Raw genomic sequence first — 57,671 nt, 5'->3', positions numbered from 1 at the left:
ATATTGGCTATTGGAAATGCTATAACCACAAAGCTAAATCTTGGATTTCTCATTTCATTTTTTAAAATTTCAAAAAACTCGCCACTATTCCAATCGACAACACCAGTAAAAAATACAATATAAATCATTATAGTGTTACATACAAGCAAAAATGTAAAACCATACATTATCATTATAAAGTTATTTTTAATGATGAGTGGAGCTTTATCATAATCTCTCATTTTAATCCTTTTTATTAAAATTTTTTATATTTAAATATGCTAAGTTTTTTCTTATTTCGTTTTCTTGTTCAGAAGTTAAACTAAGAATTAATATTGTTGGGGAAATTTTAAATCTTCTTTTTCTAAAAATAGCCATTAATTCTGTAACTCCACAATATCCATACGAAAAAAATCTATCAATTTGTTTCGTATGTAATATAATTTTAAAACCAAAAATATCCTTATAAACCATTTTATCTTCATAAATTTCAAAATAATCAAAAAAGATTATCGAATATAAAATCTGTAAAACTATAAACGAAATATAGGCACAAAACATATTTAAAATTAGACTAAATATGCCAATATCAAAAACAAAATTTGGTATAGCAAATATTATCGGTATCCAAGCTATCAACAAATAAACAATTAAATCAAAAGCCACATAAAACGGATTTCTTTTATCAAGTCTATAAAGTAGTTTTGGTCCGTTTTGATTTTCCAAATTCGTATTTTTATCTAAATTTTGATTATTTTCTGAATTTTCTTCTAATTTTTCCAAATTTATCCTTTTTATAAGATTTCATTGCAAATTCAATTTCGGTCAGTATCGCTAATACTGAATTTTATGAATTCACAAATTTAAACTTGCTATTGCTTTTGAATTCAAGCAATAAGTAAATTTAAATTTGCAAATTTGATATTTGGATCTGTTTGATTTGAATTAGCCCTCAGTTAAACCAAAAGAATATAGCAGTCTTTTTTCTGCTTTATCCAACTCGTTTGTTGCCTTATTAATTCTACTTGAATTACTCATTTTTTGTCTCCTTATTAGAAAATTTTTATTTTAAATTATTGTCAATATCTCTGTTAAATATAGTTAAAATATACTGCCTCAACTCGTCGTGGTTTTTTTGATTGAAATAAAACATATTGATAGTCGGAGTAATTTTCCATCTTTCAATCGAAGCCCACTCTATGTTTATTTGAAATTTCCTAGCATATTTCCAGAAATTTTTAAGAGTTTTGTTTGATTTTTTATAAATTCCCATGAAAACTAAAATTTCTAAAAATTCAGCTAAAAATAATGTAAATATTGTAATAAGCACGCACAACAAGGATAGTTCGAAACTATGCCTAGAACTAAGATTTATTATCGTAAATGCACTCAAAAATGCCCAACCAAAACCTGTTGTTGTAATTATTCGTATAAAAGAACAAAAAACCATTTTGCCTTCTTCTTTTTTTTACATGCGAAATATCGTAACCAATTGGATTGTCAAATGGATTATGAAACACAATTCTATCTCCCATAACTTGGAAATGTATTGTTTCATCAATTTTATTGTTATGATTATAAAACACAACTTTTGAATTGTAAAAATGAGTATAGTGTGGCTTTATTGATAAAATATTTTTAAAATCTAATATTAAAATAAGAGTTGTTATAAAACCAAAGGAAATGGCTGTTTGTATAGCTATTCCGATTTCTAAATTTCCATCTTCAAATTCATCAAATTTATTCAAAACGAATGCTGAAACAATTACCCAAAATGCAAAAATTAATAAAAAATGGATAAATAAAGCCCAACTAGTATAATTCCGTAAAATTAATGGTTCTTTATCATAATCTCGTTGGTTTTTGTTTTTATCAAAAATATCGTTTTTAAAATTTAAATTTTCCAATTTTACTTCCTTTTTGCGAGTCTGCATTATACAACAAATCAATCTTAAATTTGATTTGTTTTAACCTTAAATTCACTATTTTTGTAAATTCAGGTCATATCGTTTAAATACGATACAAAATTCTTAAATTTACAAATTTAAACTTACGCAACAAGTAAATTTAAATTTGCAAATTCTTTTAACGCTTCAGAGCCGTTATTAGCTAAGCTTACATCTCTTAGTAAAGTATAATTTCCAAATAGTTCGCTTCCGTTTGTTATGCTATTCGCGATTAAGGTTTTATTTATTAAAATTCCGTCATTTTTATCTATCCAAGAGGTATTTTCTGCGAATTTGTTATTATCTAGGTCGAAGTATGTTTTACTGTTTTTTTCTTGATATTGTTTTTATGCCGTCACCATTTAAGTCAATTTTTGGCATTGCCGTCTCCTTGTAAATTTAGATTTTTATTGAAATTGTTATTTTTTAAAGTTTGGTATTGCTCTAAAATCGCATTATAATAGTAATCACCATTATATGAAAAATCATTAAAAACGATATTTTGGAGTATAGGTCTATTAGTAGGAATATATTTAAAATAATATTCTCTCCCATATGTTTTTTCAAAAAATCTTTTTTTGTTAGTTGTCAGTAGATTATGGGCAACGCAAAATTCTGATATTTCTTTATTGACAATAGCATTTGCTAAAAGCCAAGAAAACATAATATTTGATACAATGACTATGTCGTTTTTTGTATCGTGATATTTTAAGATTTTTTTGTTTATAAATACAAAATCTGAAAAAAGTATATGCTTATTTTCGCCAATATAAACGAAATTTTCCAAAAATTTACTATTTTCATCAATAATGTATTTTTCATTGAATGGATAAAAAGGTTCTATTTTTAAAATTTCATCATTATCAATTATCTCTTGTGCGTTTTGCATAGGCGTGTCGGCATTACAAATTTTAGAACCTAAATTTAGTAAATATTCTAAATTTAATCTTTTATCAAGCTTGAAAAATTCGCATTTGTCATCAGGGTATTTGTCTCCATTGCAAAGATAAAATCTTGTTTCAGCAAAGTCATTTATATCCCTATGGATATTCTTCATCTTTTTTATATCTTTTGCTGGATAATTGTCTAAATAGTGAATTTTTTGTAGAAAATCTTTTATATAAAAATTAATTTTTTCATGCTGGGTTGCTGTTTTAAAATCTATCTTGTTTTCCAAATATTTTACTTTATCGTATTTGTCAAACATAGCTTCTAATTCGGCAGTATGCCTTTTGTCGTCTTTATAAAGTTGATAGGCAAATGAAATAATAAGACACAAAATAAATAAAATAAATATTATAAATAAAATTTTAAATACTTTTTTCATATTTTTCCTTTCAAATTTAAAGTTTAACTTGCGAATTTAAACTCGGTCAGTATTGCCGATACTGGATTTTATGAATTTACAAATTTAAACTTACTTTGCAAATTCACACAATTAGTAAATTTAAATTTGCAAATTTGATATTTGGATCTGAATTAGCCCTCAGTTAAACTCAAAATCCATGGCAGTCTTTTTTATACCACGGCTTGTTAATTGTTCAATCCCCTATACCTCGCCCAAGCTAGCTCTGCATATGTTTTTAGCGCCTCAAACTTTCTCATTTTCTATCCTTTCTAAAAAATTCCTCTATCATCTTTTGATTACACTTTTCTATCGAATTAGTTTCATTTTTGTTACACATCCAAAACTCACCGCTAGATTGCGGACCCAAAGCACTCACTAGAGCTTGCAATATCCAAGTGTGATAAGACTCATAGATGTATATATTGTCGGCTAGTATCTTGCCCGTATTTATATCTTTTATGACTCCACCGTAGTTAAATCCCATTCCCAGCATCTTATCGAATATAGTTTTTATATTAGGCTTTGGTTCTAGGAGATGATATGGATCTTCCACTATAAGCTCGGCAGGCGCTATTTCATCTTTGGAGATTTCTTTGCGAGCTACGCATTTGTCTTTATAAATTTGCTTGTAGTATTCCATTTTTTTATCTACGTCTTGTAGCCCATCTATAACCCGCTTTATTTGATAGTCGTCCCATGTAAATACCTTGCCGTTCATATTAATAGGGTTCAGGCTTCTATATCGTTCTTGCACTATTTTTATCATTTTGTCCACTACTATTCTTTGTTGCTGCGGGTAACTTTTTTTTCTCTCTTCGTTATCAAACCAAGCATCATAATATATCTCTTTATACTCGCCAGGTTTTGAGCGGTACTCGTCGTAAAGCTGTTTAAATTCAGAGTAGGGTATTTTTTTATCGGACAAGTAGTCCTTTAGTTCTTCATCTACCGACATAAAGCATTTATTTGAAGTATTGTTATCTACGTAAATTCTAAAAAATTTACCATTATTGGCACTATCTTTCGCTTGAACTCTATAATCTATATAGTCCAAATCGCCATTTATCAACATCGTAAAAGCAATGTCTTTAGTATAATCTTGCGATGAGAATTGATTTGCTTTGAGAAATCCTAGATCAAATTTCTTTTCTCCGGCATAATATGCTCTGATAGCGGGCTTTTCATAGACGTTTATTTTGCCGTATAGATATCCGTAGCAGTGAAATATGGCAGAAACTATAAATCCGTCACCAAAAAATACGACAAACCAAACAAAAAGCCAAAAACGTTTGCGTTTGCCCTTTAGGGCGATTAAGGTGACAAAAAAGCTTATGGTAAAAAAAGCGGGTATTATGAAAAGAAATACTATACTGCGCATATCTAACCTTTATAAAAATACATATGCAAATTTGTAAAGTCAAAAGAGCTTCTTTAGTAGCAATATTTTATTGCTCTATATCTTAGCTCGTCATTAAATTTCATATAAATTCAAGTAGATGAATTTATATGAAATTTTAAAAACTAGCTTGAGTATCTTAAAATTATTTTCGGTTTTTAAGTCTTTTTAGCTCTTTAAGCTTCTGTTTTAATTGGGCTCTTTATAAACGGAATTTCGATGCATTCTATACGAAAGGGGATTAAAATTTTATAAAACAGCGGATGAAATTTTAGTTTTGCCGTCACGATAAACAGGCGGGTTGATCTGCGATTTTAAAACGCAAAAAAAGCGCTTCAAAAGCCCGCGAGCCGAAGCGGAATTTAGACGCAACGGCGGCGTTTTGCTTTGCAATTTGAGTTAAAATTTGATATGATTGTGCGAAATTTATATTGAACGGCTTTTCAAAATGAATAAATTTATAACCCAAAAAATAGGCGCACTCGCGGGTTTTAGCGATGAAATTTTAAAAATTTTAGCATCGTTTGACGCGGACGTTTCGGATGTCAGGCTCGCTTTGCAAATTTCAAAAAACGCCCCTCTTGCGGATAAAATTTTAGATTTGGCCTTTTGCGGTCTGTCTAAATTTAGCGCCGAAGGGTTCGCGAGGCAAAATTTCGCCGCTACATATGAGCGGTGCGATTTACAAGGCGCAAAGTCCATAGAATACGGCTTGCAAGACGCCGTAGACGAGTGGCAGCAAAACGAGTGCGCCTCGAGCGAGCAAAAAGGCGCAGACCTAGTAGGGCAGGGCGATAGTCTTAAATTTAATCATCCAAATGACGCAAACGGCGTGAACTGCAGCGGCGAGAATTTTAAATTTAACCCCTCACAGGCCGCGAGCGATACGCCGCCACAAAATCAACGCGTTGCCGCGAGAGCTGATTGTGCGCTAGGTTCGAGTATCTCTACGCAAGCCGCACAAACGCAACAGCAAGAACGAGAGCAGGAGCAGGGGCAAGCGCAGCAGCAAAAACAGGGGCAAGAATGGGGCAGAGCGCAGGAGCAGGGGCGAGAGCAGGGCGCTGCGACACTAAAGATGCTAAAATTACAGCGAGCGCTTGAGCTTTACGGGCGCGAGCAGATGCGGGCGTTTTTTCTATTCGCGGTATTTGATGAGATGCTCAAGCCGGATTTGCAGGCGTATCGCATCGACCGCGAAAAGCTTACGCAGGTCTCGCTACTGCGAAATCTACTTATGTTTTCGTGGATCAAATCCTACCCGCAGATCGAGCAAAGTATCCTTTCAAGCGTGATTTTAGTGGAGTTCGGGCGGGTTTTTATCGACGAGCAGGTGTGCGCGGCGGGCAAGGCGGAGGAATTTTACCATGCCATCAAGGGCTCGATCTTTCCGCAGGATTTTACCGATGTGGAGATGGAATTTAGCGGCACGAACCGCGAAAGCGTCTCGCACGCGCTATTTGCGCATTTCGGGCTAGAGCATATCGCGCAGGACGCGCTGTATTCAAACGCCCCCGACGACGCGCCTTTTGAGAACAAATCCCGCTACGCGATGCTAAAGATCGCCAAAACCGCGGTCAATATCTACCATCATTTCGACGAGCTTAGTATCGACAACGCTTTAAATTTACTAGTCGAGTTCGGCTTCGAGCAAGAGGCGTTTTTAGAGGCGAAAGGTGAAATTTCGATATGAGAGAGTTCCTGCGCGCCTTTAACTCGGGCGTATTTGAAAAGGATCTTAGCGGAGAGCAAAAGGAGCTCGTGCGCAACCTCCTAAATATCGGCGCTATCAGCGCGCACAAGGGCAAGCTCTATCTGAACGACGGCTATGTTTTCGGCAGGCTCGACATCGCGCGCGACGGCACGGGCTATCTGCAAAGCTTCGACGACCGCTTAAAAGCCGATCTCATCATCGAAAACAGATATTTAAGCGGCGTGCATCTGGGCGATCTGATCCTAGCAAAAATTTTAAGCTCAAGAAAGTCCCGCCTGCACGCAAAAGTGCTGATGTGCATTAAGCCCGCATTTTTAACGAGCGTGGTTTATACCAAAAGCTTCGGACGCGAAATTTTAGGCGTGAACGTTAAAACCGGCCTCGCAAATCCGCTCAAAGCCACGCAAAAATCGCTCAAGCAGCTGCCGTCAGACACCCTTTTAAAGATTGATAATCTAACGAACGAGATTACCGAGGTGATCGGAAACTTATCCGATCCCTTCGTCGATGAGAAAATTTCTTTAGCGATCTACGATAAAAATGACGAATTTAACGAAGCGTGCAAGCAGCAAGCCGCGAGCTTCGGCAGCGAAGTGGACGAGGCGCTGTATCCGCAGCGCGTGGATTTGCAGCATCTGCCCTTTTGTACCATCGATCCCATCGACGCCAAGGACTTCGATGACGCGATCTATTTTGACGTAAAAGAGCGCACGCTTTACGTCGCGATCGCCGACGTGAGCGAATACGTAAGCGAATACTCGCCGATCGATAAGGAGGCGAAATTTCGCGGCTTTTCGATCTATTTCCCGCACAGATCCGTGCCGATGCTGCCGCGCGAGCTTAGCGAAAACATCTGCTCGCTGATGCCAGATCTGCCTAGATTAGCCTTTGTTTTTAAAATCGCTTTGGATGAAAATTTAAACCCGCAAAAGCAGGAGCTTTTCGAAGCGATTATAAGATCAAAACGCCGCTATAATTACGACGAGGTCGATGAAATTTTACGCACCCGCAAAGCGAGCGAGCCTGAAATTTTAAGCTGGCTCTTGCCGCTTAATGAAATTTGCGAGCGCCTGCGCCGCGCGAGGCTAAAGCGCGGATTTGATTTCCGCACCAAGGAGCTTCGCATCACGCTTGATGAGCGCGGCCTAATAAGCTCCACTCGCTTTGAGACCGATACTCCGTCGCACAAACTCATCGAGGATTGTATGCTGCTAGCCAACAAAGCCGCTGCGGCGCGTATCGAGCGGGGCGTTTTTAGAAATCACGGCTCGGCGGAGCTTAAAAAAATTTACGCGCTGCTTGACGATCTGGCGTTGTTCGGCATCGACGCGCCGTATCAGAGCAACCTTGCTAAGATGATCGGCGAAATCCAAGCGCAAGCCGATGCTATGGGGATCCGCGAGGAGGTCGATAAGCTCATCATTAAGGCTCAAAAACGCGCTGAGTACGGATCCGAATCGCGCGGGCATTTCGGGCTCGGATTTGATAACTACACGCACTTCACAAGCCCGATCAGACGCTATTCCGATCTCATTTTACACCGCCTGCTAAAGGCGCAGATGAGGGGAGATGAAAAATTTTATAATTACCTGCTTTTAAACATCGATGCGACGTGCGCGCGGCTAAACGAGCTCGAGCGCGAGGCGGATAAGGTCACGTTTGATTTTATGGATCGAAAATTTGCGCGCTGGGCCGCGGAAAATTTGGGCAAAAAATTCCGTTGCTACATCGACGAAAACGGAAATTCCGTCACCGCAAAGCTCGATGACAAGCTAAAGGGGGCTAAAATTTTAGTTTCAAATTTCGCCGGCGACATTTTAACGCCCGTGCTGGTAGAGCTTACGGATGCAAACATCGCTAGCGGAGTGATTTTAGGCAGGGTAGTAAAGAAGATCTGATGTATAGGAAAGAATTTGACGGGCTTATCGCAAGCGGCAGGGTGCCGAATTTCGTGCTTTTGCGCGGCGGAGACGATTTTTCAAACGAGCTTTACGCGCAGCGCCTGAAGCAAATTTACGTCGCGGAAAATTTTTTGAGTTTGTATTTTTTGGAGTATGATTTTGAGCAGGCGCGAAGCTTCTTGGAGCCCTCGCTTTTCGGCGGCAGCAACACGCTTCACATCAAAACCGCCTCGCTTATCAAAAAGGAGGAGCTGCGAAGGCTCATCGCGCTGTGTAAGTCGGACGCGAATAACCATCTGATCTACGAGCTAAACGATAGCGAAATTTCTGTAAGCGCGGATTTTATCAAGGAATTTGAACGAAATGAGGTTAGATTTTTCAAACCCTCGGGCATGAATGAAGCCATAGCGCTACTTGCGCAAAAATGCGAGATGTGCGGGCTTTTTGCAAACACCGCCGCGCTTAGCAGGATCTACGCCATACACAACGAAAGCCTGAGCCTAAGCGCGAGCGAGATAGAGAAATTTGCAAGTCTGGGGCTCGAGCTTAGCCTGCAAAACGTAAATTTGATGGTTTATGGCCTTAGCGAGGTGAGCTACGACGAGCTTTTTGATAAAATTTTCAGCCTTTGCGATTTTCGCGTAGATTTTTACAAAATGGCTCTGGGCGGCGGATACAACGAGATGGAGCTGATAAATTATTTCTACCGCCTGATTTATAGAATTTTTCGCCTGCATGCTTACGTGAAAATAAACGGCAGATTTGATTTTAAGGCGGTTTTAGGCTATCAGCCGCCACCTTCCGTAGCCGCACAGATGCAGCGCTACGCCACTAGCTTTTCGACGCGGATGTTTTATAAAATTTTCGCTCACTTAAACGATTTGGAATTTGAACTCAAAAGCGAAAAGAACGCGGCAAAGGATGAGCTTTTGCTCGCGTCGTTTTTGAGGTTGCAGCGCATGCTGTTAAGTTCGCTCCGGCAAAAAGCAAATATTAAGTGAAATTTTAGTAATATCTCTTCGCATTTTTTGCAAAATCCTTGCCCGCAGACGCTGTTTGCGAGCTAAAATCCATAAGGAGAATTTATGAGAAACTACGAGGTTTTATTCATCGTTAAGCCCACGCTTACCGACGATGAAGTTAAAACAAAAGTCGATTTCGTCAAAGAAATCATAACCAAAAACGGCGGAGAGATCGCTTCTGTGATCGAAATGGGCGCTAGAAAGCTTGCCTATAAGATCGACAAATATGAGCGCGGAGTTTATTTCGTAATCTATTTTAAGGCCGAGCCGAGCTTGATCTCCGAACTTGTTAGAAATCTGCGTATCACCGAAGATATCATTAGATTTTTGACCGTCAAATATGAAACTAAGCGTGAAATTTCCGCTTGGGACAAGCTAAGCAAAGGCATCAAGCTAAGCCCTGCGAAAAAAGAGCGCGAGCCAAAAGCACCGGTAGAGCCAAAAGCGCCTGAAGAAGCAACCAAAGAGGATGAATAAAGGATAAAATATGTTCAATAAAGTAGTTTTGGTAGGTAATTTGACCCGAGATATCGAGCTTAGATATCTGCAAACGGGTACCGCCGTAGGCAAAACCGGCATCGCCGTCACACGCAGATACAATAGCTCAAACGGCGAGAAACGCGAAGAAACGTGCTTTATAGACATAGATTTTTTCGGTCGTACGGCCGAGATCGCAAATCAATACTTGCGAAAAGGCAGTAAAATTTTGATCGAAGGTCGCTTAAAGCTAGATCAGTGGCAGGATCAAAACGGACAGAACCGAAGCAAGCACTCCATCAGCGTAGATACTATGGAGATGCTAGGAAGCAATCAAGGTGGAAGCGGCGGCTATAATCAAGGCGGCAATTACGAGGGCGGCAATTATGGCGGAAGCTCCGGCGGCTACGGCGGCGGAAATTCTAACTATAGCGGCGGTAATTACGGCGGCGGAAATAGCTATGCTAACAGACAAAACTCAAATTCAAGAGGCGCAAAAAACGATTACAATGCGCCTAAACAAAAAGAGCAGAGTTACGAAAGCACGATTCCGGAAGTCGACGTCGATGCTGATAAGTACGATGACGGCAACGACACGATCCCATTTTAATTAAGGAAAAATCATGGCAGATAAGAGAAAATATACTAGAAAGTATTGTAAATTTACGGAGGCAAAGATCGAATTTATCGATTATAAGGACACGGCGCTGTTAAAGCACTGCCTAAGCGAGCGCTTTAAGATTATGCCGCGCCGCTTAACCGGCACTAGCAAAAAATACCAAGAGATGGTAGAAAAGGCTATCAAGCGCGCGCGCCAAGCAGCCCTTATACCTTACATCGTCGATCGCAAAGATGTAGTCGTAAATCCATTCGAAAATCTTTAAATTTTAGCGGTACAAAGCCGCTAAAATTCCCCCTATTTTAAACTCTAAATTTTAAAATTTAAGCCCGCTCTTATATATATAATTCCACCTATATTTTTTCAAAGGAGAAATTATGGTAGAGAATGAACATCCGGATCATTTAATGTGTCCTTTTTGCGGCAAAGACGACATCAAATACGGTGCGGTCGTATGCGGTGGGTGCCAGGCGGAGATCTCTTATAGCAGACCCTGGCTAAAGACGCTTCTTATTTCTATACTTTGGCTGTTCTTTGGAGGGGCTTTTGCCAAGGATAGTGGTATTCTATTTTATATCGTCTTGGGTATCGGCGTGTTAGGTATCATTGGGTCTATTTTTATGGCGCAAGATCATAGTCCGCAATTTCATAGGATCATGAAGCACGTTAAGTAGCCTATGTTCCGCCGTCTATTGGCGGGGATAAATTTTGTAATTCTCCGATTAAATTTAAATTTGGAGAATTACATTACTTAAATTTTAAAAGATAAATTATGAATTTTTTCCTAGGCTTTCTTGCCGGTAGCGGTTTGGGTGAGGGGCTTGTAGCTATTATTTTAGTCTGTATGCTCGTATATGTGATAGGTGGTGGCTTCAATGCTGTTCTCGCTTTTATTCCAGGTTTTATAGTGTTTTGCATTGCAAAGGCATTTTTGGAAGGCTTGACTTCTAGCGTAAATAATAGATTTGTTGCGTCTGTCGTATCAATTGTGGGAGGCTTAGTTCTAGGATATTTAGCGGGTGCTTCCGTATATGAAAGTGAGCAGGCAAAAGATGCCGAGCACGAAGTGCAGAAGCAACAAAATATGACACAGCAAGATAAAGTCTATTATATCCAACGTAGTTTGATGTTTAGCGGCTACGGCGTGGCAATCGACGGTAAGTGGGGCAAAAAGACTATGCAAGCGGCGCAGAAATATTCGGGCTCGTCCGCAACCTCGATCGATGAGCTTTATGAAGCGGTCAGGGCTAAAAAAGAGGGCGAAAGATAAAATTTAAATCGCAAGCCGAGCCATCCGCACTAAATTCTTAAATTTACTCGCTTTATATACGTCTTATCGGGCGCGCTTCAAAACAGATTATGTCGTTTGTAAAATATCTTAAGTCCGCTGCTTGGGGCGTAAAATTTAAAAATGGGACTTGGGCGTTTTTGAGGTAAGCAGACGAAATAAACTTGCTTGTGCGCGGACTATGTAAATTTAATAAATTTAGCTGCAAGACACGACGGAATTTACGCTGTTTACGGCTTGCAAGCGGGATAAATTTAAGGGCGCGATCTTTACGGGCAAAATTTTATGCGCGACCGATTGGGCGCGCGGTTTTCTATGAAAGTTTCCATTTCTTAAACTCGCGGCTATATTTTTTCTGCGAAATCACGTTAAATTTAAGGCTATCTATACTGGAAAAATTAACGGCGTATTCCTTCAGGCAGGTAGGGATGAAAGAGAGGCGGTAATTGCCATTTTCGTAAAATATCTCACTCGTTATTATTTCGCCGGGCGCCGCGTCGCATCTTTGATCCGAGCTCATAACGCATTTTAGTTCATAATATCCATTTTGCAAATCTTCGATGTAAAATTTCAAATGCAACTTTTCATTGATTTGTTTTTCGGGTAGTAATAGCGCATCGTTGAAGTTTATGCCCGAAAAAATTCTTTCTAGTGTATGCATATTTTTATGCAGCCCTGCCAAATACGCCTCGTACCGCCGCTGCCTTAAGGCATATTCGCTATCGTTTATATTGCCCTTGATCCAATCTAGGTCGAAATATAGCACTTCAATCTCTTCGGTTTTAAATTTATCGCTGTCTGTTCGCTACAGCCCTAAGAAATTCTCATCGTTTTTGATCTTTTCGATGAGATCAAGCGTGGCGTAAAACTCGTCGTAGAAATATGGCATCTCGAGCTTGAAAAATTTAAAGCTTAGCCCTTCCAGCACCTTGAGCGAGTGTTTGTTTTTGAGCAAAAATATGAAAAATACCCCATCTTTTTCCAGCGCGTTGAGGTAGTTTATTTCGCTTATATTTGCGCGCAGGATCTCGGCGTCAAGGATGACGACGTCGGCTACGTAGATGAAGTCGTTTAGATGTCTCTTCGCGCTCTCCCAGTTGGAGTTTGGCATCACGTCGCAACCAAGCCCGCTCAAAAAATCTCTCAGCTCCTCAAAGATCGCGCGGTTTTTATGCGTGATTATGACGTTGTAGTCGTATTTTTTGGCGCTAAAACTTTGCTGCGCGAAGCAGCTAAGCACAGCATCCATTTTAATAAAGGTTCCGCGCCCGTCAGCTCCAATACTCGGATGCGAACCGAGTGCACGCAAATGGGTCTGCGCCGAAGTAAGATACTCATCATCCGTGCTAGCAGCGCTTTCCAGTGCACTTTTAAGCGCATAGGTGCGCGGATCCTTTAGCTCGCGATCGATGCCTACGCGAACGTCGAGCTTGATAGAGCTCATATTCGCTCTAAGTTCCTTGCTACTAAATTCCACGCTTACGCGGATTGGTTCAGCGATATTTTGCAGGAAAAACTCGCACGCGTCAAAGACCGCGCTAGTGAGATTTAGCACCTCGCCGCCGTAGATACGCGGCAGCTGCGGCGGGAAGCTAAGATAGAGCGTGCTGTCGTATTTCGTGCACTCCTCAAATAAAATTTCGCTTTGGAATTTTAAAATTTTTAAAATATCGATCTGCGCGATATCCTCGCGTCTAGGCACGACAGAATCACTTTCTTTGGCTTTAGGCGCAGCGGAGAAAATTTTGCCGCTTACGGCGGGCTTTTTAGCAAAAAGTTTTCTTGCCGCAAAGCCTGCCGTCGCAGCCAATATTGCTAGTGCGCCTAAAACCACGGCTTTCATAGCACAAGCATCCCATCGCCATAGGAGTAGAAGCGGTATCTTTGCTCTACTGCGATGCGGTAGAGTTTAAGCGTGCGCTCAAGACCGATGAAGCTCGCTACGAGCATTATCAGCGTGGATTTGGGCAAGTGAAAATTTGTAAGCAAAAAATTCTGTCTTATCGGCGGGTTGCCCGGGTGTAAAAATAGCTCGCAGATTCCGCTGCTTTGCCCGTTACGTGCAAAATTTTCGATCGTTCGCGTAACGGTCGTACCCACGCCTAAAATTTTTCGCTCGCTTTTTAGAATTTGCGCGGTCTGCGGCGGGATAGAGTAGAGCTCGCCGTGCATCTTGTGATCGCGCAGATCCGCTACTTCCACGGGCTTGAAGGTGCCCGCGCCCACGTGCAGCGTGATAAAATAAATTTCGTGGTTTTTGCGCAGGTCGTTTAGCATCGCATCGTTAAAATGAAGGCTCGCGGTGGGTGCGGCGACGGCGCCTTGCTCGCGCGCGAAGATGCTTTGATACCAGCTCTCGTCCTGCTTGGTATCGGCGCGCTTAATATATGGTGGCAGCGGTACATGGCCGATACGTTCGCAAATTTCAAAAACATCATGGGTGTTTAAAGCTTTACCGCCCTGCTCAAACTGCACAATGCGAAGCCCGTCGTCCATTACCTCGCAAACGCACGCTTCAAGACCGCTTTGAAATTTTAATTCGCTGCCCGCTTTGACGCTGCCGCGAATATAGGCGCTAAATTTATTACCCTCAAGCGGCGAGTTTAGCAGAAGCTCGATCTTGCCGCCGCTGTTTTTATGACCGAAAAGGCGCGCCTTAATTACTCGCGTGTCGTTAAAAATAATATCGCAGGGCGGCAGGACGTCCGCCAGATCGCCGAAGTGCGCGTGGGTGATCTGCTCTTTAGCGCGGTCATAGATCAGCAGTCGCGCGCTTTGTTTGGGCATCACGGGCGCGCTTGCGATGAGCTCGCTAGGAAGCTCGTAATCGTAGCTGCCAACTAAATTTAGATCCGCCATCTCACGCCTGCGCTACGTCCGTGGAATTTTCGCCTTCGTCATCCTCGGGCTTATATGGATTTATCATTTTGGCGATGAAGATTGAAAGCAGATAAAGCGCAATTAACGGAGTTGCGAGCATAAACTGACTAAGCACGTCCGGCGGCGTCATGATCGCTGCAAAGATGAAAATAATGACGATTGCGTAGCGAAAAAAATCGCTCAGGCTTTTATTAGTTACAAGCCCGATTTTAGCGAGGAAAAAGGTTACTACAGGAAGCTCGAAGCTGATACCAAATGCGACGACGAGCTTAGCGAAAAAGCCTACATATTCGCCGATTGTAGGCATCGCAGTAAATTGCTTGGCGCCAAAATTTACCAAGAAATTAAACGCGACGGGGATTACGAAAAAATAGCAAAACGCCGCGCCTAAAAAGAACATAATGCTCGCGCCGCTAACGAAGGGGATGACGTATTTTTTCTCGTTGTCGTAAAGCCCGGGTGCTATGAAAAGCCACGCCTGCCAGAAAATTATCGGCATTGCTAGAAGTAGCGAGGTAAAAAACGACACCTTCATCGCGGTAAAAAACGTTTCGCCAAGCTGGGTAAAGATGATCTCGCTGCCTTTGGGAAGCACGCGCACCAGCGGACGGGTCATAAAACCTAAAATATTTTCCCAAAAGCCGAAGCACGCGATAAAAAGGACGATGACGGAAAGCACGGAGATAACCAGGCGCTTGCGAAGCTCGGCTAGATGGGGTTTTAGCTCTTCAAACATTAAATTTCTCTCTCATTATGATTTTTGCGTATCGCTATTTTGTGCGGAATTTTGCATAGAATTTTGCGCATCGCCGTTTAAATTTGCGTTAAAATTTTGCGCGGCGCTTTTAGCTTCACTGCTTGCATTGGTATTTTGTGCGGAATTTCCCGCGCCGCCGTCCGTGCTCGGCATAAAATTTTTGCCTTTGTTTCCAGTGCCAGAATTCGCGCTTTTGCTTTCAGCGCCGGAATTCATTGCGCCGTCGGCGGAGTCTTGCGTAGAGTTTGCGGCGCGGGCAGAGCTTTGCGCGGAATTTTCGCCGCTCGAATTTGCTTTTAAATTTGCCGTCTCATTCTGTTTTTGTGCCGAGACCTCCGCAGAATTTAGCGTATCTTTGGCGGCGTCCGAGTTAAGCGTTTCTTTAAGCGAACTTTCCGCGCCTTTTAGCCCCGCATTTAGCGTCTCTTTGACTGAGTCGATACCGCCTTTGATCTCGTCGAGTTCCTCAAATGTGAGCTTTTTGCGCACGCCCTCGCTTGCTTGCGTGATACTCTCTTTATATTTTTTGGCGTCCTCTTTGAGCTCGGCGATGCGAAGCTCCTGATCGAAGCTCGATTTTGCGTCGTTGATGGTTTTTTTGATGACTTTGAAGTATTTCGCGAGCTCGACCAGCACTTTTGGAAGCTTTTCGGGCCCCAGCACGATTATCGCGATGATTAAAATGACCGTAATTTCAGGCATACTGATACCAAACATAAAATTTCCTAACGTAAAAAGTGGCGTATTTTAACTAAAATTTCATTAATCTTAAATTTAGCGCCCGTGGCGGCTTTCTTGAGTGATAAAAAGCGCAATCTCGTCGGCGAGCAAAAAGTTGAGATTATAAAATTTACCCTCGGCAAATTTCAGCTTTTTTTCGCGTACGAGCAGCTGCGCGTTGCTTAGCTCTGCAGCGTCTAAAATTTGCGCCTCAAACCCCAAAACGCAGCGCAGCCCGAGAAATATGCGCTCAAGCTTTTTATCCTGCGCGCTTAGAACTTCGCGCTGTTTTTGCAGCGGATCTGCGATGTAATCTCGCAAATTTTTAGGCGAGCTAAGGCGCACCTGTCCGCTAGTTCCGACCGCAAATGCCCCAAATCCAGCGTAATCCTCGCCGCGCCAGTAGGCGAGATTGTGCTTACAGCGCAGTCCGCGCGCGGCAAAATTTGAAATTTCATATTGGCTAAAGCCGCTATCCGCCGCAAGGGCGAAGAGAAATTTAGCTAGAGCCGCGCTTTCCTTTTTAAAGCTTTTGCGCCCGAAAAAGGGCGTGTTTTCCTCGAGACTTAGCGCATAAGCGCTTAGATGCGGCACTTCACAGCGCGCAAGCTCGTCCATTTCAAATTTTAAATTCCTCTTATCGTCAAATTTGCTCGCGTAGATTAGATCTAAATTTATATTATCAAAGCCCGCTGCTTTGGCATTTTGCACCGCGAGAAAAATCTGCGCCGCGCTGTGCGCGCGACCGAGGAACTTTAGCTTGGCATCGTTGAAGCTCTGCGCGCCGAAGCTGATGCGATTTACGCCGAGCTCGCGCATCGCACTAAACCAAGCGGGACTAGCGGAGTTTGGGTTGGCTTCCGAGCTGATTTCGGCTTTAGCGGCGAAATGCGGCGCAAGCAGCGCAAAAATTTCGTCGTAAAGCCCCGCATCTACGGCGCTTGGCGTGCCTCCGCCGATAAAAAGCGTCGAAATTTGCGCGTGCGGATTTTTTGCCAAAAAGTCGCGCACTTCAAGCTCTAGCGCGCGAAAGTAGCTTTTTGCAAGGCTAAACTTATCGCTGAAGGAGCCAAAGGCACAATACGGGCATTTGGAGGTGCAAAACGGCACATGGATATAGATGTGCAAGGGGCGATCCTATGGGCTAAATTTATGTCGCAAAATTTAGCGAATTAATTTGAAAATTTATATAAATTTTAAGCCTCTTAACGCAAATTTTAATATTTTTAGGTAGAATTTTAAGAAATTTTTTGTGAGAAAACGAGATGGAAAAAGAGAAGAATTACAGACCAAATGTCGCTGCAATCGTACTTTCGCCCTCGTATCCGTTTAATTGCGAAATTTTGATTGCGCAACGAAGCGACATCAAAGGCGCTTGGCAGTTTCCTCAAGGCGGTATCGACGATGGTGAGACGCCTAAGATGGCGATCCGCAGAGAGCTCGGTGAAGAGATCGGAACAAGCAAAGTCGATATCATCGCTGAGTGCCCGAAGTGGCTTAGCTACGACTTTCCCGATGGGGTAGCTCAAAAGATGCGCCCATACGACGGGCAAATTCAAAGGTATTTTTTGGTGAGATTGCGAAGCTTAGCCGATATAAACATCAATACTAAACTTCCGGAGTTCGACGCATTTAAATTCGTAGGCGCGAATGAGGTTTTAAAGCACGTAAATCACTTCAAAAAGCCCATTTACGCGACGGTTTTAAAATATTTTAAGGAGGAGGGTTACATTTAATGCTGATCGTTCAAAAATACGGCGGTACGAGCGTCGGTACGCTAGAGCGGATCGAGGCGGTCGCGCAGCGCGTGATAAAGACTAAAAACGAAGGGCACGATGTCGCGGTAATCGTCTCTGCGATGAGTGGCGTTACCAATCAGCTCATCGAGCAGGCGGAATTTTTTACTAAAACTCCCGTAGGCAGAGAGATGGATGTGCTGTTAAGCTCGGGCGAGCGCGTTACGAGTGCACTTTTAGCTATCGCGCTAAATGCCAAGGGCTATGCTGCGATCGCGTTTAGCGGGCGAGGCGCGGGTATAGTGACGGATAATTTTCATACCAAAGCTCGCATCGTCTCGATCGATCCAAAAAGCATGCAAGAGGCGTTAAAGCAGGGCAAAATCGTCGTCGTCGCGGGCTTTCAAGGTATTAGCACCGCAGGCGAAGTAACGACGCTAGGGCGAGGCGGAAGCGATCTTAGCGCAGTCGCCGTCGCAGGAGCGCTGAATGCTGATCTGTGCGAAATTTATACCGACGTAGACGGCGTATATACGACCGATCCGCGCATCGAGCCAAAAGCCAAGAAGCTTGATCGTATCAGCTACGACGAGATGCTTGAGCTTGCGAGTTTGGGAGCGAAGGTTTTGCAAAATCGAAGCGTCGAGCTTGCGAAGAAATTAAACGTAAATTTGGTGACGCGAAGCAGTTTTAACGATCACGAAGGAACACTCATAACAGGAGAAGAAAAGATGGAAGATGCGGTAATTAGCGGCATTGCACTGGATAAAAATCAAGCAAGAATCACGATTAGAAACGTAGAGGATCGCCCTGGCGTCGCGGCTGAAATTTTCTCCGCGCTCGCGAGCAAGGAGATCAACGTCGATATGATCGTGCAAAATATCGGACGAAACGGCGAGACGAATTTAGGCTTTACCGTGCCGCAAAACGAGCTGGAGACGGCCTATAAAGTAATGAAAGAGGTAAATCCAAATCCGAATTCCATCATCGAATCGGACGCCGATATCGTAAAGGTTTCTTTGGTAGGCGTGGGTATGAAAAGCCACAGCGGTATAGCCAGCAAGGCGTTTAAGACGCTTGCGGACGAAGGGATAAATATCCAGATGATCTCCACGAGCGAGATTAAAATTTCGATGATCGTAGAAGCCAAATACGGCGAGCTTGCCGTGCGCGCGCTGCATAAAGCCTACGATTTGGATAAATAATGCAGGATCTGCACACTTGGAGCGTCACGGCGATGCGCTCCGAGCCAGGACTTGAGTGGCTCGAGGATCGCAAGGAGGACTGGACGCCGCTTTTGGCTTCAAAGCTAAAATTCCTCCACGACGGCTTTGCTTTCATCGTCATCTGCGACGATGAGCGAAGCTGGTTTAGCGAATACATCATCAAAAAGATCAACTCCTCTACCAACTCTCGCCCGCTGCTACCGTTTTTTTCTCTGCGCTCGCTCTACCGCGGCGGCGTAAATAGCCTAGAGGACGCGCTGCTGCTAAACGATATGCTAAGCCTCGCGTTTGCCAACGGCTTTATATATTTTTACATCGGCAACGGCAACCATCCGCTAGCCAAAATCGCCAAAAGCCACGAGGACAGCTATCTGTGGCTCATCGACGAGAGGCTGCAAAACAGCTTTTATATGAGCGAGAGCGATCCGAGCCTGGATCTAAAACTGATCCAACTTTTTAAAATTTTAGACAAAAGCATCGACGCCGTGCTTTTTGACGAAGTGGTGCTTTGAAAATCATAAATCAGATCGTTTTAACAAACGATTATGAGGGCTTTAAAGATAAAATTTTAGCCGAAATTCCGCGCAAAAATTTAAGGTTTTTTGAAAGCGTCGAGCTTAAGATCGACGAGGCGCGAAAGATCATTGACGAAGCCTACGTCGCCGAGCGCGAGGATAAAATCATCGTCATCGCCGCTACGAAATTCGGCGAGGAGGCGCAAAACGCTCTGCTTAAAATTTTAGAGGAGCCGCCTAAAAATACGGTGTTTTTCCTGATCACCCCTTTCATCAATGCCCTGTTGCCCACCATCCGCTCGCGCCTGATCGTGCAAAACCTCTGCGTGCGAAAGCCCAGATACCGCACCGGGTTAAATTTAGTCAGACTCAGCTTAAAGGAAGCGGTGGAGTTTATCGACGCACAGATCGCGCTGGAGCGCAAGGGCGAGCTGGACAAAACGGCGCTAAAAGCGCTCATCGGCGAGATCGCGCTAGAGTGCTTCGAAGCGGACGTCAGTCTAAGCAGCGATGAGCTGCAGCGGATTGACCGCTTAAGCTACCTCGCCGAGCACAACGCCAAAGCCCATGCTGTGCTTACTCCGCTACTTTTGATGATAGAGGAGAAAAGATGAAAATTTATAAAATTTCAAACGAGGCCGATTTTGCGCTGATTTGCGAGCGCATCGGCGTGCGAAATGCGGGGCGGGCGATAATGCAGAAAAAATCGCGCCTAAACTTTTTCTATCTAAAAGATCTGCGAGCGCCCGCGGCAAATATTTTAAAGCAGGATGCCCTTAGTATCGGCGCCGAGCTTGCGTGCAACGAAGGGGTGATCCTAGGGCGCGAAGGTACGGATGCGGTTTTGATTGCAAACGATCGCCAGATCGAAGCTTTGGCGCAAAAAGAAGCGCTGCAGGATTTCGGGCTAAAAGAGCTCGCGAAATTTCTAAGCGAGAAATTTGCTAAGCCGCAAAGCTGCGAAATAATGGGCGTAGTAAACATCAACTCCGATAGTTTTAACCCCGCAAGTCGCGCGGCAAGCTTAAAAGAGGCAATTTGCAAGATCGAAAAGATGATCGAGCAGGGTGCCGCTATCATCGACATCGGCGGCGTGAGCTCGCGCCCGGGCAGCCAGTACTGCGGCAGGGATGAGGAGTTTGCGCGCATAAAGGACATCGTGAACGAAATTTATCGCCTGCGTCTGCACGAAAAGGCAAAATTTAGCCTCGATAGCTTCGATGAGTATTGCTTGGAATTTGCGCTAGATCGGGGCTTTAGCATCATCAACGACATTAGCGCGAACCTCGCTCTCGCACCGCTTGCGCTTCGCTACGACGCCGCTTACGTGCTGATGCACATGCAAGGAAAGCCGCAAAATATGCAGCTTGCGCCCAAATATGACGATCTGATGGGCGAGATCGATGAGTTTTTTGCGCAAAATTTGCAACAGCTTCAAAGTGCGGGGCTTAAAAAGATCATCCTTGACGTGGGCATCGGCTTTGGCAAGACCGCCGAGCAAAATTTGGTGCTGATTAAAAATTTGCAGCATTTCTTACACTTCGGCTGCCCGCTGCTCGTGGGCGCGAGCAGAAAGAGCGTTATCGATTTTTACAGCCCCTCTGCGGTCGAGGATAGGCTCGCAGGCTCGCTGTATCTGCACCAGGTTGCCGCTTTAAACGGTGCTGCGATCATCCGCACGCACGACGTTTTTCCGCACGTTCAAATGCTGCGGCTAATGCGCGCGATGGACGCCGCTGCGGTAAAATTTTAAAATTTTGCGGAATTTTCACGAAATTCCATATTTTTCACGAGATTTTTGTAAATTTGCCTTATGCGGAATTCTAAAATTCCTCAAGGAGATATTTTAATTCTTTTAAAATTTTGCAAAAGAGCTTTTGCGGAATTTTATCCACATTTCATTTTGTGCCTAAGCTTTCGTGCGCTTGCTCGTCGAAACTTATAAAAATTTATAAAATTTCGCTCGATTTATGAGGCGCGTCAAAACAGCGAAGCAGGACGGTATAAATTCTAGCGACGATTTGCACGGATTATTTGCTGCGCGAGCCGAATTATTTCATTTTTGGGCGAAACGAGCGCTTTACGTCAAAGCCCTTGCTAGCGATTTTTATATTATTTGGTATCGTGCCCGTCGGAGCAGAGGCGTCCTTTTTGGCGGATAAAAACTCGACTAAGCTTTGCCAGACAAAGTCGGTATCCAGATAAAACCCCATCGCGTTAAGCTGTGGATTTATCGCCGCGGTGTGAATGTTCTGTGTGAGCTTAAAAAATACGATTGGGGCGCTCAAAATTTCATCTTTGCTTATATCGTCGCGAACAATATTTTTTAGTGTCGTTTTGCGGTCGTCTTCTAGCGCCACGAGCTGCAAAATTTCCTCGCGCGTAGCCTGCTCGCCGACTTTGCTGAGCCGCGAGACGATATGGGCGCGAAATCCATCGCTAAAGCTCAAAGTTCTGTCCTTCTGATACTGCCTTCTTAGCTCCGTCTCGTCAAACTCTAGGCTTGTGTAAATTTTACCTTGCGCGGCGAAAATATGGATCAAATTCTTACCCACGAAAATCACGGAGTGAAGCAGGCGCGGCAGTTTATTTACGTCAGTTTTGCTCCAGTTTATAAATTTACCGCCGATAAAGCGGTATCCGCTAAGCTTCCTTTCAAACTCCTTTTTATCGCCCTCGTCAAGCCTCCATAGCTTGTCAGCACCGACTAGAGTAGAGTTTCTGCGGTCATAGACCAAAGTCTCGTCAAGCCCGTATTTTGACACCATAAAATCGTAATTATCTTTAAATTTCGAGATAATTTTCATGTTCGTCCCTTAAAATTTTATCTTCCCTAAGCTTCTTAATCGGCGCGCTTTGCGCCGAAGCCAACGCAAAATTTTATCGCTGCAAATTTGCGCTGCGAACCTCGCAAATTTTACTAAAATTTACTGCTAAATCGCCAAAATTTATATCGTAAGCCCACGGCTCGCTCAATTTTACCGCGTGTCGGTGAAATGGTAAAACTGAACGAAAAGCGTGCGGCGCGGCAAATTTTAAATTTATTTTACGCGGCGTAGAATTTTAAAATTTATTTTCTGCGATGGCGCAAAATTTCAAATTTATCTGCCGTAAAAACAGAGGCCGCTACCGCTTAAAGTCATGGATTTCGATATTCGCGCCGTATTTTTTGCAAAGCTCGCTCACCTTTTCTTTCAGCTTCTCCTCGTCGTAGCAGATGAGATCGATGTATGCGCGCTTCTGCCCGGTTGCGCCGCCGATTATATCTAGAAACGAGCTGCAGCTTTCTAGTTCCTCGTCCTCAATCTTGTTTCGCAGATCAAAGCCCGCCTGCACGTCGCCGTCGTTATCAATGCTAAGAAAGCAAAATTTGATGCCGAGCTCGAAGGCTTCGTTGTAGATGTCGCGCTCGCCGTTTAGGTACTGATTTACGATGGCCGTTAGGCAGGTGGTGCCCACGATCACGTCCTCGCGCACCTCGCTTCCGCGCGGCTGCATCTCATAGCTGAAAAAATTCTTTAGCGGTTCACGCGCGGCTTTTTCGCCGAATTTCTCATCGACCAGATCGGCAAATTCGCTTAGCGGCACGCCGTTTTCTTTGGGCTGGGCCAGCACCTCAAGCTCGCCTAGCGTATTTATGACCGCCGTTTCGCCGATCATATTGTCAAGCAGGATAAAGCTAAGGTTATAGGCCTTGCCTTCGTCCTGCGCGAGTAGAGCCGCTAGGTTTTCGTTGTAAATTTTAATATCCACGTCGCTTTCGTTAAACTGCGCGTAGATCATCGACTCCTCGGCGTTTACGTGCGTATCGTACATCTCGATCCCGCCGATACCTCGCGGCGCGCGCGGCTTTCCGAGCGTGCAGAGCATTTTGGATTCAAGCTGCCTAGGCATAGCGTTTTTGATGAAGCTTAGCCAAAATAATCGGTGCCTCATACCCTCGGGAGTTAGCACCAAATCAAGCTTATCGCCCGCAAGCCCCGTCATAAAATAGGGCTCCGCAAGGCAGATGCGAAGCTTTTCGTCGGTCTTTTGCATCGCCTTTTCAAACTCCTTCGCCGCCAGATCAGCCTTGATCTCGTCTATCACGCCGCTAAATTCCGCCCAAAATTTATCCACTCTGCCGGCAAAAGTGCTTGGAATTTGCGCCTTTTCAGCTTTTTTACCAAAACCAAATAACCCCATTTTTTCTCCTTAAATCAAATTTTGCTTGCATTATAGCTAATTAATTTGCCTCACGTGCACTGAAAGCAACCGCCCAAAATCTCGCATTTTTCGCAAATTTGCACGTATATGACCCCCTCGCCCTGCACCAGCTCGCCGAATGGGATCTGCGCTAGATGCTTCATCGTCCCGCCACAGCTAGGGCAGGCTAGATACTCGGCGTCCTGCACCCACTGCGGATAGCCTCCCACGGTCGTATCAAGCTCGCCAAAGCAGCCGTAAAATGGCGAAACCTCGCCGCTTAACTTAAATTTCATACCACTCAGCCGCGCCATATCCTGCTGCGAAAAGTAGCTTTTCTCCATCCCTTCGCCCTCGCATTGCATCTGTAGCTTGCCGTCCGCGCCGCATTTGCAAAAATACATTACCGAGCCGACGGAGGTCGGGCAACAGCGAAAGATCGCGTCGTGCTTTAAATTTAAAAACGCAAGCTGCGGCTCGGATGCTTTTAGGCGCAGCATATCAAGTATCTCGCAGCCGCAAAACTCGCACTTTTGTCCCGTAGGCTCGCCGATCTGTACAGACTCATCCGTGTTTAAATTTACGCCGCTATTTGCGAGCTCGCGGTTTTCATCCGCGCCATTTTTTACGCGCACTGCTGTGAGGCATTTATCGAAAACTAACGATTTGCGCTCGCCCGTCTCGTCAAAGCTCCAGCCGCCAATTTTCGCGTAAAAATCTGTTCCTACGTAGAGCTTTTTGCGCCACGGCCTCGGGTTTTTATACAGCTCGTAAAATAGCTCCGCCGTTTTCTCATCGCCCTGCCATGCAAGCGAGCACAGAAGGTGATTTAGCGCGTTTTTGGAGTTATCTTGTAGCGAGTCTAGTTTTGCTATGAGCGCGTCTCTTACGTCATTAGGCGCGCCGAAGTAGAGTTCGGGCGGATAGTAGATTTCCCTCGCCGCCGCAGCTCGCGCGATCCTTGGATCGTGGATGTCGTGCAGGCTAAAAAACGCCCAAAAATCGTTACAAATCTCATCCCATTTTTCGATCTCATCGATTCTGTCCACGATTTTTAGGATCATCGCCTCCGCTTCGTCCGCGCTTAGGTTTAAAATCTTCTCTCGCCTCTGCCTTTGGCTGCATGAGTGGCAGATGCCGTCGAAATAGATCGTGTTTTCGCCGCACTGCGGGCATAGATGGGCTTTGCTTTGCATCTTATCTCCTTAAATTTGGATTTAAATTCCATCAAATTTTAGCTAAATTTTACCGCTTTTCAGTGAGTAAACGCGGTTTAGAATTTAATGTCGCATTGAACGAGAGGCTTTATAATACACCTAAATGCGTTATTTTTAAATGGAATTTAAGCTAAAAAGAGATGTGAATTTTAAATTGCGATAGAAATAAGGCGGGTTTACGAGATAAAGCGGAATTCATCTTTGAAAAGACAAATTCCACTTTTGTGCGCTTAGGCGCAAATCACTTTTCAATGTGATGTTTGACTAGATACTCGATGATATTTACCGCATTATCGATGCCGCAATACGATGTGTCGATGCAGATATTGTAGTTTGCGGACGCGCCCCAGACTTGGTTGGTGTAGTATTGATGAAAGCTCATCCTGCCTGCGTCGCTGTTTTCCATATACTCGCGCGCGTCAGTATGACCCTCTTTTTCTAATCTGGCAAGCTTAAACTCATCGCTAGCGCGCAAAAATACCGTCAGCAGATCTGGATGTCCGCGCAAGAAAAACCCCGCGCAGCGCCCAAGCACTATAACGTTGCCGCCCGAGACGATCTTTTCGTAGATTGCTACGATGCGATCGCGTTTTTGCTCATTGGCTAGCTCGTTGTGCGATATTGCCTGAAGTAGCGTATTTACGGGCATTTCGTTGTAGAACTCATACATCTGCTCGAAGCAGCCAAGCTCGTCTGCTTTGCGGAGCAGATCCGCCTTGGCTAGATAGGTGTAGCCTAAGCGCTCGGCTAGTTTGCGCGCGGTTTCGCGTCCGCCTGCGCCAGTTTGTCTAGCGATCGAGATTATCATATTTTCTCCTTAGATGAAATGTGCAAAAATACCGGCACCGATGACGGTAAGAAGCCCCGTAACCGCCATTGCTAAAGACGCCATTGCGCCCTCTACGTCACCGATTTCAAGAGCGCGCGCCGTTCCCATCGCGTGGCTCGCGCAGCCTAGGGCGATACCTTTTGCCATCGCCTTTTTGATGCCAAAAATTTTAAGTAGTGCCTCGCCAAATACGCTACCGATGATACCCGTAGCGATGATGCAGGCCACCGTTAGTGTCACGATGCCGCCTAAGCTTTCGCTGATACCCATACCGATTGGCGCCGTGACGGATTTCGGCAGTAGCGTGACATACATTGTGTGATTTAGCCCAAATATCACGGACATCGCGTAAATACTGCCTAGTCCTGCGATCATACCCGAAATCAGTCCTGCAAAAATAGCTAAAAAATTACTTCGCAAAAGCGCCAGCTGCTCGTATAGCGGCACAGCTAGACAAACGGTAATCGGCGTTAAGAAAAAGCTAATGTGCGAGGCGCTGGCGTTAAATTTTTCGTATGGAATTTTAAAGAGTAAAAGCACGCAGACGGTAAGCACGATACCGATTAGAAGCGGGTTGAAAATCGTTAGCTTAAAGCGCTTTTTTAGATAAAGTCCCAGCTCAAATGAGCCCAGGCACAAAAACACGCCGAAAAAAGCGGAGTTCATTAAAATTTCTCTCATTTTTTGTCGTCTCCGGATAAAATTTCGCGCTCCAGCTTCGCATCCACACCCTTTGTATTCACGCCGTCTTGTTCATGTGCGGCTGCGTAGAGTCTGCGCTTAACGCGGGCGAGGGCGATTTTATAAAAAATTTGCGTTACCGCGCCGCTTGCACCGATGACTACTACCGTAGAAACTACCGTAATCGCGATGATTGCGAAAAGATGCTGGCGTAGTGCGTCGCCTGCGATGATGATCGCGGCACCCGCCGGGATGAAGATCACAGGCATAATCTGCATAAAAAATGACACGGTTTCTCTGATCTGCGATACTTTGATGAGTTTGAAGATCAGGGCTAAAAGCATAATGACTAGTCCGTAGATGCTAGCGGGGATCGGCACAGGCACGAGCGCCGCCAAAATCTCCGCAACAAAAGATATTCCTAAAATCACACTAAATTGGATTAAGTAGTTCAAAGCTTACCTCGGATTAAAATTTAGCGCTAAATTTAGCACTTTGCAGTTAAAATAGATATTAATCTTGCGGGTTTTGGGCGAAATTTTGCGGCAAAATTTAAAATTTTGATCGCAAGCAGGAGCGCGGGATTTCACTTCTAAAATTTCAAATTTTAATCGCTAATTTGTCGCCGCTTGAGTGAATTTTGATTGGAATTTAAAATTTTAAGCCATTAGAATAAATTTTGATCGGAGTTCAGAATTTGGAGCCGCCGGTTAAGCTATCTGAGAGCCAGCTGCGTGAATGAAATTTTATACACAAAATTCTGCGCCGAACTCTGCTCCAGACTTCACGGCGCAAAAGCACATCGCGTGGAGTAGCCAGGCGCACATTGGATAGTACGAGTTGTTTGGAAGCTGCGCGAGCTGATGCTATCGTGCGGTAATTTTTAAAATTCCTGCGAGCGAGCGTTTAAATTTGAGTTAAATTTCGGCGAATAAACAAGCGCGCTTAATTTAAAGAACGGGCAAGCGGGTGCTTAAATTACGAAGTTCGAGCCGCTCGAGTTTAAATTTCACGATCCGCGTCTCGCGGATATGGGTGCTGTCGCTACTAAATTTTACGGCGCCGTTAAAATTTAATACCGCGTAAGACACGCCGCTAGCAAATTTTGCGGCGGGCGCGGTCGTATGAGCGACGGCTCGTTTTAGCCGACTCGAAATTCACGTGTCGCAAATGACAAGCACGGCGCGAATGCCATGCGCTGCGTATTCTAAGGCCAAGAGCGGTGTCGCGGCTCGCGATACGATCAGCGTCGCAGTGCAAAGCCAAATTAAATAAAATTTCAAAAACCGATTTAGCGCCGCCGCTCGAGCAAAAAGCGCAGGCAAATCCCGCGCAAAGCTTAGCCTAGCTCGATTTTGATACCGAGCACCCTGCAGACTAGATCAAAAATTTCAATATCGACGTTGGGCGCGTATTCGTCCAAAACCGCGTAAACTTCGGCGCGCATATCCTCGTCGTGGCCCGGGTGCGAGCGCGAATACAGCTCGTCCGTGCGGCGCACGAGCGTGAGATTGTCGATATCTCGCTCGCGCATCGCCTGCTTGAGCCGCTTTGAAATTTGCCATTTGAAACTTTGCATTTTTTCTCCTTTAAATTTTATTTCGGCTTAAACGAAAGCCCAAATTCCGTGCTCGTGATGGTAAAACTTGTCTGCGAGCTTCGGCGGCGGCATTTTTTTCTCAAGCTTTGATAGCAATTAAATCTTATCTTTGAGTTTCGACGACGCTAAATCTTGCTCGTAAGCTTTAGCGAATTTATCGCGCCCCGGTTTTAGTGCGCTAGATTTTGGCTGATTGGGCTTTCGCGCGCCGAGCTCAGTCCGCGTAATTTTATTAAATTTTACGTGAAATTTCATTAAATTTAGTGCAAAATCAACATAGAAATTGCAAAAAATTTCGTTAAATTCTACGCAAAGCCTTACACAAAAATTTGGCGCAAAACTTGCGCGAGTTTGGCATTTGAAATCTCTCACTTAAAATCTTACTTGCTAAATTTCATACAAAAATCGCGCTTGAGATTTAAGCCGAGCCGTTCTCGCGCCTTGTCATGAAATTTAAAATTTCATACACTCGCCCGCCGTGAAATTTCACGCCCGCATGCGTAGTTTACGCAGGCGCAAGTTAAATTTACAGCATCACGATTAATTGCGCGTCGCTGGATTAAATTTTACGAGCCGTCGCGATGCGCGCCGCGAAAGAATTTTGCAAGACTACGCATCGTCGTGTGCTCTTAAAATTTTAATTGCGCTTAGTGTATGCGCTCTGCGCCGATTGATCGCCGCAAGATTAAAATTTTACGCGTAACATTGCATCGTAAATTTTACGCTGCCATATACAGCGCCATATTACTGCCGCGAGTTTTAGATCGTGCCACACTGCGCTGTTGTTGATTTTAAATTTCGCGCCGCGCGCTCTTTAAAAATCTAGACCATCAACCGCGCAGCAGAGCATTTGAAATTTTATGCGAAAGGCGAAGGTTCGCGGTGCATTATGTCGTGCATCAATGTAGGTTAAATAAATTTCATTGCCAGCGAGATTGGTGAACTGCGTACGTTGCATGCCGCATCCCGTATAATTTGTCAAGCCGCTGCGAAAGGTTCGCACCGTATTTACCGCGCTCGCCCATGCATGATGCCGCATGTGTATTGGCGCGCTACACTAGATAAATTGAAACCGAGTTTGCACTAAATTTAAACTCAAGTTATCGCTATGTCGTAAATCTGCTGAGATTAAATTTAAATAAAGGATCTGATCTTAATTTAAAACTAGGCGCAAAAGGGTAAAATTTAATAAGACCCCGCAAATTTATCTTAAAATTTAGCGGGATCAAATTTAGATTTACGCCGCAGGCACACTATTTTCGGCGTGAGTATCGCTAGAGTCTTTGGGTCTTAAAAACCACTGCTTAGCAAAAATTAGCACGTAGATCGCAGCGCCGATGCCGTAGCTTGCGTATTCACTTGGGATAAACTCTATGAATTTCGCGCAGATATTAGGTACCAGCATTAGCGGTGTTACTAGCAGCAATAGCAGGCGCTCTACCATATTGCACTTGGTTACGAACCAACCCTGCAGCGAGGAGCTGAAGGCAAACATACCCACGATCGCCGTGGCAAAAATCAGCACGATTTGCAGTGGATCACTGATCCAAACGATACTTTTTGAATCCATCGGATCGCCGATGCTTTGGATCAAAAGCAGCTTGTTGTTGAAAAAGAACGCAAACGGAAGTACCGCGGTGCGCAGGTCATACACGAAGCCCTGAAGTCCCACAGTTACGGGATTTGCCTTTGCAATGCCCGCGGCGGCGTATGCGGCAATACCCACAGGCGGGGTATCATCGGCTAAAATTCCGAAATAAAATACGAAAAGATGCACTGTGATCGCAGGGATCAAAAAGCCGTTTTTGCCCGCTAGTATCAAAATCACTGGCGCAATCAGGCTTGAAACGACGATATAATTCGCCGTCGTAGGAAGTCCCATGCCCAAAATCAGGCTCATTATCGCAGTCATCAGAAGTATCAATACTATGCTGTTTCCTGCGACTGCTTCTACGAGCTCTGAAAGAACCTGTCCCAGCCCGGTAAGCGAGATCGAGCCGATGATGATGCCCGCTAGCGCGGTGGCAACGGCTACGGTGACCATGTTTTTAGCAGCGCCCACCATAGCCCAAAAGATATCGACAAAGCCGGCGATAAAATCGGACTTGCCAACTTTTTCGCCAAATATCGTTTTTTTAGCAGGCTCTTGTACGATCATTATCAAAAATAGCACGCAGATTGAGTTAAACGCCGCAGAGATCGCGCTTTCTTTCAGAATCAATAGAGTAAAAAGAAGCACCAAAATCGGTATTATGTAATGAATGCCGCTAAATATAATTTTTAGCTTTGAAACCTTGGCGTAATCGCGGCTGCCGCGAAGCCCTAGCTTGCAGCTTTCCAGATGCACGATAAAAAATAACCCCGCATAGCAGACGAAGGCAGGGATCACCGCTGCGATCATTACGTTGGTGTAGCTCATACCTAAAAATTCTGCGATGATAAACGCCGCAGCACCCATGATAGGCGGCATGAGCTGTCCGTTTACGCCCGCAGCGACCTCGATAGCGCCCGCCTTAGTGGCGGTAAGCCCTGCCTTTTTCATTAGCGGGATCGTAAAAGTGCCCACTGTCACGACGTTTGCGGTCGAGCTGCCGCTTACCATGCCGGTTAGCCCGCTGGCGATTACGCTAGCCTTGGCGGGTCCTCCGCGGAAGCGACCTAAAATTGCAAACGCTACGTTTATAAAATACTGCCCCGCTCCGGCTCGCTCCAAAAGCGCGCCGAATAGCACGAACAGATAGATGAAGCTGGTGCTGACCCCTACCGGTACGCCGAATACGCCCTCTGTCGTTAAAAACATATGCCCTGCAAGCAGTTCAAAGCTTGCGCCGCGGTGCGCGATGATATCTGGCATATAGGGGCCGAAGTAACAATACAGAAGAAAGGTAAAAGCGATAATGCCAAGCGCTGGTCCCATCATACGACGACCTGCTTCAAAAAGGATAAAAATACCTATAAAGGCTGCTACGATATCTCTGGTTAGATAATTTCCCGGGCGCTGCGCTAGCCCGTTAAATTCTATCGCAGGATACAAGATCGCGGCGACTCCGACGATTAATAAAATATAATCGTAAAACGGGATATAAAAATGCGCCTTAGAACGCGGGCGAAATGGAAAAAGCGAAAAAATTATAAAAATGGCGAACGCCAAGTGGATTGAGCGCGCGATATTTGTATTTAGCGTAAAATACGCGATGTAAAGCTGAAAGACCGACCACGCGAAGCAGACCAGCGTCACGAGCCAGAAGAGCTTTTTAGAGGTAAATTCTCTACTTTTTACCTCTAAAACCTGCTCGTCGTTTTGTGTAGATTTCTCCATCAACTAGCCTATTTCAGCAGTCCGGCTTCTTTATACACCGCCTCTGCCGCAGGATGAAGCGGCGCACTAAGCCCCTCTAAAAGAGATTCTTTGCTTACCAAATTTAACGCAGGGTGTAGCTTTTTATATTCGTCAAAATTATCAAGTATAGCCTTAACTACCGCTCTAACCGCCTCGTCGCTTTGGCTAGCGTCGGTTACTAGCACGGCCTTTACGCCGATAGTCTGCGTATCGTGATCTACGCCGTCATACATTTTTGCAGGGATTACGCCTTTGGCAAAATACGGATATTTTTCTAGAATCTTTTTAATATGCTCATCGTCGATGCTAACTAAGTCGATAGGAAGCGAAGTAGCCGCATCGGTGATATTTGCGGTCGGATGTCCTACGACGTAGAAGTATCCGTCGATTTTCTTATCTTTTAGCGCCATAGGGCATTCTTGCGCGGTTAGGACGCCGTGCTGGGCGAGCTTTTTAAGATCGAAGTCGTAGTTTTCAAAAACTATCGTGCTGGTTAGCTCGTTGCCGCTGCCCGGGTTTCCAATATTGATCTTTTTGCCAGCAGCGTCGCCGTAGGCTTTGATGCCGCTCTCTTTAGAGACGACGAAAGCCAAAAGCTCCGGATAGATCGAAATTACGGAGCGTAAATTTTTATCCGCCGCGCCTTGGAATTTGCCCGTACCGTTGTATTTATCATAGACGACGTCGCTTTGAACGAAGCCGAAATTTAGCTCTTTTTTAAGCACGTTATTGACGTTATACGTCGAGCCGCCCGTCGATTGCACGGAGCATTTCATATTTTTATCCATATTTACCAAGCGGCAAATCGCGCCGCCTACTGGATAATAGGTGCCGGTCATACCGCCGGTGCCGATATTGATGAACTCCTTAGCGCCTGAAACGCTAGCTAGTAAGGCCAAACCGGCCAAAGCAACAGAAAATTTTTTCATCTTTGCTCCTTTTTGAGTTAAAAGTTTGAAAGTATTGCTAAATTTCTATAAAATTCTAATAAAAACAGATCGAATTTCGCGCAAATTTACGATTTTACACATCGCGACGCAGGTGATTTAATATCAAAGTAGCTCGGTGATCTGCTCTGATATGCGGAATTTTACCGCGATAAAATTCTAAGCTTGAAATCCAAACGCCCGTGGATAAAATTAACGCTATAAACGCTATAAATTTAAAGCCTTAATAACTCACGCTGCTAAGATACAGCCCGTTTGGCGGAAAGGGGATTCTGCTAAGCGCTCGCGAGAAGCTAATCTTGCGCCCGCTCTGCACGGATTTTAGGGCGTTTGCGACCATCAGCCGCACCTGTGCTCGCAAAAATCCGTTGGCTTTAAAATTTATCAAGGTCAAATTTCTAAAAGAGTAGGCGCGCGCGACGTAGAGCTCGCGTACGGGGCTTTTTATGTCGCTGCCGCTTTTCATAAACTCGCTAAAATCGTGCTCGCCGATAAAATTTGCAAGCGCAGCATTGAGCGCGGCAAGATCTACGCGCGGATAAAACACGCAAAAATCGCTAAGAAAGGGGCTAGGGCGTCCGTGGTTTAAAACGTAGCGATAGGAGCGCGCCACGGCGTCGTAACGCGGATGAAAATCGCGCGGCACCAGGCTGATGTGTTGCACAAAAATATAGGGCGCGCAGTGGCGGTTGATAAGCTCTTTTAGGCGCGGTAGCTCCCAATGCACGGTGCATTCGACGCAGCTTACCTGGCGCAGCGCGTGCACTCCTTTATCGGTACGCGAGCTGCTGATGAGCGGCGCAAAGATCCCTACTCGCCCCAAAGCCGCGCGCAGCACGTCCTCGACGCCGCGCCCGTGAGGCTGAGACTGCGAGCCGCTAAATTTCGAGCCGTCGTAGGAATAGACGAGTTTGAGCTTTACGCGCTCGGAGTTCGCGCTCGCGGCAAATGCGCACGCATCTGAGGGGGTATTTGGCGCGGCGCTTATTTTGCCGATGTGCGCAAGCTCGCTCGCTGCGAAGTCGCTTGCGGGCGCGCTTTTGATAATATTTTTGAGTTCGGACGCGCTTGCGAGGGTTTTTGCGGAAATGCCCGCTTTGTAGGCGGCGTCTGCTTTGAGAGAGTTTGCGGCACGGGCGTCTGCGGGACTTGCGCAAATCTCTTCTATGCCTGCCGCGCAAATATCGGAAGCGGCGGTATCGGCGGAATTTTTGCGGGCGGAATTTAAATTTGCCGCGCACGTAGTCTTTTTAGCGGAAACGGCGTCCAAATTCCGCCTGACACTTTCTTGCTTTAAACCGCAATCGGGCACAGTATAGGTAGCCGTATCGCTCGCCGAGCTTGCGAGAGCGGAATTTTTAAAATTTGAAAACCCGTCGTTTAAGATCAAAACCTGCTCGCCGTTTTGCGTTTCGCGTTTTAAATTTACGCTACGCAAAATTTTAGACGCGCTAGGCTTACTTGTCGAAATTTTATCCGCTAAATTTCGAGCGGACGAGCTTTTGTTTAAAATTTCGCCGCCGCAAAGCTCGGAGCCTTTTTCAGTACCTCGGGGCAATTTTGATCCTGTAGTAAAGCAGCGAGCCGATAAGCGTAACGCCGAATGTCACGGGAAGCGCGATGCTTGGGTATTTAGAGAGCAGCATGATCATCGCGAAGTAGCTAAAAAGCACGCCGAAGATCCCCGCGTAAACGAAGCCCTTTTCGTAGCGATAGGTCACGATGCCGAGGCTTAGCGCAAACAGGAAGCTCGCCAGCGGAAAGAGCGAGACGAGGGTGTAGATGCTAAATTCTTTCCTGCGCTTCTCGCTGCCGCTCATATCGCTCCAGTATCCGATCACGCCGCCTCCGCCGCGGATATTGCGGTCGCTTTGCGTGCGCAGGGTTAAGCTTTCAAACTCGCTTACGTGCCACTGCTCGCCGCCCATCGTGTAAATTTTGCCATCGTGCAACATCGCGGAAAAGCTCGCGTTTTCGTTTTTAAACTCGCCGCTGCGCGCTACGATCATCCGCTCATGATCCTGCGAGTTGCCTGGATTATACAGCACGAGATCCTTATACAGCGTGCTTGTGCCGTTGTTTTCCTGCGAGTCGATAAAAACGAGCCAGTCGGAAAATTTCTGCCCGAATTCGTTGGATTTGATATTTAGCGTCGCGCTAATTTTTTTATAATCGATGAAATTGTCCTTTAAATTTTCGGCTATCGGCATCATAAAAAGCGATACGAAAAGTAGCGCCAAGGAACACAGCGCGGCGCTTATGCCGAAAAATAGCGCGATCTTGCGCGTGGCGTAGCCAATGGTAAATATGACGATGGTTTCGTTCTCTTTAGATAGCCTAAAAAGCGAGATGCTAAGCGCTACGAAAAACGCGATCGGCACCGTAAATATGAGGATGCGCGGCAGCATGAAAAGATAGAGCTTTACTAGCTCTGAAAAATTTATCTCGATAAACGACGTAATGCGCGCGATCTGAAGGAAAAAGACGATCGACATTATGATAAAAAGCGTGCTGAAAAGCGACGCGAAGGAGCCGACGAAGTTGCTAAATAAATAGCGCTGCACCCTATCCATAAATGACGTCCAAGAGCCTTAAAATTTGATCTCTAAAAATAAAAGTAAGAAGCAGCCCCATCGATAAAAACGGCACGAACGGCAGCTCATAGCCCTTTTTGTGCGCGATGAGATACGCAGGCAGCGTCAAAATCGCGCCAATGTAGATCGAGATGCCGCCCAGCTTCCAGCCCAAAATCGCCCCCATAACGCCCGCGATAAAAATATCCGCGCTGCCCATAGCTTCGCGCTTTAGCACGAAGGTGACGATGAGACGCAACACGAAAAATATCGCCGCGTATCCCGCCGCCGCACCCACGCCGCTAAGATCAAAATCATACATCAGCGTGTAAGTAAGCGAAAGCGCCGTAACTACGTAAAGAAGGCTCTCCGGTACGGCTTTATACTCAAAATCGATCGCCGAAAGCGCCATAAGCAAGATGAAGCAAAGCCCTAGTACCGTGGCTTTTGCAAGATCGGGCTCGCTGAAATACGCTGCAAGCGCAAGCGCGCCGCCTAAAAGCTCGACGATCGGGTAGCGGATCGAAATTTTAGTTTTACAAAAGGCGCATTTGCCGCCCAAGAAGAGCCACGAAAGCAGCGGAATGTTGTGGTAAAATTTTAAAGCGTGAGAGCATTTTGGGCAGTGCGATGCGGGGAAATTTACGCTCTGTCCGCGCGGCAAGCGGTAGATCAGGACGTTGCAAAACGAGCCTACGCAGGTGCCGAATATCGCAAAAATCACGCCGTAAACGATATTTAAATCCATCTTTTTCCTTTGGAGCTTTAACTTTTTAAAATTTAATCAAACGCTTTATGGTAGCGAGAAATTTCTTAGTTTTCATTGATTTTTTGCCTCTCGTAAGGGAAAAATTTTACGAAAATCGCCGCCGCGCCCACGCAAAATAAAATGGCATGAGCCCTGCGATTAGCGGCTCGCCCCATGCCTCATATAATCCGCCGAAAATCAAAAATCCCGCCACCAGTATCACGGCGTCCAAAAGATCGAAGTTCAAAGTATCTACGATCCATAAAAACATAATATATGCGCCTATCCCGCTGCCTGTGGATGCCAAAATCCCCATTTTATCGGGGATGAGGGCAAACGCTAGCATAAAAAACAGCAGCAGGCAAATGTAGACCGCCAGTATAAATTTCTTAGGTTTTTTATACACGCTGCCGCATCTTGGGCATCTTAGAGTTTTCATCGGCTTTTTCGTAAGCTTTTTGCCGCAACCACATTGTATGTAGTAGCTCATAGCCCTTCCTTTCGGTCTTTGCATAAACGCGTGGCGTGATTTTTAAAATCCTGCCGCGTTAAATTTACCGCGCCTCGTAACACGGCTCGCGCTAGAGTTTTAAATTTAAAAGGCGTGAAATTTTAAAATTTCTATAGCACCGCGCGCCCGCGAATTAAAATTTTAAAATTTCAAGATGTCGTGAGTGCCCGCGGATTAAATTTTAAAATTTACTGCGTTGCATGTGGTTCTTGCGAATTAAAATTTTAAAATTTAAAGCGACCGTTAGAGCGACTGCGCCGTAGCTCAAAGACCGCCGAAGCGGCGCTGTTTGCGGCGGAAATCATCCACTATGCGCGCAAGCTCCTCGCGCGTGAAATCCGGCCACAGCGTCGGCGTAAACGCAAGCTCGGCGTAGCTCGCCTGCCAGAGCAAGAAATTCGACAGCCGCTGCTCGCCGCCCGTGCGCACCAGCAGATCCACGTCGCCGCTGTGCGCGGTATCCAGATGCGCGCCGATGCCCGCTTCGCTTAGTCGTTCGCCGCTTGTAAGCAGCCGCTCGCACGCTCGCACGATCTCGTCTCGCGAGCCGTAGTTGATTGCTAGGTTAAAATTTAGCGCTCGCCCGTTTTGAGTTAAATTTGAAAGATATTCGATCTCGCTTCGCAGATCGCCCTCAAAAGCCGATATGTCGCCGATCGGATAGAATTTTATTCCGTTTTGGATAAATTTTTCGCGACGCGAGATTAGAAATTTTTGAAGCAACTTCATCAAAAATTCCACTTCGCTTTTCGGGCGCTTCCAATTTTCGGTGCTAAAGGCGTATAGCGTGAGGTTTGCGATACCTTCGTCGATGCAAAACTCGCAGATCTGCTCCACGACCTCCGCGCCCGCTTCGTGCCCGCCAGTGCGCAGCAGACCGCGCTTTTTCGCCCAGCGCCCGTTGCCGTCCATCACAAGAGCGAGATGATTTAGGCTATTCACGGATCAGATTTTTTTCAGCTCAGCCGCGATTTTTAGGGCGACTTCGTCCTTCGGCGCGGTGTCGATTACGACCTGATCGTTTTTTGTGATGAAAGTGACCTTAAGGACGTCGCCGCCGAGCCTAACGATGTCGTCCAGCACGTTTAGGCAGACGGCGTCGAGATGCTTTTCATTTAGCATGCGTTTGGCCTCGCCGACGGCGTTTTCGCGGTCGGTCTCGAGCTTGAAGCCCACCTTTTTGATATTTCCGCGCACGGAGCTTAAGATATCCTCGTTTTCGCCTAGGCGTAAATTCCAAATTTCGCCGATCTCCGCCTTTTTCACCTTGTCTTTATAGCGCACTTTCGGCGAATAATCGCTTACCGCGGCGGCCATTATCAAATATGAGCCGTCCGGGAATTTTGTGCTGTCAAGCGCCGATTTTAGCCCGATGGTGCTTTCAAATTTAACGAGCTTGTACGGTAAATTTTCATACTCGTTGCTAGAGATCAGCGTTACGTCCGCGCCCAGATAAAACAGCGCGTCAGCGAGCGCTTTAGAGGTTTTGCCGCTGGAGAAATTCGTAATGCCGCGCACGCTGTCGATCTTTTCGATCGTCGCGCCTCCAGTGATGATGACGGTTTTATCCTCCCAAAATTTATCGTTATAAAGCGCGCGCTTTAGCGTCTGCATTATCGCCTCGGTGCTCGCTAATCCGCCTTTGCCGGTATCGCCGCAAGCTAGAGTTTTTTCTATCGGATCCACAAAATACGCATTGACGCTCGCTTTTAGCATATCGATGCAGTTTTTTGTGATATTGTTTTCAAGTAGCGCTGGATTTGCGGCCGGCGCGATGACCACCTTGGCGTGGGCGAAAGCCGCGTTTAGCACCTCTAAAAATACGTTGTCGCAGACGCCCCAAGCGAGCTTGTTTATCGTATTTGCCGTCGCGGGTGCTATCAAAACTAAATCCACCTTGGAATAAGCGATGTGGTTGATGCCCGCCTGCCAGTTTTCGTTGGCTTTGCAAAGCACGGGGTGATCGCACAGTGCCTCGAACGCCTTGTAGCTGACAAACTCCTGCACGCCGTCGCTGAGCGCGACATAGACGTCGCAATTCGACTTTTTCAGAGCGGATAAAATTTCAAACGCTTTGTAAAAACTGATACTCCCGCAAACCGCGAGTAAAACCTTTTTCTTATTCATCTTCGCTCCTAAAAAATTTATGGAAAAACCCATCTTTGTTGATTTGTTTGCTTCGGCTGATCGCTAGAGCTCCGCTCGGAACGTCGCTCGTAACAGTCGTGCCCGCGGCGATTATGACGTCGTCGGCCACCCGCACGGGCGCTACTAGCTGCGTGTCCGAGCCGATAAAGACGTTTTTACCGATTATCGTTTTGTATTTTTTCTTGCCGTCGTAGTTGCACGTAATCGTGCCGCAGCCGATATTGCTGCCCTCATCGATCTCGCAATCTCCGAGATAACTTAAATGCCCCGCCTTGATCTTGTTTACTTTCGCGTTTTTAAGCTCGACGAAATTTCCGATATGGGTGCCAATAACTTCGCATTTTGGGCGCAGATGTGCCATCGGACCGATGTCGGAGTTTTTTACGACGCTATCTTCGATGACGCAGCCGCTTTTGATAAGCGAGCTTTCGATCACGCAAGGACCGATAATGCTTACGTTTTCTTGCAGCTCGCACTCGCCGATAAATTTCGCCCTGCTATCGATGTAGATGCTTTGCGGTAGGCGCATTAAAACGCCTTGCCTCATCAAATTTTCTTTGATCTCGTTTTGCATTAAATTTTCGGCGATGCTGAGGGCGAACTTATCGTTTATGCCCATGAAGCTTTGCTCATCCACCCACACGGCGGCGCATTTTAAGCCCATATCTTTGGCGATTTTGATCGCGTCTGTGAGGTAGTACTCTTTTTGCGCGTTATCTGGTTTGATCTGCGGCAGAATTTGTTTCAATGCCTCGCTTTTGAAGCAGTAGCAGCCGGCGTTTGCGTCTTTTACCGCCTTTTCTTCCTCGCTCGCGTCCTTCTGCTCGACGATCTTTAAAATTTCGCCGCCGCGGGTGATTACGCGGCCGTATCCGAACGGATCGCGCGCGCTAAAAACGCTTAGATTTACTTCCGCGTTCCCCTCGCAGAGTTTGCGAAGCTCGGCGCTTTTTACCAAAGGCATATCGCCGCAGATTATGAGCGTTTTGGCTCCGCGGATTTCGACCTCTTTTAGTCCGCCCGCAGTACCGGGGAAATGCTCGTGGTCTTGTTTGTAAATTTTAGCGTTTGGAAAGTGCGCTAGAACCGCGCTTTTAACTTCGTCAAATTGGTAGTGTAAAATCACGCTCACGTCGTTTGAAATTTCGTAAGCTTTCTTTAGGATGTGGATTATCATCGGCTCGCCGCAAAGCTCGAAAAGAACCTTGGCTTTTTGCGACTTCATCCGAGTGCCCAGCCCTGCGGCAAGAACTATAACCGAAACGTCGTTCATTTTTACCCTTAAATTTTCAAAAATTGGATAATTTTAACACATTTAAAATAAATAAAAACCTAAATTTATGCCGCGCGGACGAAATTTAAATCCCAAATTCAACTAAAATTTTATAAAATTCCGCCTAAATTTTAAAGCTTAGGCGGACGTTTTGAAAAAACTGATTTTGGTTACTTGTATTTGGGCTTTTAGTTTCTCGCTGATAGGCGAGTTTTTGCGCGGCATAGACAGCGCGTATTTGGCATTTTCGCGTGTATCATTAGCGCTAATTTGCTTCCTGCCGTTTATGAAATTTCGCGGCGTAAATCCCGCTCTGGCGCTTAAAATTTGCGCCGTGGGCGCAGTACAGATCGGCGTGATGTATATCTTCTACTACCGCAGTTTTGCGTATTTGAAGGTCTATGAGGTGGCGCTTTTTACGATATTTACTCCGTTTTACGTGACGTTGCTTTACGACGCGCTTAAACTTAGATTTCGCGCGTTATACCTTTTCAGCGTCACAGTCGCGGTGCTTGGGGCTTTGGTGATAAAATTCGGCGCGATAAATTCCAAGTTTTTGACGGGCTTCTTGCTCGTACAAGGCGCAAATCTATGCTTCGGGCTCGGACAGAGCGCGTATAAATTTATGCTGGAGCGCCACGGCTTTAGCGAGCAGAAGGAGCTTTTCGGCTACTTTTTTGTGGGGGCCACCGCGGTTACGGCGATTGCCGCGATCGTGCTTGGGGATTTTTCTAAATTTAATCCTAGCTTCTCGCAGGGCGCGGTGATCGTGTATCTGGGCACGGTAGCCAGCGCTTTAGGGTATTTTTTGTGGAACAAAGGCGCGTGCGAAGTCGATAGCGGCGTGCTTGCGATTATGAATAACGCGCTCATCCCCGCAGCGATCGTCGTAAATTTGGTATTTTGGCAAAAGGATGCCGATCTGGCGCGCCTACTTGCGGGCTCGGCGCTGATTTATGTTTCGCTAATTTTACATAAAAAGATTATGAAATTTTACGCCGTGCGCGAGCAAAGAATTTAGTATTTAACTAAAATTTTATATTTTTACATTAGAATTAGCCCTTATTTTATTTGAAGTTGGCAAAATGAAAAAAACCTTGAAATTTATCGTCTTTATCGTACTTGTCTTTATTGCGATATATTTTTTATACGGTAAATTTTTTAAGCAAGAAGAGGCGCCGAAGGCCCTTACCACAAGGCTTGAAAAGGGTGATATTAGAGGCACGGTGACGGCTGCGGGAGAGGTTTACGCCAGGGATTTGGTCGATGTGGGCGCGCAGGTAAGCGGTCAGATCAAAAAGCTCTACGTCAAAGTTGGCGATAAGGTTCAAAAGGGCGATATGATAGCGCAGATCGATTCTGTCACGCAAGAAAACGAGATTGCGCAGCAAAAGGCGCAGCTTCTGATCCATGAGGCAAATTTAGCTTCGGCAAAGATCGCCGCGGCAAACGCTAAAACGCAGTATAACCGCGAGCTTGAGCTGTATAAAAGAAACGCCGCTTCTAAAGAGGCTGTGGAAAACGCCAAAAATAGCGCCGCTTTAAAAGAGGCCGAGCAGAAGCAGATCGAGGCGCAGATCGAGCAGACGAAACTTCAGCTAAGCACGGCGGAGACAAATTTCGGCTATACCAAGATCACGGCTCCGATAAGCGGCACGATCGTTTCAATGCCGGTAGAGGAGGGCAAAACGGTAAATTCCAACCAAACTACGCCTACGATCGTAAAGATTGCCGATCTAAGCAAGATGGAGATCAAGATGCAAATAGCCGAGGGCGATATATCCAAAGTAAAGGTCGGAATGGACGTAGAATACTCCATACTATCGGATCTGGATAATATCAAAAAGGCTAAAATTTACAAGATCGATCCGGGTCTTACCACGCTTAGCGACGGAACTTACGATAAAACTTCCAGCGGCTCTTCATCCTCCAGTAGCAGCGACAGCGCGATCTATTTTTATGCAAAGATGCTCGTAGACAATGAAAATGATTTTTTAAAGATCGGAATGACGACCGAAAACAACATAATCGTAAGCGAAGCGAACAATACGAGCTACCTACCTACCTCCGTTATCAAGCGCGACGCGAAAGGCGATTACGTCACGGTGCTTAACGGCAAAGAGCCTGAGCAGCGATACGTAAAAACGGGCGTCAGCGACGATTTGAATACAGAAATTTTAAGCGGTTTGGATGAAAAAGATGAGGTGCTTATTGCCGACGGAAAAGCCGCGCCGTTAAATATGGACGGGCCTCCGATGGTGTTTTAGTTAAATTTTATGGTGTAAAGATGCTAGAGCTTAAAGATATAAACAAAAAATTCATTCTCGGCGATAACGAAATCCACGTATTAAAGGACGTAAGCTTAAATATCGAAGCGGGCGAGTTTATATCGATAATCGGGCAATCCGGAAGCGGAAAATCGACGCTGATGAATATAATCGGCTGCATCGATACGCCAAGCAGCGGAAGCTACAAGATCGAAGGTCGCGAGACTGCAAATTTAAGCGGCGACGAGCTCGCTGCACTTAGAAGTAAAAAATTCGGCTTCGTCTTTCAAAAATATAATCTCATCGCCACGATGGACGCGACCGCAAACGTCGCGCTGCCTGCGGTGTATGCGGGCGTGGGGGCGAGCGAACGGACGAAACGAGCGGTGAAGCTTTTGAATAAGCTGGAGCTTGGCGATCGCACCAAAAATTTACCGAGTAAACTTAGCGGCGGGCAGCAGCAGCGCGTAAGTATCGCTCGCGCTCTGATAAACGGCGGCGAAGTGATTTTGGCAGACGAGCCTACCGGCGCGCTTGATAGCAAAAGCGGCGAGACAGTGATGCAAATTTTAACGGCGTTACACAAAGAGGGACATACCATCATCATCGTTACGCATGATGCGCATATTGCGGAATTTGCGGATCGTATCATCGAGATAAAAGACGGCAGAATTTTAAGCGATAAAAGAAAGACAGAACGGGTTTTCGAGCGCAAAAAAGAGCAGATCAAAACGAAAAATTCCTTTATATTTTGCAAAGATCAGCTCATAGAAAGCTTTAAAATGTCGATTAGCGCGATATTTTCGCATAAGCTAAGATCGATTTTGACGATGCTAGGTATCATCATCGGCATTGCGTCTGTTATCTGCGTAGTAGCTCTCGGTAAGGGTTCGGAGGAAAAAATTTTATCCGAGATCCGTAAAATTGGCACCAATACGATTGATATCTTTCCCGGTAAAAATTTCGGCGATGTGCGAGCGGGCTTTGTGAGCACCCTTACGATAAGCGATTCTAAAGTTTTGGCGCGCCAGCCCTACGTTGATTATGCCACACCAAATGCTTCTGCAAGCGGTACGGCAACCTATGCGAATTTAAGCTCTAAAGCCCAGATGCGCGGCGGCGGCGTGAATTCTTTGGCGGTTAATGGCATAGATATAGAAGATGGTAGAAATTTTAGCGACGATGATATTAAAAATTCTGCCTCTGTCGCGATTATTGATCCAAACACTAAAAAAACATTTTTTAAAAATTCAGATCCTATCGGCAAGACGATTTTATTTTCGGGTAAGCCACTTAAGATCATAGGAGTTTCGGGCAAGGATAAAAACGCCTTCGGAAGCAACGAAAATTTAAGAATTTACGCGCCGTACTCAACCGTGATGAATAAAATCACGGGCAATCGAAAAATCAGCTCTATCACCATCAAAATAAAAGACGATGTCAATACTCAAGTGGCCGAAGAGAGCCTAACTCAGCTGCTTATTCAAAGACATGGCTCGCGGGATTTTCATACGATGAACGCAGATACTATCAAACAAACAATACAAAGCACTACCGGCACGATGACGATTCTGATCTCATCAATCGCGGTGATTTCGCTCGTCGTCGGCGGCATCGGAGTGATGAATATCATGCTCGTAAGCGTTACCGAGCGTACGCGCGAAATCGGCATCAGAATGGCAATCGGCGCGAAGCAATCCAATATCTTGCAGCAGTTTTTGATAGAGGCGATCTTGCTTTGCTCGCTGGGTGGAGCTTTAGGAATTTTAATCGCTTTGGCGCTTGGATTTGCGTTTAATACCATAAGCCCGGATTTTGCGATGAAATTTACTACCGCGCCTTTCGTGATCGCCTTTGCGGCATCGTCCGCGATCGGTATAGTTTTCGGCTATCTGCCGGCAAGAAACGCCAGCAGATTAAATCCAATAGATGCTTTAGCACAAGAATAAACAAGGAGAGAAAATGATAAATTCCAAAGTAATTTTAAGCGGCATTTTAGCTGTTTTTATCGGCGGTTGTGCCTCAAATCAAAGTGAGGTCGAATTTAAACCTGTAGAGCATTTCAAGGACGAAAATGCAAGCTATGAAATCGATACGCTGTGGTATAAAAAATATGGCGAATCATATCTAAATAAGCTTGTAGATCAAGCCCTTGCGAATAACTACGATCTAAAAACGGCGGCTTTAAACGTTGAGAGTGCTTATGCAAATTTAGGGCTAAGCAGGGCTGATCTTTTTCCTACGCTAAGTAGCTCGTGGAGTGCGGGCGCTAATCGCGGCATAAGCACCGGCTCGAACTGGAACAAAACCTATAGCTCGGGTTTTAATGTAAGCTATGAGCTTGATCTTTTCGGCAAGATCCGCTCGGCGGTAAATGCCGAGGGCTGGAACGCCAAAGCTAGCGAGTTTGACCTTGAAAATACTCGCCTGACTCTTATAAATTCCGTCGTAAGCGGCTACTTCGAGATGCTTTATCTAAACGATTCGCTAAAATGGACAAAACAGAATTTAAGCGATTACCGAGAGATCGAAAAAATAATCAAGGCAAAATACGATTACGGCAAGTCCGAGCAGCTAGATTACAGGCAGATTCAAAATTCTATCCTAGGGCTTGAAAACAAGGTCTTAAGCATTCAAAAAAATATCGAGGATAATCATAAATATATGAGAAATCTCATCTCCTCCAGCTTGCAGTTTGATGATAACACCGATTCGATAAATTCCATAGAATTCCAAGGCGTTGATCTAAATGTGCCTTACACGGCGCTTGCTAACCGTCCAGATATTAGAGCTGCGATCGCTAGGTTGAATTCCAGTTTTTACGACGAACAGACCGCTAAGTTAAATTTTTTTCCTAGCGTAAATTTAGGTGCAGGGCTTACTAACGGGCAAGGTGTGAGCGCTAACGATAGCTTCAAGCTAAATTTTTTAAGCGGTAACGTAAGCATAAGTCTGCCGTTTTTGGATTATGCGAGGGTTGAAAACCGCCTTAAAATTTCGGAGATCGCTTTTCGCAAAAACGTCGTAAATTACGAACAGACGCTCTCTAACGCTACTAATGAAGTGCTAAATTTATATAGAATTTATCAGATCAATCTGGCTAGCCTTAAAAATTTAAGTGCCGCTTATGACGAAAAGGCGCGTATTGCCGATCTTTACGCTGCGAAATACGAAGCAGGCTCAAGCGAGCTAAAGGATATGCTAGAAGCCCGCACCGACGCTGTAAATGCTAAGATAAACGAGCTAAATCAAAGATATTTGACGCTTCAAAACGAGGCGGCGATCTATCGCGCGATGGCAGGCAAATTTAAACGCAAATGAAAAAGGCTTTGATATTTTGGCTGCTTTGCGGCGCTATATTTGCTGATTCCACGGCGTTAAGAGCGCAAGATGACGCAGTAGACCTCGGCGTTAGCGTATATGCTGCGAATGATAAACAATCAGAATTTGAGAAAAACCATAGTGAAATTTTGTTAAATCGTCAAAAAAATGAATTAGATAGGCAAAGCCTGCAAAATAATTTACAGCGTGAATCAAAAAGCGTAGGCGACCACGATGGTTTTTCGATGAAAAAACAGCCGATGCAAGATATCAAAGAGCGAAACAATAGAAATGAGAAGGACTTAAAACTGCGCCGTAAAAAGCTTCAAGGCGACGCTTATCGACGCTAGGGCTGCTTTTGTTTATCGGTTTTTAAGTAAAGTTTCTATAAAATCTCCGCTTTACATTTTCTTAAAGGAACAGTTATGAAAAGAACGTACCAACCCCACAATACCCCTAAAAAGCGTACTCACGGCTTTCGCGTCCGCATGAAAACAAAAAACGGCCGCAGAGTTTTAAGTGCAAGACGTGCTAAAGGCAGAAGAAGATTGGCTGCGTAGGCGAATTTGCTGCGATAAGCGATAGCAGGGTTTTTTCGGAGGTTTATAAAAGTGCGGCAAAGTGGCATTGCGAATGCGCTGTTGTGTATTTTTTAGCTAGCGAACAGCGTAAATTTAGCGCAGTCGCCAGTAAAAAAATAGGCAATTCGGTCACGCGAAATTACGCTAAAAGACGTTTACGCGCAGCGTTTTATAATCAAAAAGACGTCATTGTTAGCGGAATTTTTATATTAATCGCAAAAAAACGGATCATAGATATGAGCTTTGAAGACATTGAGCGAAATTTAAAATGGGCGTTTAAAAAGATCGGCGCAGTAAAATGAAGAAATTTTTTATAGCCGCGATCGGGTTTTATCGAAAATTTATTTCGCCTTTGCTACCGCGCTGTTGCCGTTATTATCCGAGCTGTTCGGAATACGCGCTTTATGAGTTTAAGTTTAACGGCGTCTTTGGCGCACTATGTGCCGTAACGGCTAGAATTTTAAGATGCAATCCGCTCTTTAGCGGTGGCATAGATTATCCTATAATCGCGCGAAATTTCAAATTTTGCGTATTTTCTAAAATCCGCAGTAGCAATGCCTCTGCGGATAAATTTAAGCTTTGGTTTATACCATATAAAAAAAATAGATATTACGTCATACGACTAGGAGAAAATAGTGCTAGATAAACTTCCCCAATCAAAGCGCCTTGCTATCGCAATAGCAACTGCGCTCATATTTTTTGTAGCTTACGATCATTTTTATTTATCAAAAATTCGCGCCGCAATGGAGGCAAACGCAACCGCGGCGCAAATCGCGCAAAAAAATACCGCCAAGTCTGCTCCGCAAACTTCCGCCGCTGGCGTGAGCGCGCAGGGAGCAAATTTAAATACCGCAAATTCCATCTCTGCACCGTTAGTACGCGTAGTCGGCAAAGAAGCAAATTTTACGATCGACGGACTTGGTCGCATAAGCTCGTATGCGCTAAATGATGCTAAATTCCGTGACGAAAACGGCGATGCGATAAATTTAATTGATCCTAAATCACATTCTAAACCGCTTGAGATGCGCTTCGAGGACGCGGCGTTGAATGCGATGGCTTTCGATACTCCTTACAGCACTTCATCTAGCGAGCTGGACGTACGAAACGGAGAGGCTAGCGTTACATTAAGTCAAAGTTTAGGCGTCGTTAGCATAAATAAAATTCTTACCTTTTATCCAAATGGTAGTTATAAATTGAATCTGAAATTAAGCGGCAATGCGCGTTATTTTATCAGCCCCGGCTCGCGCCCGAACGTAGAAGTAGATAGCTATACGGTTCACGGCGTCATCGTTGGAAAACCGGGCGAAGCAGGAATTTCAGATAAAATCGCTTCATTTTTTACGGGCTCGCAGGCTATAAACGAAAGCGTAGAAATTTTTAAAGATGGCGATGTGGATAAAAACGAGCGAATAAGTGGCGCAAATATCGCTGCGAGCTCGGATCGTTATTATACGACGCTATTTTACGGAGAGAGCTTGAATGCGACCGTGACTGACGCAGATAAAATTTCGCAGGTTTTCATAGGCTCAGACGGTGATTTTAGTCTTATGGGCTATATCGGCGCGAAAGATCACGCGACGCTAAGCTCGATAAATCCTGCTCTTACGCACATTATCGAATACGGCTGGTTTACCTTCATCGCCCGCCCGATGTTTAAATTTCTGAACTGGCTGCACGGCTATATCGGTAACTGGGGCTGGTCGATCGTCGTGCTCACGCTCATTATCCGCCTAATCTTATTCCCGCTAAGCTACAAGGGAATGCTATCGATGAATAAGCTAAAAGATCTGGCGCCCAAGATGAAAGAGCTTCAAGAAAAATACAAGGATGATAAGCAAAAGCTGCAGATGCATATGATGGATCTGTATAAGAAAAACGGTGCCAATCCGATGGGCGGCTGCTTACCGATCCTGCTTCAAATACCGGTATTTTTCGCGATCTACCGCGTGCTGCTTAATGCGATCGAGCTAAAGGGCGCGGAGTGGGCGCTTTGGATACACGATCTGTCGCTTAAAGATCCATATTACATCCTGCCGATTACGATGGGAATTTTGATGTTTTTGCAGCAAAAGATTACGCCGACTACATTTACCGATCCGATGCAAGAGAAGATGATGAAATTCTTGCCGCTCATTTTTACGGTATTTTTTGTGATGTTCCCTGCTGGTCTTACGCTATACTGGACGGTAAATAACTTCTGCTCCATTATCCAGCAATACGTCATTAATAAAGCCTTTGCTAGGCATAAACAAGCTCAAATAGCGGAGAAAAAATCATGATAATTGAAGCAGAAAATTTAAAAGACGCATATAATAAAGCAGCAGCTGAGCTAGGATGCTCGGTAACGCAGCTTAACGTGCGCGTGCTGCAGCATCCAAGCAGCGGATTTTTGGGCTTTTTTAAGAAAAATGCTGTAATAGAAGCGGTTTTGGAGGGAGAAAAATTTAGTGAAAATCCGGAATTTAACGCCTCGCAAAATAAAGTCGGTAAGGCAGAGAAAAAGCATAGCGATAAATCAGAGCCTCAAAGTCCGCGCGCCACGCATTCTAAACATCGCAAAGAAAAGCAAAAGGGCGTTGTGACGGATGAAATTTTATCCGATATCAAAGAGAAGCTATCTGCACTTTTCAGATCAAGCGAGTTTAATATCGAAGTTAGCGATGTTAGCAAAATAGACGAAAATACTGTCTATATCAAGCTGCAAGGCGAGGATAGCGCGCTGCTTATCGGTAAAGAAGGACACCGCTACAAGGCACTTTCGTATATGATTTATAACTGGATCAGCATCAGATATGATCTTGCCGTAGTTTTTGAAATCGCGGAATTTTTACAAAATCAAGAACGATTTATCGATTCTTATGTAAATGCACTCGTAGAGCGCTCTGGAAATGAGCGTATCGTCACGAAAGCTTTTGATGGCGCATTTATCAAAATCGTAGCCGACAAGCTAAAACAAGCATATCCGGATCGTTTCGTGGGCATCAAATCCACGCGTAGCGGCAAAATCGTCATCGTAGACGAAAAAAGCTAATCGTGAGCGAGACTATCGCCGCTATCGCTACGGCTCACGGCATCGGCGGAATTTGCATAGTTAGAATTTCAGGCGAGGAAGCGCTATCTATCGCTTTAAGCCTTTCACATCGCAGTTCTTTGCGCCCTCGCTATGCCACGCTTGTGAATCTTTTTGACGCAAGCGGCGAAGCGTTCGGCGAGGCGATTTTGATATATTTTAAAGCTCCGCATAGCTTTACCGGCGAGGATGTCGTAGAAGTGCAGACCCACGGCGGCTTTACGGCTTCGTCCTTGGCGTTAGATGCCGTGCTGGCTCTGGGTGCGCGCATAGCAAATCCGGGCGAGTTTAGTAAGCGAGCGTTTTTAAACGGTAAAATGGATCTTAGTAAAGCCGAAGCCATAAGTGATCTGATTAATTCTCGCTCGCAAAGTGCGGCTAAAATTTTAGCTAGAAACCTGCGGGGCGAGCTGGCAGACTTCGTTGCAAATCTGCGCGCAGCTCTGGTTAAGACGCTGGCCTTCGTCGAGGTTTGCATCGACTACGCAGAGGACGATCTGCCTTCTGATGTGCTGCAAAACTCGCAAGAAATGCTTAGCCAGAATATCGCTTCTCTAGAAAAAATCACTCGCATCAGCCGCAGCCGAAAGGGGTTGATCGAGGGCTTTAAAGTAGCGATTGTGGGTAAGCCCAATGTCGGTAAATCAAGCATTTTAAATTCTATGCTGAGCTTTAGTCGCGCTATCGTGAGCGACGAAGCGGGCACTACGCGCGATCTCATCGAAGAAAGCCTGCAGATAGGCACTCATCTAATCCGTATAGTCGATACCGCAGGTATCAGACACGGCGGCTCAAAGCTTGAAAGTATCGGCATTTCATATTCGCTTCGCGCTGCAGGCGAGGCGGACGTGATTTTGGCAGTGTTTGATGCAAGTCGCGAATGGGACGCCGAGGACGCGCAGATCCTAAAAATACTGCGCGAACAAAAAGACAAAAAAATCATCTACGTTTTAAATAAATGCGACTTGTCGCGTAAATTTCATCCTAGTGTGGAGGATCTTGACGAGGATTTAGAGGTTTTTTCTGCAAAAAATTTAGCATCCGAAAATCCCATACCAGAGAATTTCGCAGCCGAAAATTTAAAGCAAAGTCGGACCTGCGATGCTTCTTTAAATTCCTACGCGCAGAATTTAAGAGCTAAAAATTTAAAGCGTGACTTAAGCGCGCAAAATTTTACTTCCACAAATTCCGCGCCTACAAGCCAAATAGCCCTTGTGAATTTTATAAATCCGATGGAGCAGAATTCCGCCGCAAAAGCGGGACTAGCGTCGCCAAATACTGAGCGCGCTACTGTAGGCTGTGCTGCGGAGGATTTTATGCAGGATAATTCCAAACAAAATTCTGCAAATTCCATCGCGCCTAATAGCTCTGCAATAAATTCCGTTAGGCAAAACACCCAGGCAAATTCTATTTTTACGCCACTTGAAATTTCTGCAAACGAGGGCGTAGATAAAATTTTAACCGCACTTGAGAGCTACTTAAATTCTCAAAATTTCGATGGCCTTATGCTAAGCAATGAGCGGCAAATTATATCTTGTGAGAGCGCGCTTGCGGCTCTTAAAAATGCGAGCGAGCACCTAGTTTGCGGCGAGCTTGAGCTTTTTGCATTTGAGATAAATCGCGCGATTGAGGCGATTGCACGTATTTCGCGTCCTTTTGAGCGAGACGAAATTCTAGACGAAATGTTTAGCAATTTTTGCCTCGGCAAATAGCGTTTTAGCTACTAATTAGCCAAAATTCAATATAATCTCGCATTTAAAACGAGGTCTTTATGAAGGAAAAAATCCAATATTTTTTGGCGCTGGGTCTGATAAAATTTGCAAAATTCGCGCCGAAAAGTTTCATATTCGCATTTTTCGACAAGCTCGCACTTTTTGCATCGTGGAAGCTTAGCAGGCGCGTTAAAGTCGCGCAGGATAACCTTTGCGCCGCCTATCCGCAAAAAAGCGAAAGTGAGCTTCACGCTCTTGCGATCGAGAATTTTCGCAGTATCGCTAGGACGCTTACCGACACGCTTTTATTTTACAATGGCAGACTAAAATTTGATGATCTGATTTCAAACGGCGAGCAGGCGCTAGAGCGCGTCCGAAAGCTAAAAGGTGATAATCCGCACGGGATTTTATTTTTTACGGCGCATTTTGGAAATTGGGAAATTTTAGCCAATTTTTTCGGCGCCAACGGCTTTCCCGTCTCGGTAGTCGGGCGTCGCAGCGATAATGAGTTGATCGAAGAGCGGCTCGTGGCGCCGTTTCGCGAGCGCTACGGCAACGACCTTATTTACAAGGACGATGCGATGCGCAGGCTCGTGCAGGCGCTAAAGCAGGGGCGCAATGTAGGCATTCTACCCGATCAAAAGCCGGGCCCTAAAAACAGCCTGATTACGACCTTTTTTGGACGGCAATGCTACACCACAAAGACCATCGCGTCGCTTTATTTGAAATTTCATCCCGTGCTGATCCCGATCTTTGCGCGGCGCGGCGCGGATAATCGCTATGAGATCGTCATAAAGGACTTCCCGCCGCCGCCCGAGGGGCTAGATAAAGACGAGGCAGAGTTATTTATCACGCAAAAGTGCAACGACATTTTCGAAGAGGTCGTGCGAACTGCGCCGCAGCAGTGGTTTTGGATACACAAACGATGGAAGATGGACTGATGGCGCGGCAAATTTCAAGAGTCGAGAGCAGACGGGGTGTCATAAGAAATTTATCCGCGCCGCAGGGCTCGCGCCTTTTTGCAAAAGAGCAAAGCGTCGAAAATTTAAGTAGAGCTGCGCGAGAAAGTAAAATTTTAAATCGCGAAAGCTATATAGCGATCGCCGCCGCGCGAGATGGTAAAAATTCGGATTTCAAAAATTTCATATCGATTTGCGGCTGTCCCTCTTGCACTTTGCGGCGCGAAAGCTTTAGCGATAAAAATTTAAGAGCGGACGCTCCAGATTGCGCGTGGCGCGCAGGCAGCGGCTCTCTAAATTTAAACAGCGAAAGCTCCTGCGCAAATCCGCCCGCAGCAAAAAATTCGCATCGAAAAGCACTCATCTTAAGCGACAGCCGCAAGGGACACGAGAATCAAAGCATCGCATTTTGCGAGCTAAGAGGGCTTGAGTTTTGCATTTGCAAGATCGCTTACGCAAACAAGTTTCTTAAACTCTGCTCCTACGCGCTTGATTTTTTAGGGCTTTATTTTAAAATTTTTAAGTGCGATCTCGGTGGGGGTGGCATAGCGGCGGACTACAAAAACGGATCGAATTTAAATAGTTCCGCTCTAAACAGCTCCGTCGCGCCGAATGGCACCAATTCAAACGCCGTATCATATAGCGCAAGTTTAGACGCTGCATCAGATCGTAATTTAAATTTCGCAGATTTCGATCTGTTCGTAGGCGCGGGCTCTACGACCTATTACGCGCTGAAATTTTACGCGCGCAGATACGCAAAGCCGAGTATAGCGCTGATGTATCCGAAGGGCTACCGCAAGGATTTTAGCGTCATCATCGCAGGCGCGCACGATCGCCCAAAGCCGCGCGCAAATCTTAAAATTTCGCCAGTTTCGCTTAGCTTTTCACGTCCGCAGGGGCTGTATAAGCCGCAGCGCAAGGCGGTAGGATTTATCGTCGGCGGGCCGAATTCCTGCTTTGAGATGGGGGATGAAATTTTAAATCAGATAGAGGGCGTAAGAGCGCAGTTTGTGGACTGCGAGTTTGCGCTAACGACCTCTCCGCGCACGCCGAGGGCTACCGAGAGCGCGCTAGAAAAGCTTGGCTGGGATTACAGCGTGATTTATAGCCGCGAGCCCGTAAATCCGATCGGCGATTTTTTGGCGCAGTGCGAGTGGGTCTTTATCAGCGAGGACAGCGTCTCGATGATAAGCGAGGCTGCATCTAACGGGAGCGCGAGCGTGGCTATTTTGAGTTTAAAACGCAAAGATGCTCATAATAAATTTGATGATTTTATAAGCGCTCTCGTTTCTACGGGTCACGCTAGGCGCTACGATGAAGCGCTAAAAAAGACTGCGAAGTACGATCTTAAGGCGTTTGTGAGGGAGATAAAAATATGAGGGTCGTGCAAATCCTGCCCGAGCTTAACGAAGGCGGCGTCGAGCGCGGCGTAGTCGAGCTAAATAGAGAGTTTGCGCGGCGCGGCATCGAAAATTTCGTTATCAGTAACGGCGGCAAATTGGCGCCAAAGATAGAAAACGAGGGCGGCGTGCACGTACAGCTCGACGTTTGCTCCAAAAATATCCTAAGCGTTGCGGCGCGCGTTTTAAAGCTGCGTAAAATTTTAAACGAAATTTCTCCAGACATCGTGCATGTCCGCTCACGCGTGCCGGCGTGGCTGGTTAAATTTGCTCGCCCGCGTGCAAAGATCGTAAGCACCGTGCATGGGATAAATTCCGTAAATTTCTACAGCAAAATCATGACGGATGCGGACGCGATTATCTGCCCTAGCGGCTATACGCGCGATCACGTGGTGAAAAGCTACGGCGTAGACGCAGCCAAGATCATGATCATTCCGCGCGGCATTGATCTAGAAAAATTTAATCCCAAAAATTTAGACGGGCGCTTCATTGCAGAATTTCGGCAGAATTTTAACCTCGCGCAGGATGATTTCATCGTCTCAAGCATTGGGCGCATCACGCAGATTAAGGATTACAAAACTCTGATTCGCGCCGCGGCTTTGGCAAGCGAACAAAATCTTAAAATTTTGATCGTAGGCGGCGTGAGAGCGGATCGCGACGAGTATTTTTCCGAGCTAAAATCGCTCGTAGAGGGGCTTGGACTGGGCGAGCGCGTAATTTTTGCAGGCTCGCAGAGCAAGGTAGCCGAAATTTACTCGCTCTCGTCGGTCACGGTAAGCGCCTCAAGCAAGCCCGAGAGCTTCGGGCGGTCGATGGCTGAGGCGATCGCGCTAAACTGTCCCGTGATCGCGACCCGTCACGGCGGCGCGCTCGATATTATCAAAGAGGGCGAAAACGGCTATTTTTTTGACGTGGGCGACGCGCAGGCGCTGGCGGGGCTGTTTGCCCCCGCGCGCGAGCTGAAATTTGACGGCTACGGCTACGTTTCGCAAAACTTCAGCCTAGAGCAGATGGTAGAAAAAACGATAAAGGTTTATGAGAGTTTAATATGAAAAAATTTTTTTACGAAAACGGCGCGCCTAGCGGCTGGAGGATCACATTTTTAACGCTGCTGCTTCTTTGGTGCGCGTCGCTGTTTTTCAAAAACGCGGTCTATCAGATCTCTTTTGCAGCGCTAAATTTACTCTTTTTGGCGCATCTATTGTATTTTAAAAACTACGAAATTCTAAGCGAAATTTTGAAAAAAACGCGATTTATTGCGATCTGCTTCGTCTGCGTCGTCGCGACGCTAGCGATCTCAAACCTCCTAAACGAGGCGGTTATCTCAAAAAAAGCATGGCAGAGCACCATATTTTTCGTCCTTCGATACGGCGCGATATTTTTGGCGCTTTGCTATTTTCACAAGCTTAAATTTTTTGATGAAAACGCCGTTTTCGCCTTTCTGTTCGTGGGGCTTGGAATTTTATCAGTGAGCGTGATCTATCAGTTTGCAAGTAGTCCTGACGCGATCGTCTTTTCAAACAATTCCACTCGCGGAGGTCTTAGTGGAGCGCTTTCGAACCGCAATATCTTAGGGCTTTTTATGGGCTTTGGGCTCTGCCTTAGCGCGGTGGCGATACGGCGGCCTTTGGCGCTTAAATTTGCGGCTCTATTTTTGTTTGCGTTTTTTATGATCTTTTCATTTTCCAGAGCAGCGTGGGTCGGCGCGTTCTGCGCGCTTGCGTTTTACGGCGCGCTAAATTTAAAGAGCCTAAACAAAAAATACCTACTTTTCACGGTGGGTTTCATCGCGATTTTTGCCGTTTTACTCGCGCTTTCGCCCTCGTTTGAGCAAAGGCTAGCAGCGCTATTTAGCGGCGATTCTTCGGGTAGGACCGTGATTTGGAGCTACATTTTAGAGATGGCACAAGAAAAGCCTATCTTGGGCTATGGGCTGGGCTCATATATAAATTTGCCGGGCTCCCCGGTCCTTGAGCATCCTGAATACAACGCGCCGCACAATCTATTTTTAGAAATTTTACTTTATAGCGGCGCGCTCGGCCTCATCTTTTACTGCGCGATCCTATTTAGCGTTTTTAAGGAGTGCATTCAAAGCAGGCAGTTTGGGGTTCTCACGCTTCTAATCTATCTTTTGATAGATTGCCAGTTCGATCACGGCGCGTATCTGTCGAAAGAAGCGCTAAGTCTGGCTACGATTTTGAGCTTTTTAGCTTATCGCATGAGGATCGAGCGATGATCTACGCGGCGCTTTTGGCTTTTGCGGCGGCGGCGCTTTTTGCGTGGTTTTGTCTGCGCTTTGCGTGGTGGGCAAAGGATCTGTCTTACGAGTATCCGCGCGTGCTGATGTATCATATGATCCGCGAGCATCTGCCAAAGCGCGCCTCTAAATTTAACCGCCTGCGCGTGATCCCCGCCGCGTTTGAAAAACAGCTTGCGTGGCTGAAGCAAAACGGCTTTACGAGCTACACTCTAAGCGAGCTTGCGAGTTTGGATAGCAAGCCTGCAAAGGCGGTTTGTATTACCTTCGACGACGGGTATCGCGATAATCTCGCGAGCGCCCTGCCGATACTTCAAAAATACGGCTTTAAAGCGACGATTTTCATAGTAAACCGGCGCTTTGACGGGAACTGGGCGACCGATAAGGATCTGAAAAAATCAAGCGACGAGCTAAATCGCGAGGAGATGTTAAGTGATGAGGAGGTCCGCGAGCTTTTGCAAAGCGGGCTCATCGAGATCGGCTCGCATACGCTCGATCACGCAAACTTGCCTAGCTTAGACGCGCAAGAGCAGCTGCGCCAGATGAGCGAATCAAAGCAAGAAATAGAGGCGAAATTTGAGATCTCTTGTAGCGCTTTTGCCTATCCGTTCGGCTTTTACGACGAGATTAGCGTGCGCTGCGCGCGCGAGGCGGGCTTTAGCTGTGCCGTTACGACGCAAAACGACGTGTTGCGCCCGCACTACTCAAATTTTGAAATTCCGCGTATCATGGTTAGCGGCAGGCAGGGGCTTTTTAGCTTCATTTTGAAGATGAAGAAGGGCAGAAATAGATGAAAATCGCCTATCTTTGCTGCTCCAGATTTTACGGCGGCGTCGAAAAGATCGTAATCGACTCGCTAAATGAGCTTTGCAAAAGCGAGCATGCGGCGCTAATCGTGCCCGATAGATGCGAGTTTTTGCAGCGCTTGGATGCTCGCGTGCAAATTTATCAGTACAAAAGCCGCGACAAGCGCTACAATCCGTTTTTGTTCGCTGAAATTTATCGGTTTTTGCGCTCGGGCGGATTTGAAATTTTACATTCGCACGGCGCCAAAGCCGCGCAGATCGGCTTTGTAGTTGAAAAATTTTTAAGCCTTAAGCTTGTCGCGACAAAACACAACGACCGCAAGGCGCCCGTTTTCGATCGCGTGCGAAACGTCATCGCAGCCTCGCGCAAGGTCGCAACCACGATAAATCACGCCGCGAAGGTGATATATTTCGGTATAGAGCCGCGGCGGGAGTTTGTAAATCATGAAATTTTCGCGCGCTGCAAGGACGCGGAGGGCGCCGCAAATAGGGCGCTTGAGGGGGAAAAAGATACGTGTGGCGACTCGGCTAGCGGCACGTTCGCATCACAAAACATGGCTGGCGCTGTATTTGCGTCGCAAGATACGCCTAGCGGGGCGCGCGTGTCTCAAGATAGGGTTTTCGATGCGGACTCATCGCAAAATAAGACTAGCAACGTATTCGTATCGCAACAGGGCGCAAGCGCGGCGGCGGAAAATTTTAAATTTAGCATCGTCGCGGTCGGCAGGCTCGATAAGATCAAGGGTTTTGATCTTTTGATCCGCGCCGTAAGCGAACTGAAATTCGATTTCGAGCTTAAAATTTACGGTCATGGCGGCGAGAGGCAAAATTTGCAAAATTTAATCGATTCGCTAAATTTGCAGGACTACGTGCGGCTATGCGGCTTTTGCGACGACGTCGCGGCGGCTCTTGCCGCGTCGCACCTGCACGTCATCAGCTCGCGCAAGGAGGGCTTTCCGGTGATTTTGATCGAAGGTATTTTTTATTCACCCGTGCTGATATCCACCCGCGTGGGCGGGATTTCGGAAATTTTAAGCGAGGAGTTTTTGTACGAGGCGGCGGATTTGAGCGCTAAGATCGATGAAATTTACCGCACTTACGGCAAATACGCCAGGGTTTTTGCGCAAAAACACGCCAAGTTCAAGCAAACTTTGACGCTGCAAAATTATATTAGCTCGCTTAAGAATTACTACGAGGAGCTGTTATGCGAAGCCTAAAGATCGTGCATTGTGGCATTTTCAACGAATACGACGACGGCAGTTTTTTCTACGGCATGGAGCGTAAGATCAGCCACGGGCTTATCCGCGGCGGACACTTCGTCTATGATTTTAGCTACCGCGATTGGGAGCGGAGCCTGCGCTTTTGCGGGCTGAAAAACAGCGGCTTAAAAAAGATGAACGCCAAACTCGTTAGCGTATGCGAAAATATCGGCGCCGATCTGCTTTTAATCGGCAAAGGCGAAAAGATCAGTCTTGGCACGCTGCAGGCGATAAAATCGGCGCTTCCTAAGATTAAAATCGCGATCTGGTACGTCGATCATCTGCAAGAAAAACGGGAATTTTTCGAAAAGCTAAGCTTCATCGACGTGTTTTTTTGGGCGAATGCGCTGAAGCTGCGCGATCTTTCGGCAAGATACGGCGCGAAATTCGCCTTTTTCCCAAACATCTCCGACGCGGCGTTTGATAGACGCCTAGACGCCGCTAAAACGACCGACGTGATCTA

At 45.7% G+C, this 57,671-nt stretch carries 57 protein-coding genes and 1 pseudogene (1 of these 58 running past the window's edge); 31 read left to right on the top strand and 27 right to left on the bottom strand.

Annotated features, from left to right (window positions below; genetic code table 11):
- The 5 genes from KH703_RS03515 to KH703_RS03495 all read right to left on the bottom strand — a co-directional run.
- Positions 1–221: the 5' end (the start) of a hypothetical protein gene (locus KH703_RS03515; protein WP_304294182.1), read on the bottom strand. The gene continues 445 nt to the left of window position 1, outside the view; 221 of the gene's 666 nt are visible here — the first part of the coding sequence; the start codon lies at positions 219–221; the stop codon falls past the left edge of the window.
- Position 222: 1 nt separating this feature from the next.
- Positions 223–762, bottom strand: a complete 540-nt coding sequence (locus KH703_RS03510) for a hypothetical protein (RefSeq protein WP_304294180.1) — start codon at positions 760–762, stop codon at positions 223–225.
- Positions 763–1,343: 581 nt separating this feature from the next.
- A complete protein-coding gene (locus tag KH703_RS03505) occupies positions 1,344–1,886 on the bottom strand; it encodes a hypothetical protein (protein WP_304294178.1) in 543 nt (180 codons plus the stop codon).
- Positions 1,887–2,292: 406 nt separating this feature from the next.
- Complete coding sequence (locus tag KH703_RS03500; protein ID WP_304294177.1) at positions 2,293–3,252, bottom strand: hypothetical protein; 960 nt, start codon at positions 3,250–3,252, stop codon at positions 2,293–2,295.
- 274 nt (positions 3,253–3,526) lie between these two features.
- Positions 3,527–4,651, bottom strand: a complete 1,125-nt coding sequence (locus KH703_RS03495; protein ID WP_304294176.1) for a hypothetical protein — start codon at positions 4,649–4,651, stop codon at positions 3,527–3,529.
- A gap of 466 nt (positions 4,652–5,117) precedes the next feature.
- Here KH703_RS03495 and KH703_RS03490 point away from each other — a divergent pair, with 466 nt between their 5' ends.
- The 8 genes from KH703_RS03490 (at position 5,118) to KH703_RS03455 (ending at position 11,672) form a co-directional block, all read left to right on the top strand.
- A complete protein-coding gene (locus KH703_RS03490; RefSeq protein WP_304294174.1) occupies positions 5,118–6,362 on the top strand; it encodes a hypothetical protein in 1,245 nt (414 codons plus the stop codon).
- The gene (locus tag KH703_RS03485) at positions 6,359–8,281 is read left to right on the top strand and encodes a ribonuclease R family protein (RefSeq protein WP_304294172.1); all 1,923 of its coding nucleotides are present in this window, start codon (positions 6,359–6,361) and stop codon (positions 8,279–8,281) included. The genes KH703_RS03490 and KH703_RS03485 overlap by 4 nt, the downstream gene beginning before the upstream one ends.
- Positions 8,281–9,285 carry a DNA polymerase III subunit delta gene (locus KH703_RS03480; RefSeq protein ID WP_304294171.1) on the top strand — a complete coding sequence of 335 codons (1,005 nt, stop codon included), beginning with the start codon at positions 8,281–8,283 and terminating at the stop codon, positions 9,283–9,285. Before KH703_RS03485 ends, KH703_RS03480 begins: the two co-directional genes overlap by 1 nt.
- Before the next feature lie 84 nt (positions 9,286–9,369).
- On the top strand, positions 9,370–9,783 hold the full coding sequence (gene rpsF / locus KH703_RS03475; RefSeq protein ID WP_304294170.1) for a 30S ribosomal protein S6: 414 nt from the start codon (positions 9,370–9,372) through the stop codon (positions 9,781–9,783).
- 10 nt (positions 9,784–9,793) lie between these two features.
- The gene (locus KH703_RS03470) at positions 9,794–10,393 is read left to right on the top strand and encodes a single-stranded DNA-binding protein (RefSeq protein WP_177387886.1); all 600 of its coding nucleotides are present in this window, start codon (positions 9,794–9,796) and stop codon (positions 10,391–10,393) included.
- Between the two features lie 13 nt (positions 10,394–10,406).
- Positions 10,407–10,667, top strand: coding sequence for a 30S ribosomal protein S18 (gene rpsR / locus KH703_RS03465; RefSeq protein WP_295151385.1), 261 nt, complete (start codon positions 10,407–10,409; stop codon positions 10,665–10,667).
- A gap of 112 nt (positions 10,668–10,779) precedes the next feature.
- Positions 10,780–11,076, top strand: a complete 297-nt coding sequence (locus tag KH703_RS03460; protein WP_304294165.1) for a hypothetical protein — start codon at positions 10,780–10,782, stop codon at positions 11,074–11,076.
- Positions 11,077–11,174: 98 nt separating this feature from the next.
- A complete protein-coding gene (locus KH703_RS03455; protein WP_304294162.1) occupies positions 11,175–11,672 on the top strand; it encodes a hypothetical protein in 498 nt (165 codons plus the stop codon).
- A gap of 331 nt (positions 11,673–12,003) precedes the next feature.
- Here KH703_RS03455 and KH703_RS03450 read toward each other — a convergent pair whose 3' ends face one another.
- From KH703_RS03450 to hemW, 6 genes and pseudogenes are all read right to left on the bottom strand, one after another.
- On the bottom strand, positions 12,004–12,456 hold the full coding sequence (locus KH703_RS03450; protein ID WP_304294160.1) for a hypothetical protein: 453 nt from the start codon (positions 12,454–12,456) through the stop codon (positions 12,004–12,006).
- A 39-nt stretch (positions 12,457–12,495) separates the two neighbouring features.
- Entirely contained in the window at positions 12,496–13,533 is a 1,038-nt protein-coding gene (locus KH703_RS03445; protein ID WP_304294158.1) for a hypothetical protein, read from the bottom strand.
- Positions 13,530–14,549, bottom strand: coding sequence for a tRNA preQ1(34) S-adenosylmethionine ribosyltransferase-isomerase QueA (queA, locus tag KH703_RS03440; protein WP_304294157.1), 1,020 nt, complete (start codon positions 14,547–14,549; stop codon positions 13,530–13,532). The genes KH703_RS03445 and queA overlap by 4 nt, the downstream gene beginning before the upstream one ends.
- A 1-nt stretch (position 14,550) precedes the next feature.
- The gene (gene tatC / locus KH703_RS03435) at positions 14,551–15,306 is read right to left on the bottom strand and encodes a twin-arginine translocase subunit TatC (protein ID WP_304294156.1); all 756 of its coding nucleotides are present in this window, start codon (positions 15,304–15,306) and stop codon (positions 14,551–14,553) included.
- Between the two features lie 468 nt (positions 15,307–15,774).
- Positions 15,775–16,044 (bottom strand): annotated as a pseudogene (tatB, locus tag KH703_RS03430) (Sec-independent protein translocase protein TatB); the annotation flags it as partial.
- 57 nt (positions 16,045–16,101) lie between these two features.
- Positions 16,102–17,175: a radical SAM family heme chaperone HemW gene (gene hemW / locus KH703_RS03425; protein ID WP_304294154.1), complete on the bottom strand. Its 1,074-nt coding sequence runs from the start codon at positions 17,173–17,175 to the stop codon at positions 16,102–16,104.
- A gap of 137 nt (positions 17,176–17,312) precedes the next feature.
- On the opposite strand from hemW, the gene KH703_RS03420 reads away from it, so the two are divergent.
- Genes KH703_RS03420 through folP form a run of 5 tightly spaced genes read left to right on the top strand, consistent with a single transcriptional unit; the run spans position 17,313 to position 21,277 of the window.
- Positions 17,313–17,783 carry an RNA pyrophosphohydrolase gene (locus KH703_RS03420; protein ID WP_304294152.1) on the top strand — a complete coding sequence of 157 codons (471 nt, stop codon included), beginning with the start codon at positions 17,313–17,315 and terminating at the stop codon, positions 17,781–17,783.
- Entirely contained in the window at positions 17,783–18,988 is a 1,206-nt protein-coding gene (locus KH703_RS03415) for an aspartate kinase (protein ID WP_298024929.1), read from the top strand. Before KH703_RS03420 ends, KH703_RS03415 begins: the two co-directional genes overlap by 1 nt.
- Complete coding sequence (locus KH703_RS03410; RefSeq protein WP_005873254.1) at positions 18,988–19,521, top strand: HobA family DNA replication regulator; 534 nt, start codon at positions 18,988–18,990, stop codon at positions 19,519–19,521. The genes KH703_RS03415 and KH703_RS03410 overlap by 1 nt, the downstream gene beginning before the upstream one ends.
- Positions 19,518–20,138 carry a DNA polymerase III subunit delta' gene (locus tag KH703_RS03405; RefSeq protein WP_304294149.1) on the top strand — a complete coding sequence of 207 codons (621 nt, stop codon included), beginning with the start codon at positions 19,518–19,520 and terminating at the stop codon, positions 20,136–20,138. Before KH703_RS03410 ends, KH703_RS03405 begins: the two co-directional genes overlap by 4 nt.
- A complete protein-coding gene (gene folP, locus KH703_RS03400; protein WP_304294147.1) occupies positions 20,135–21,277 on the top strand; it encodes a dihydropteroate synthase in 1,143 nt (380 codons plus the stop codon). The genes KH703_RS03405 and folP overlap by 4 nt, the downstream gene beginning before the upstream one ends.
- A gap of 298 nt (positions 21,278–21,575) precedes the next feature.
- Here folP and KH703_RS03395 read toward each other — a convergent pair whose 3' ends face one another.
- The 16 genes from KH703_RS03395 to glmU all read right to left on the bottom strand — a co-directional run bounded on the left by KH703_RS03395 (position 21,576) and on the right by glmU (position 39,576).
- Positions 21,576–22,331 (bottom strand): hypothetical protein, encoded by a 756-nt coding sequence (locus KH703_RS03395; RefSeq protein ID WP_304294145.1) that lies wholly within the window; start codon positions 22,329–22,331, stop codon positions 21,576–21,578.
- A 319-nt stretch (positions 22,332–22,650) separates the two neighbouring features.
- Positions 22,651–23,709 carry a hypothetical protein gene (locus KH703_RS03390; RefSeq protein WP_304294143.1) on the bottom strand — a complete coding sequence of 353 codons (1,059 nt, stop codon included), beginning with the start codon at positions 23,707–23,709 and terminating at the stop codon, positions 22,651–22,653.
- A 50-nt stretch (positions 23,710–23,759) separates the two neighbouring features.
- On the bottom strand, positions 23,760–24,905 hold the full coding sequence (locus KH703_RS03385; RefSeq protein ID WP_304294142.1) for a cytochrome C: 1,146 nt from the start codon (positions 24,903–24,905) through the stop codon (positions 23,760–23,762).
- A gap of 262 nt (positions 24,906–25,167) precedes the next feature.
- Positions 25,168–25,734, bottom strand: coding sequence for an AAA family ATPase (locus tag KH703_RS03380; protein WP_005873246.1), 567 nt, complete (start codon positions 25,732–25,734; stop codon positions 25,168–25,170).
- 9 nt (positions 25,735–25,743) lie between these two features.
- Entirely contained in the window at positions 25,744–26,436 is a 693-nt protein-coding gene (locus tag KH703_RS03375; protein WP_005873245.1) for an LrgB family protein, read from the bottom strand.
- Positions 26,433–26,891 carry a CidA/LrgA family protein gene (locus KH703_RS03370; protein ID WP_304294140.1) on the bottom strand — a complete coding sequence of 153 codons (459 nt, stop codon included), beginning with the start codon at positions 26,889–26,891 and terminating at the stop codon, positions 26,433–26,435. The genes KH703_RS03375 and KH703_RS03370 overlap by 4 nt, the downstream gene beginning before the upstream one ends.
- Positions 26,892–27,775: 884 nt before the next feature.
- Positions 27,776–28,015 carry a hypothetical protein gene (locus KH703_RS03365; RefSeq protein ID WP_304294138.1) on the bottom strand — a complete coding sequence of 80 codons (240 nt, stop codon included), beginning with the start codon at positions 28,013–28,015 and terminating at the stop codon, positions 27,776–27,778.
- Between the two features lie 1,258 nt (positions 28,016–29,273).
- Entirely contained in the window at positions 29,274–31,355 is a 2,082-nt protein-coding gene (locus KH703_RS03360; RefSeq protein WP_304294136.1) for a TRAP transporter permease, read from the bottom strand.
- Between the two features lie 8 nt (positions 31,356–31,363).
- Entirely contained in the window at positions 31,364–32,305 is a 942-nt protein-coding gene (locus tag KH703_RS03355) for a TAXI family TRAP transporter solute-binding subunit (RefSeq protein WP_291937906.1), read from the bottom strand.
- Positions 32,306–32,546: 241 nt separating this feature from the next.
- Positions 32,547–33,311 carry a tRNA pseudouridine(38-40) synthase TruA gene (truA, locus tag KH703_RS10040; protein ID WP_369692722.1) on the bottom strand — a complete coding sequence of 255 codons (765 nt, stop codon included), beginning with the start codon at positions 33,309–33,311 and terminating at the stop codon, positions 32,547–32,549.
- 553 nt (positions 33,312–33,864) lie between these two features.
- Entirely contained in the window at positions 33,865–34,896 is a 1,032-nt protein-coding gene (locus tag KH703_RS03345; RefSeq protein WP_297916887.1) for an LptF/LptG family permease, read from the bottom strand.
- Positions 34,889–35,644 carry an A24 family peptidase gene (locus KH703_RS03340; RefSeq protein WP_304294131.1) on the bottom strand — a complete coding sequence of 252 codons (756 nt, stop codon included), beginning with the start codon at positions 35,642–35,644 and terminating at the stop codon, positions 34,889–34,891. Before KH703_RS03340 ends, KH703_RS03345 begins: the two co-directional genes overlap by 8 nt.
- Before the next feature lie 106 nt (positions 35,645–35,750).
- A complete protein-coding gene (locus KH703_RS03335) occupies positions 35,751–36,134 on the bottom strand; it encodes a hypothetical protein (RefSeq protein WP_304294129.1) in 384 nt (127 codons plus the stop codon).
- Positions 36,135–36,419: 285 nt separating this feature from the next.
- Positions 36,420–37,097 (bottom strand): polyprenyl diphosphate synthase, encoded by a 678-nt coding sequence (gene uppS, locus KH703_RS03330; RefSeq protein ID WP_304294127.1) that lies wholly within the window; start codon positions 37,095–37,097, stop codon positions 36,420–36,422.
- 3 nt (positions 37,098–37,100) lie between these two features.
- Positions 37,101–38,282, bottom strand: coding sequence for a bifunctional phosphopantothenoylcysteine decarboxylase/phosphopantothenate--cysteine ligase CoaBC (coaBC, locus tag KH703_RS03325; RefSeq protein ID WP_304294125.1), 1,182 nt, complete (start codon positions 38,280–38,282; stop codon positions 37,101–37,103).
- Positions 38,275–39,576 carry a bifunctional UDP-N-acetylglucosamine diphosphorylase/glucosamine-1-phosphate N-acetyltransferase GlmU gene (gene glmU, locus KH703_RS03320; RefSeq protein WP_304294123.1) on the bottom strand — a complete coding sequence of 434 codons (1,302 nt, stop codon included), beginning with the start codon at positions 39,574–39,576 and terminating at the stop codon, positions 38,275–38,277. Before glmU ends, coaBC begins: the two co-directional genes overlap by 8 nt.
- A 151-nt stretch (positions 39,577–39,727) precedes the next feature.
- Between glmU and KH703_RS03315 the strand changes: the two genes are divergently transcribed.
- The 18 genes from KH703_RS03315 to KH703_RS03230 form a co-directional block, all read left to right on the top strand.
- Positions 39,728–40,597, top strand: a complete 870-nt coding sequence (locus tag KH703_RS03315; RefSeq protein ID WP_304294121.1) for an EamA family transporter — start codon at positions 39,728–39,730, stop codon at positions 40,595–40,597.
- A gap of 64 nt (positions 40,598–40,661) precedes the next feature.
- Positions 40,662–41,843, top strand: a complete 1,182-nt coding sequence (locus KH703_RS03310; RefSeq protein ID WP_304294119.1) for an efflux RND transporter periplasmic adaptor subunit — start codon at positions 40,662–40,664, stop codon at positions 41,841–41,843.
- Between the two features lie 20 nt (positions 41,844–41,863).
- Positions 41,864–43,792, top strand: a complete 1,929-nt coding sequence (locus KH703_RS03305; protein ID WP_304294118.1) for a MacB family efflux pump subunit — start codon at positions 41,864–41,866, stop codon at positions 43,790–43,792.
- A 13-nt stretch (positions 43,793–43,805) separates the two neighbouring features.
- The gene (locus KH703_RS03300; protein ID WP_304294116.1) at positions 43,806–45,164 is read left to right on the top strand and encodes an efflux transporter outer membrane subunit; all 1,359 of its coding nucleotides are present in this window, start codon (positions 43,806–43,808) and stop codon (positions 45,162–45,164) included.
- The gene (locus KH703_RS03295) at positions 45,161–45,514 is read left to right on the top strand and encodes a hypothetical protein (RefSeq protein WP_304294114.1); all 354 of its coding nucleotides are present in this window, start codon (positions 45,161–45,163) and stop codon (positions 45,512–45,514) included. The genes KH703_RS03300 and KH703_RS03295 overlap by 4 nt, the downstream gene beginning before the upstream one ends.
- A 75-nt stretch (positions 45,515–45,589) precedes the next feature.
- The gene (gene rpmH, locus KH703_RS03290) at positions 45,590–45,724 is read left to right on the top strand and encodes a 50S ribosomal protein L34 (RefSeq protein ID WP_005873223.1); all 135 of its coding nucleotides are present in this window, start codon (positions 45,590–45,592) and stop codon (positions 45,722–45,724) included.
- A complete protein-coding gene (rnpA, locus tag KH703_RS03285) occupies positions 45,712–46,047 on the top strand; it encodes a ribonuclease P protein component (RefSeq protein ID WP_369692721.1) in 336 nt (111 codons plus the stop codon). The genes rpmH and rnpA overlap by 13 nt, the downstream gene beginning before the upstream one ends.
- On the top strand, positions 46,044–46,391 hold the full coding sequence (gene yidD / locus KH703_RS03280) for a membrane protein insertion efficiency factor YidD (RefSeq protein WP_304294112.1): 348 nt from the start codon (positions 46,044–46,046) through the stop codon (positions 46,389–46,391). Before rnpA ends, yidD begins: the two co-directional genes overlap by 4 nt.
- A complete protein-coding gene (gene yidC, locus KH703_RS03275; RefSeq protein WP_304294110.1) occupies positions 46,381–48,024 on the top strand; it encodes a membrane protein insertase YidC in 1,644 nt (547 codons plus the stop codon). The genes yidD and yidC overlap by 11 nt, the downstream gene beginning before the upstream one ends.
- Entirely contained in the window at positions 48,021–48,776 is a 756-nt protein-coding gene (locus tag KH703_RS03270; RefSeq protein WP_304294107.1) for a Jag N-terminal domain-containing protein, read from the top strand. The genes yidC and KH703_RS03270 overlap by 4 nt, the downstream gene beginning before the upstream one ends.
- 2 nt (positions 48,777–48,778) lie before the next feature.
- On the top strand, positions 48,779–50,527 hold the full coding sequence (gene mnmE, locus KH703_RS03265) for a tRNA uridine-5-carboxymethylaminomethyl(34) synthesis GTPase MnmE (RefSeq protein ID WP_304294106.1): 1,749 nt from the start codon (positions 48,779–48,781) through the stop codon (positions 50,525–50,527).
- Between the two features lie 59 nt (positions 50,528–50,586).
- A complete protein-coding gene (locus KH703_RS03260; protein ID WP_304294104.1) occupies positions 50,587–51,468 on the top strand; it encodes a lysophospholipid acyltransferase family protein in 882 nt (293 codons plus the stop codon).
- The gene (locus KH703_RS03255; RefSeq protein WP_304294102.1) at positions 51,438–52,865 is read left to right on the top strand and encodes an ELM1/GtrOC1 family putative glycosyltransferase; all 1,428 of its coding nucleotides are present in this window, start codon (positions 51,438–51,440) and stop codon (positions 52,863–52,865) included. The genes KH703_RS03260 and KH703_RS03255 overlap by 31 nt, the downstream gene beginning before the upstream one ends.
- A complete protein-coding gene (locus tag KH703_RS03250; RefSeq protein ID WP_304294101.1) occupies positions 52,862–53,938 on the top strand; it encodes a glycosyltransferase family 4 protein in 1,077 nt (358 codons plus the stop codon). The genes KH703_RS03255 and KH703_RS03250 overlap by 4 nt, the downstream gene beginning before the upstream one ends.
- Positions 53,935–55,122, top strand: a complete 1,188-nt coding sequence (locus KH703_RS03245) for an O-antigen ligase (protein WP_304294100.1) — start codon at positions 53,935–53,937, stop codon at positions 55,120–55,122. Before KH703_RS03250 ends, KH703_RS03245 begins: the two co-directional genes overlap by 4 nt.
- Entirely contained in the window at positions 55,119–55,937 is an 819-nt protein-coding gene (locus KH703_RS03240) for a polysaccharide deacetylase family protein (RefSeq protein ID WP_304294098.1), read from the top strand. Before KH703_RS03245 ends, KH703_RS03240 begins: the two co-directional genes overlap by 4 nt.
- Complete coding sequence (locus tag KH703_RS03235) at positions 55,934–57,166, top strand: glycosyltransferase (protein WP_304294096.1); 1,233 nt, start codon at positions 55,934–55,936, stop codon at positions 57,164–57,166. Before KH703_RS03240 ends, KH703_RS03235 begins: the two co-directional genes overlap by 4 nt.
- A partial coding sequence (locus tag KH703_RS03230) for a hypothetical protein (RefSeq protein WP_304294094.1) occupies positions 57,154–57,671 on the top strand: 518 nt, incomplete at its 3' end. The genes KH703_RS03235 and KH703_RS03230, both read left to right, overlap by 13 nt.

The organism is Campylobacter gracilis (assembly GCF_018374135.1).
Classification (GTDB): Bacteria; Campylobacterota; Campylobacteria; order Campylobacterales; family Campylobacteraceae; genus Campylobacter_B; species Campylobacter_B gracilis_A.
This window is presented reverse-complemented; position numbering and strand designations above follow the sequence as displayed.

What these genes read in the sequence shown, in the direction of transcription:
- KH703_RS03500 (WP_304294177.1), bottom strand. Translation starts at nt 3,252, where the DNA reads ATGAAAAAAGTATTTAAAATTTTATTTATAATATTTATTTTATTTATT.
- KH703_RS03495 (WP_304294176.1), bottom strand. Translation starts at nt 4,651, where the DNA reads ATGCGCAGTATAGTATTTCTTTTCATAATACCCGCTTTTTTTACCATA.
- KH703_RS03490 (WP_304294174.1), top strand. Translation starts at nt 5,118, where the DNA reads ATGAATAAATTTATAACCCAAAAAATAGGCGCACTCGCGGGTTTTAGC.
- KH703_RS03485 (WP_304294172.1), top strand. Translation starts at nt 6,359, where the DNA reads ATGAGAGAGTTCCTGCGCGCCTTTAACTCGGGCGTATTTGAAAAGGAT.
- KH703_RS03480 (WP_304294171.1), top strand. Translation starts at nt 8,281, where the DNA reads ATGTATAGGAAAGAATTTGACGGGCTTATCGCAAGCGGCAGGGTGCCG.
- rpsF (WP_304294170.1), top strand. Translation starts at nt 9,370, where the DNA reads ATGAGAAACTACGAGGTTTTATTCATCGTTAAGCCCACGCTTACCGAC.
- KH703_RS03470 (WP_177387886.1), top strand. Translation starts at nt 9,794, where the DNA reads ATGTTCAATAAAGTAGTTTTGGTAGGTAATTTGACCCGAGATATCGAG.
- rpsR (WP_295151385.1), top strand. Translation starts at nt 10,407, where the DNA reads ATGGCAGATAAGAGAAAATATACTAGAAAGTATTGTAAATTTACGGAG.
- KH703_RS03460 (WP_304294165.1), top strand. Translation starts at nt 10,780, where the DNA reads ATGGTAGAGAATGAACATCCGGATCATTTAATGTGTCCTTTTTGCGGC.
- KH703_RS03455 (WP_304294162.1), top strand. Translation starts at nt 11,175, where the DNA reads ATGAATTTTTTCCTAGGCTTTCTTGCCGGTAGCGGTTTGGGTGAGGGG.
- KH703_RS03445 (WP_304294158.1), bottom strand. Translation starts at nt 13,533, where the DNA reads ATGAAAGCCGTGGTTTTAGGCGCACTAGCAATATTGGCTGCGACGGCA.
- queA (WP_304294157.1), bottom strand. Translation starts at nt 14,549, where the DNA reads ATGGCGGATCTAAATTTAGTTGGCAGCTACGATTACGAGCTTCCTAGC.
- tatC (WP_304294156.1), bottom strand. Translation starts at nt 15,306, where the DNA reads ATGTTTGAAGAGCTAAAACCCCATCTAGCCGAGCTTCGCAAGCGCCTG.
- KH703_RS03420 (WP_304294152.1), top strand. Translation starts at nt 17,313, where the DNA reads ATGGAAAAAGAGAAGAATTACAGACCAAATGTCGCTGCAATCGTACTT.
- KH703_RS03415 (WP_298024929.1), top strand. Translation starts at nt 17,783, where the DNA reads ATGCTGATCGTTCAAAAATACGGCGGTACGAGCGTCGGTACGCTAGAG.
- KH703_RS03410 (WP_005873254.1), top strand. Translation starts at nt 18,988, where the DNA reads ATGCAGGATCTGCACACTTGGAGCGTCACGGCGATGCGCTCCGAGCCA.
- folP (WP_304294147.1), top strand. Translation starts at nt 20,135, where the DNA reads ATGAAAATTTATAAAATTTCAAACGAGGCCGATTTTGCGCTGATTTGC.
- KH703_RS03395 (WP_304294145.1), bottom strand. Translation starts at nt 22,331, where the DNA reads ATGAAAATTATCTCGAAATTTAAAGATAATTACGATTTTATGGTGTCA.
- KH703_RS03390 (WP_304294143.1), bottom strand. Translation starts at nt 23,709, where the DNA reads ATGGGGTTATTTGGTTTTGGTAAAAAAGCTGAAAAGGCGCAAATTCCA.
- KH703_RS03385 (WP_304294142.1), bottom strand. Translation starts at nt 24,905, where the DNA reads ATGCAAAGCAAAGCCCATCTATGCCCGCAGTGCGGCGAAAACACGATC.
- KH703_RS03380 (WP_005873246.1), bottom strand. Translation starts at nt 25,734, where the DNA reads ATGATAATCTCGATCGCTAGACAAACTGGCGCAGGCGGACGCGAAACC.
- KH703_RS03375 (WP_005873245.1), bottom strand. Translation starts at nt 26,436, where the DNA reads ATGAGAGAAATTTTAATGAACTCCGCTTTTTTCGGCGTGTTTTTGTGC.
- KH703_RS03365 (WP_304294138.1), bottom strand. Translation starts at nt 28,015, where the DNA reads ATGCAAAGTTTCAAATGGCAAATTTCAAAGCGGCTCAAGCAGGCGATG.
- KH703_RS03360 (WP_304294136.1), bottom strand. Translation starts at nt 31,355, where the DNA reads ATGGAGAAATCTACACAAAACGACGAGCAGGTTTTAGAGGTAAAAAGT.
- KH703_RS03355 (WP_291937906.1), bottom strand. Translation starts at nt 32,305, where the DNA reads ATGAAAAAATTTTCTGTTGCTTTGGCCGGTTTGGCCTTACTAGCTAGC.
- KH703_RS03345 (WP_297916887.1), bottom strand. Translation starts at nt 34,896, where the DNA reads ATGGATAGGGTGCAGCGCTATTTATTTAGCAACTTCGTCGGCTCCTTC.
- KH703_RS03340 (WP_304294131.1), bottom strand. Translation starts at nt 35,644, where the DNA reads ATGGATTTAAATATCGTTTACGGCGTGATTTTTGCGATATTCGGCACC.
- KH703_RS03335 (WP_304294129.1), bottom strand. Translation starts at nt 36,134, where the DNA reads ATGAGCTACTACATACAATGTGGTTGCGGCAAAAAGCTTACGAAAAAG.
- coaBC (WP_304294125.1), bottom strand. Translation starts at nt 38,282, where the DNA reads ATGAATAAGAAAAAGGTTTTACTCGCGGTTTGCGGGAGTATCAGTTTT.
- glmU (WP_304294123.1), bottom strand. Translation starts at nt 39,576, where the DNA reads ATGAACGACGTTTCGGTTATAGTTCTTGCCGCAGGGCTGGGCACTCGG.
- KH703_RS03310 (WP_304294119.1), top strand. Translation starts at nt 40,662, where the DNA reads ATGAAAAAAACCTTGAAATTTATCGTCTTTATCGTACTTGTCTTTATT.
- KH703_RS03305 (WP_304294118.1), top strand. Translation starts at nt 41,864, where the DNA reads ATGCTAGAGCTTAAAGATATAAACAAAAAATTCATTCTCGGCGATAAC.
- KH703_RS03300 (WP_304294116.1), top strand. Translation starts at nt 43,806, where the DNA reads ATGATAAATTCCAAAGTAATTTTAAGCGGCATTTTAGCTGTTTTTATC.
- KH703_RS03295 (WP_304294114.1), top strand. Translation starts at nt 45,161, where the DNA reads ATGAAAAAGGCTTTGATATTTTGGCTGCTTTGCGGCGCTATATTTGCT.
- rpmH (WP_005873223.1), top strand. Translation starts at nt 45,590, where the DNA reads ATGAAAAGAACGTACCAACCCCACAATACCCCTAAAAAGCGTACTCAC.
- yidD (WP_304294112.1), top strand. Translation starts at nt 46,044, where the DNA reads ATGAAGAAATTTTTTATAGCCGCGATCGGGTTTTATCGAAAATTTATT.
- KH703_RS03270 (WP_304294107.1), top strand. Translation starts at nt 48,021, where the DNA reads ATGATAATTGAAGCAGAAAATTTAAAAGACGCATATAATAAAGCAGCA.
- KH703_RS03260 (WP_304294104.1), top strand. Translation starts at nt 50,587, where the DNA reads ATGAAGGAAAAAATCCAATATTTTTTGGCGCTGGGTCTGATAAAATTT.
- KH703_RS03250 (WP_304294101.1), top strand. Translation starts at nt 52,862, where the DNA reads ATGAGGGTCGTGCAAATCCTGCCCGAGCTTAACGAAGGCGGCGTCGAG.
- KH703_RS03245 (WP_304294100.1), top strand. Translation starts at nt 53,935, where the DNA reads ATGAAAAAATTTTTTTACGAAAACGGCGCGCCTAGCGGCTGGAGGATC.
- KH703_RS03240 (WP_304294098.1), top strand. Translation starts at nt 55,119, where the DNA reads ATGATCTACGCGGCGCTTTTGGCTTTTGCGGCGGCGGCGCTTTTTGCG.
- KH703_RS03235 (WP_304294096.1), top strand. Translation starts at nt 55,934, where the DNA reads ATGAAAATCGCCTATCTTTGCTGCTCCAGATTTTACGGCGGCGTCGAA.